Origin of the sequence: Psychroflexus halocasei, from assembly GCF_900107595.1 — a bacterium.
Classification (GTDB): domain Bacteria; phylum Bacteroidota; class Bacteroidia; order Flavobacteriales; family Flavobacteriaceae; genus Psychroflexus; species Psychroflexus halocasei.
In genome coordinates, this window is record NZ_FNQF01000006.1 from 115,344 (window position 1) to 173,014 (window position 57,671).

Genomic DNA, 57,671 nt, shown 5'->3' on the forward strand with positions numbered 1-57,671 from the left:
GGGACCCATTTCATGTATTTTTTTGGCAGCTTTGACTAATGAATATTCACCAGAAAGCTGTCGCGCTTCTTCGTCGTTAATCGTAATCACGTCAATTTTTGCAATCACCTCTTTCAAGAGATCCAAAGTTGTATCCATCCAAAAATTCATCGTGTCAAGGATAATCAGTTTTGGAGCTTTGACTTGCTCGATGACAGACATTTGAACTGCAGGATGCAAATTGCCGAGCATGATTATGTCTGAATCTAAAAAGTGATCTGGGACTTTTGGTTCAAAATCTGCTAGCACATTGAGTTGTGTTTCAAGTGTATCTCGTGTGTTCATGTCGTTATGATAGCGACCTTTCCAAAAGAAAGTTCGTCCGTCTGCTACAACCTGAAGTCCGTCAAGATTAATGTTTTGTTCTCTAAACAAGTTGAGGTGTTTCTCTGGGAAATCTTGCCCAACAACTGATACAATTGCACTTTCTGTATTAAAGTTAGCGGCACTCAATCCGATGTATGTCGCAGCGCCACCGAGAATTTTATCTGTTTTTCCGAAAGGTGTTTCAATTTCATCAAAGGCAACTGTTCCAACAATTAAGAGTTTACTCATGAGTGAGGTTGATTTTTTGCAAATATAAAACTAATTCATTTCAAAATTATTCTGAGCGCCTTAATTCTCAAATTCATAAATTTTTGAAGGAGTGACGCAATAATTTAACTGTTGATCATGTGCTTGAGCTTCGATTTCCTTTTCAGCAGAAAAGAATGATAAACCCACTTTTATCACGTTTTTTCGGCATTGATCAAGAAAAACGTCATAATAACCTTTGCCATAACCAACTCTATTTCCTTGCTGATCGAATGCTAAAAGCGGAATAAACACCACATCAAGATCTTCAGCTTTGATTGAAATACCATCTTGAGGTTCTGGAATTCCGTATTTGTTATGTTTAATCGGTGTCGAGTCGGTTAAAAGATAGTGCGCCATCTCTAAATCCTTCTGTGTTTTAGAGATGACAACATCTTTGTCTTTCCCTTGAATGGCATGTAGCAAGTGTTCAGTGTTGATTTCTTGGTGCCTTGTGATGCTTAGAAAAATGTGATACAATCTGTGATTCCAAATATCTAAATTTAGACATTGATTAGCAATATCAAGGCTAAGCTGGTCAATCTCGTGTTCAGAGAGTTCTTTTCTTTTGGCTTTATATTTTATCCTTAATTCGTTTTTAGTCATTTTATTTGTGTTGAAATATGAAAAATGGCGTCACCTTGATAAACAATCGGTGCTTGATTAACATTGATGAGGTAGCCATTGTTTGTGGCTCTAACTTTATGTTGTAAACTGCCATAAGCATCTGTAATATAGGCAATAATCTGACCTTTGTCAACATATTCACCAACAGCGATTTCTGGATGAAAAAGACCGCTGTATTTAGCACGGATCCATTTTGTTTTTGTGATGAATTTACTTTTTTCTTCTTGATTTGGCGCCTCAATTTTCAGACTTAACATATTCAGGTGATTCAAAATTCGTTTGACACCTTCAACACCATGTGCTGTGATTTCTTTATTTCTATCTAAAGATTTTCCTCCCTCAAAAAGTAGAATAGGAATATTTTTTTTCTCACACATTGCTCGGTATGAATTTTTTAGTGTTTTAGAATAAACTGTGAAAGGTGCGTTGAAAATAGACGCAAGCTCATCAAACTGCGGATTGTTTTCTGTAATTCGGATTTGAGCTGCGTTAAATCGACTTGCGCCACCTGTATGAAAATCTAAACAATAGTCGGCAATGGGTAAAATATCTTCTGAAAATCTAAAAGCTAAACGACTTGCTAAAGCGCCTTTTTTAGTTCCTGGAAACATACGATTAAGATCGCGACCATCAGGAAATTGGCGTGACAAATTTAGAAAACCAAAAACATTGATGACTGGCAAACAAATAATTGTACCGCATTTTGGTTTGTTGATACCCTTTGCAACAACCTGTCTGACAACTTCAACACCATTAATTTCATCGCCGTGAATACCAGCAGTGATAAGAACAACAGGGCCTTTTCGCTTAGCACGATGAATGATGACGGGAACTTCAACGGCAGTGTTTGTGTAAAGTTTAGCTGTGTTAAAATTTATTCTGGCTTTTTGACCAGGCAATATTTCATGATCTAAAATATGCAAGATATTATGCTCGTCAATGTATGGCATATTTACACATTCTTTTCTATGTACTGGATAATGCTTTTTGCAATATCTTTTCCAGTCGCTTTCTCAATGCCTTCAAGTCCTGGCGAAGAATTAACTTCAAGAATTAAAGGACCACGTGAACTTTGAATAAGATCAACTCCAGCAACCGCCAAACGCATGGCTTTCGCAGCTCGGATAGCAGCAATTTCTTCTTCATCTGAAAGTTCAACGACTTCAGCAGAACCACCCTGATGTAAATTTGATCTGAACTCACCTTCTTTTCCCTGTCGCTTCATCGCACCAACCACGTGACCATCAACAACAAAAACACGAATGTCAGCACCTTTTGCTTCTTCAATAAACTCTTGAACTATCACTCTTGCTTTTAAACCATTAAAGGCTTCAATGACAGATTTAGCTGCATTTTTTGTTTCTGCTAACACCACACCCAAACCTTGTGTGCCTTCAAGTAACTTCACAACTAAAGGTGTTCCGCCAACATGATCAATCAAACCTTCAACATCACGAGAGTAATTGGTGAAAACCGTTTTTGGTAAACCAATTTTAGCACGTGACAAGACTTGCAAGCTTCTCAATTTATCTCTACTTCTCACAAGTGCCTCAGAATCGGTTGTTGAAAAAGCGCCCATCATTTCAAACTGTCTGACAACTGCTGTACCGAAGTAAGTGACCGATGCTCCAATACGCGGAATTATCGCATCAGTATCAGTGATGTAATCACCTTTATAATAAATATTTGGTTTGCGCTTTTCGATCACTAAATCACATTTAAGGTGATCAATGACTTGAACATTGTGTTTGCGTTTTTCGGCTGCTTCAACTAAACGTCTTGTCGAATATAAATTCTGGTTTCTTGATAAAATTTTAATATTCATGCTTGGGCTTTAAATGAGAGATTGTTTAAATCTGTATCAACGATAAATTTCTTATTAAGGAATTTTCTACCAATCAAAACAGGATTTTTCATCGTTGAACGATCTGTTAATGAAAGAGAAATTTGATATGTTTTCTGAAATAATTCTATTTTTGATTTGATTTGATAGCGTTCTTCTACACCACCATTACTGCTTTTTACCTTTATTTTTTTATAATTATTAATGACAAGAGATTGATAATTTATTTTTTTATTTTTAGAGTCAATAAATCTACAATGCAATTGACCGTTGATTTCTTTAAAATCATCGCAATGTATTGAAGACGTATAAGCACCTGTGTCAATCTTGATCGCGACTTGTTGTAAACCTAATTCTGGAAAGTTGGCGATATCTTTTCTGCCGATTATTTTTTTAGCCATATTGCAAATTACAAAATCAAATGTAAGACAGAATTTAAAATAAATATTATCTTTAAAATAAAAAATTCAAAATTCATGACAAAAGATTTATATACATCAGACTCTGCTAAAATGCGCTTTTATCATTTCGCAAATTTAGTAAGTCTTGCTGCCTCAGATGGTCAAATCACAGAACTTGAAGAAAATTTATTGCGCCGCTTTAAGCGAAAGCTTAGCATCAGTGATTCAGATTATGAGAAGATTATGAAAGATCCTTCAGGCTATTCTATTCTTTCAATCGGTTCAAAAGATCAGAGATTAGAGTATTTATATGATTTGCTAAAAGTTATTTATGTTGATGGAACGATGGATGAAGTTGAAGCCTTATTGATTAGACGTTATGCAATTGGCCTTGGTTATAGCGATGTTCAAGCTTCTGAAATTTTAAAGAAATCAATTAAATTATTTAGCGGTGCTTTTTCTTTTGACGCTTATCAAAACTATATTGAAAACGATTTTTAAGATTTATTGTCAAACAAAAAAGCTGTCTTTTTTTAATTGAAAAGACAGCTTTTTGTTTTCTGTATTTTTACAAGAAGATTATTTAATCCATTCAAAACCTGTATAAGGCACTAATACTTCAGGTATTTTGATACCTTCATCAGTTTGACAATTTTCTAGAAGCCCTGCAATAACTCGTGGTAATGCGAGTGAGCTTCCGTTAAGTGTATGGACTAATTCTTTTTTCTTGTCTTTATTTTTATATCTAATTTTTAAACGGTTTGCTTGAAAAGTTTCGAAATTTGAAACAGAAGAAATCTCCAACCAACGCTCTTGGGCTGTTGAATATAATTCAAAATCATAGGTTAAAGCAGATGTAAAACCTAGGTCGCCTCCACATAACCTTAAAATACGATAAGGTAATTTAAGCTCTTTCAAAATGCCTTTAACGTGTTCAACCATTTCATCTAAAACTTTGTAAGAATTTTCAGGTTTTACTACATTTACGAGTTCAACTTTGTCAAATTGGTGAAGTCTGTTAAGTCCTCTAACGTGTGCACCATAGCTTCCAGCTTCTCTTCTAAAGCAAGGTGTGTAGGTTGTCATTTGTATAGGTAGCTTTTTTTCTTCAAGCAAATCATTACGGTAAATATTTGTCAGCGGCACCTCAGAAGTTGGGATAAGGTATAAATCGTCCCCTGTAACATGATACATTTGTCCTTCTTTGTCAGGAAGCTGTCCAGTTCCGTAACCAGATTCTTCGTTAACTAAAAGCGGAACTTGTAGTTCGCTGTAGCCAGCTTCGGTGTTTTTATCGAGGAAATAACTGATTAAAGCTCTTTGTAAACGCGCGCCTTTTCCTTTAAAAACAGGAAAACCAGCACCGGTAATTTTATTACCAAGCTCAAAATCAATTAAGTCATATTTTTTGGCCAACTCCCAATGCGGAAGTGCTTTTTTAGACAATTCAGGAACTTTACCTTCTTTAAAAATCTCAACATTATCTTCTTCATCTTGACCAGCTGGAACAGAATCATGAGGAACGTTGGGCACTTGGTAAAGTAACTCTTGTAAATCTTCAGAAATTTCGCTCATTTGTTGAGACAACACTTTAGAATCATCTTTTAATTGAGTTGTTTTTTCTTTCAGTTGATTAGCTTTTTCAGTTTCACCTTCTTTAAAAAGTTGACCGATTTGTTTGGACAAATTGTTAGATTGTGACAGAATTTCATCAAGTTGAACTTGCGTTGAACGTCTTTCTTCATCTAGACGAAGAATGTCGTCAAAAATTTCTTTCGCGTCAAAATTTCTTTTCTTAAGCGCCTCGCAATAAGCGTCTTTGTTGGCTTTAATGTTTTTAACTTCTAACATGTTTTGTCTATTAATTTCTAATAATGAATTGATAAATTTTAGTTTACCAAAAATTCCAGTCATGCAAATTTAGCAAATCGATATATATGGGCAATTATTTTGAAACTTATAAAAGCTTAATTTTGAAGCGTTTTAAGATTGTATTTTATACACATTAACTATATTTGGCTTCTCTTAAAGAAAAAATTGTCTATGAGTTTAGGTTTTTTAAGCTCAAAAAAGCTGTTTACAGTATCGCTTGTTGTCGGCTTTTTTGTTATTATTAATTACGCGTTTTCAAGTCATCCTTCTTCAGAAAATAACAGTTTTACTGTGATGCATACAGACGTAGATTCTGTTGCAATTGCAGATATTGCTAAATCTGTAAAAGTTGAAAAATCTAAAGTAAGTTATAAAGAAGAGCTTGCTGTTGATATTGCTCAGGTTTCTGAGAAACTGAAAACTAAAGCGAATCGGTTGAGGTTTAACGGCTCTTTGTTGATCGCTTATAAAGATCAAGTTATTTTTGACTCATCTTATGGGTATAAAGATCCGATTAATAAAACAGAAATAGATTCATCAACATCATTTGAGTTAGCATCAGTGAGTAAACAATTTACTGCAGCAGCCATAATGAAGCTTTATGATGATGAATTATTAGACTTAAATGAAAGTGTAACAACTTATTTGTCTGGGTTTAAATTTCCTGAATTAACCGTTAAAGATTTATTGAAACATAGATCTGGCTTATGGAATTATATGTATATGACTGAAGCTTATTGGAAAAAAGATAAAGCGCCTAACAATTTTGATGTTGTTAAGCTTGTCAATCAGCACCAAACGAGTTTGAGTTTTAGACCAGGTTCTAGATTTAAGTATAACAATACCAATTATGTGCTTTTAGCAGCTATTGTTGAAAGTGTTTCAGGAACAAATTTTGAAGATTATTTAGAAGAAGAATTCTTTAAACCGCTCAACATTAATGAAACTTATGTTGGACTTGAGAATAGAGATTTGGATAATGTAGCGAAGGCTTATCAAGCTTATGGGCGTGGTTATGTTAAATTAGCGCCTAGTTTCCATAATGGAGCTGTTGGTGATAAAGGTGTTTATGCATCTGCTGATAACTTGTGGAGATGGTTTAAAGCAATTAAAAATGCAGAAATTTTAAAGCCAGAAACTGTTGATTTAATGTTCAACTCTGATGAGTTTGATTTTTACAAGTATGGCATTGGTTACCGCACTAAAAAAGATCAAGATAAAAGAATTATTTATCACAACGGTATATGGGATGGTTACAGAAATGGCTTAACATTTGTCCCTGATGAAGACTTAGTTGTGATTACATTAAGCAATACTCAAAACAGAAATAAACGTTACTTTCAAAGCTACGTGATTGATAAACTTGAGGACGTGATTAAAAATTACGAACTAACGACTGAAAAACTTGTTGAAGAAAAGATTTAATCAATTTTATTTTTTTATTCAAAAATAATTCTACATTTGCTTAAGCAATGACAAATTTTACAATGACATATTATTACTATTCTTCAATTCTGAAATCCAGAGTCGGTAGGTAGTACAATAAATTTAAAAATATATTCACCAAATCCCGATTCATAACGAATCGGGATTTTTTTATTTACAATAGTTATGATACAAGACATGAACACTTACACAGCTGATGATTTATGGGTTTGGAACAAACTCTTCCAGCGTCAATTAGAAAACATTCCAAACAAAGCAAGTGAAACATATCTTGAAGCAGTTGATGTGATGAAACCAGTTTTAAATGCGGATGAATTACCAGATTTTAGCAAGCTTGGAGAGTGGTTTAAAGATTCAACTTCATGGTCTTTAGAAGTTGTCCCAGGCTTGATAGAAGTCGAGGATTTCTTCAAACTCCTAGCTCAAAAGAAATTTTGTTCATCGACGTGGTTGCGCAGTAAAGACTCTTTAGATTATTTGGAAGAGCCTGATATGTTTCATGATATTTTTGGTCATGTACCATTATTGAGTAATTCTATTTTTTCAGCTTTTATGCAAGAATTTGCACAATTAGGCTGTGATTTTATCAATGATAAAGAGAAAATAAAACAACTTCAACGCCTGTATTGGTTTACCATTGAGTTTGGTGTGATTAAAGAAAACGGAATCATCAAATCTTATGGTGCAGGAATCTTATCTTCTTTTGGAGAGACCAATCAAATTGCCGAGTTGAAAGCTAATTTTCATCCTTTTGAAATGGATACAATTTTGCAAAAAGAATTCAGAACTGATGTAATGCAAGAAGATTACTTTGTAATTGACTCTTATGAGCAGTTATTTGAGAGTTTGCAACAACTTAAAAAAGAATGGAAGGATCAAATGGTTTTAGCCTAAAATAAAAAATCCCGACTTTCTCATTTGGAAGTCGGGATTTTTAACAATCAAATAATCATGAATAATTATTTCCCATTCGGGTTTAAAATCATTTCTATTCTTTCAATCGCATCATTGATGTGATATTGAGTCATGGTGTCGCGTGTTCTTCTCGCAGCCGTTTTTAAATCACGTTGCAAAGTCACTAATTCGCCTCTTACTAATGCTCTGATGTCACTGTTTTCAACATCGATGTTACTTCTACTGATGTATGAACGGTAACGTGCAGGTAAACTTGATTGCTTCTCTGTCATTAATTCGCCCATGCGAGAAATGTAAACACGTTGTAGGTTACGACGCGTTCTTGATATTTCTTGTCCTCTTCTTAATTCTTTAAATAATGATGACCTTAAATCTTCCATCATTTCGATAGGTGTGTAAGCATCGTCATTCATTTCTTCGTTTTCCATCATACGAGCAAAACGACCAAAGTCCAATAGATTATTGATTGTGCGTTCGTGGTAAGATTTCAAACGATCTAAATGTCCGTCAGATTCTATTTTATTAAAAATTTCGTGATCTAATAACCATTCAGGTGTATCAAACAATTGTTTATCCAAAAACTGCATAGCGCGAATTTGCTTATCTCTTGGTGTGTGAACGTAAACTGCCCCCTCTTGATCGTAAGTTTTGTAATATTCATAAACTCCACCAATATTAGCTGTCACATGACCCATATAACGGTTAAACTGACTTAAAACTTGGTTGTACATTTGATCAAGATCATCATAGTTTTTCCCATCTTCAGCAGTCCATTTTGTTAGATTAGGAACAATTCTTTTAAGGTTTTTGATACCATATTCAGAAGCCAACATAGAGTCATCACCTAAATCTTCTGTTTGTGAGCTAGGATCGATTAAGCCGCCGATTTGTTGTTTTCCAAATCTATATTTTGGATCGCCAGCTTTCTCTAAAATCCATTGGTCTAGAATTTCTTTTTCTTCTTTTGCTGTTTTGCCTAAAATAGGACGGTAACCCCAATTGATTGAGTATTTATCATAAGGTCCAATATTCGGCATTAAAGCGACATCGCCATCACCTGGTTGCGCGATGTAGTTAAAACGTGCATAATCCATAATAGATGGAGCGGTTCCGTATTTTTTTGTAAATTCAGGATCACGTAAATCTTCAACTTTGTAAGCAACACTGCTTCCCATGTTATGAGGTAGACCTAAAGTATGACCAACTTCGTGAGAAGAAACAAAACGAATTAAACGTCCCATCACTTCATCATCAAAATTCATTTTTTGAGCATCAGGGTTGATCGCTGCGGTTTGTACAAAGAACCAATTTTTAAGAAGCGTCATCACATTATGATACCAGTTGATATCACTTTCAATAATTTCTCCAGAACGTGGGTCGCTCACGTGAGGACCATTTGCATTTGGAATTGGAGATGCTAAATAACGTACAACTGAATAACGTGCATCTTCTGGGCTCCAATCAGGATCTTCTTCAACTGAAGGTGGATTTTTTGCAATAATGGCGTTTTTAAATCCTGCTGCTTCAAAAGCAACTTGCCAATCTTCAATACCTTGCTTGATGTACTTTCTCCATTTTTTAGGTGTTGCTCTGTCTATATAATAAACGATTTGTTTTTTAGGCTCAACGAGCTCACCTTTTTTAAATTTCTCAATGTCTTCATCTTTAACTTCAAGTCTCCAACGATCAAGATATTCTACAGTTTTAGATTTATGATCTTCAAGACCGTAATCTGTTTGGCGACTTGTAAACCAGCCTACACGTTGGTCAAAATAACGACGCTGCATTGGTTCTTTGTCAAGTAGAATCATTGAGTTTGAAAACTCTAAACTAATTGAGCCATTACTTGAATTTGATGGTGGTTTTCCTGCATTATATGTTTTGACGTGTCTAACTTCAATATTTTTCGGGTAACTTCTAATCGTATCTATGTAAGAACGCGATCCGTCTAAACGAGAAATTTTGTAGCTACCACGACGGCTTTGTTGAAGACCAATTGCTTTAACATCTTTATTAAATAAATCAGTGACTTCAATAACTGTGTTGTTACTAACTGAATCCTTTTTATAAGCTTCAACTTTAAAACTATAAAGAATAGGTTCAAAGTTTGAATTGACAACCGCTTCATGAACAGGAAGAGAGTCAGCTGCTGAAATTTCGTGAGAGACTACTCTTAAATTAACACGGTCACCTTTTTTCTGCCAACGAAGAACTTGCTCGTTTTGCTTACCACCGCCAAAACCAATACCCTTGGCAGTTTTAGCTATACGTGTAACCATCAACATTTCTCTATTAAAAAGAGAGTCAGGAATTTCGTAGTAATATTTTTGGTCAACATGATGAACCTTAAAAAGTCCTTCATCAGTTTTAGCTGATTTGGTGATGACTTTAGTGTAGGGTTTAGGACCTTTCTTTGATTTTTGTTGTTGCGATGTACCAGATTTAGTATTCGCCTTTTTGTCTTCAAAAACAGAACAAGAGCCAATAGAAAGCATCAATCCTGCGATTAAAGGAAAATAAAGTACCTTTTTGATCATGTGAGATATTTTATGATTTATTGTAAGACAATATAAATCATAAAAGGTTTAAAGCTCTACAAAAAAGATAGAATATATTTTAAAATATTTATAAGTAGTAAATGTAACCTATAGCTAACATTGCCATCCAATCATTGCTTTTATTTCCAGAACTTGGATTTAATCCGTCAACCATATCGCTAAAATATGTGTGCCATCTTGCTTCAAGCTGCAATTCTCCGCTTCTGGATAATTTATATTTGATTCCAGCTTGGAAGTTTAACCCAAAAGTTGTCTCGGCTTCACTTGAAACTCTAGGGTCTTCTCCTGGCTTCCATAAAAAACTTGGCCATGTGTTATCAGACGAACCTAATTCTCCAGGTAAACTGGTTTCATTTTTAGGTGAAGCAAAAACAACGTTAAATCCAAAACCTGCATAAGGCATAATTTCACCGATGTTTCTTTCAAAATCACGTATTCTACCATAATACCATTCTAAACCTGTCCCTAACTCAATAACACTGGCTTTACCTGTCATAGCTTTTAGCTTAAAAGCCTGCGAGCTACCACCATCGACATACCTGCCATAGTGCTCTAAATTTGTTGTATGGTATAAAAACTGAGACCTTACTTTAAAATGTTGGTTAAAATAAGATCTGCTTCTACCTGAGTATGCAAAGTTGGCATAATGATTAATCCCGATTCCCAAACCTGTGTTTCCAAAATTCGTTTCCGAATCTCCTTTCTCACCATAGTCGCCTCTGAAGCTTACAGGGCCAGCAAATATACCAACTTCACTGCTGATTTGAGCTTGTACGTTGGAAGATGAAAAAAACAAGAAAAGTATAATTGTTAAAACAGATAAATTGGTTTTCATAAGGAAAGGATTGTTATACAAAAATATAAAATAATTTGAGCTTTTAAAATAAATTAAATAAATAAAATCTTAATGTCAATTTATATTGTTGATATTAAAGTGTAAATTTTATTAAAAGAGTAGGATATATTAAATGTAAAGTAGTTGACCTTAAAACTTACTCCTTAATAAAAGTAGATGAAAGTTGCCTGAAAATCTCTTTTTTAAGATCACGAGAAACCTTCAAATGTTCATTGAGTTTATCCTTCATACGTAAATGAGCATTGAGAAAGAAAACCTCACAACTCAAGTCGTCACATTCAATAATGCCTTCTGCTTCATGATCAAACTCAATAACTTTATCGCTATATTCTTTTGTAATATCTGCAAGCTTCTCAACTTTTTCATGTAACTGCTTGAGATCTTGATTATTTTTTTCTTTGACAAGAGCTGACTCTAAAAATTTAACATAAAAATCAAGTTCTTCAACTAAAAAATCAATTTCTGTTTTCCAGAGTTTAATGTCGCGGTCAAGGTTAATACGCTGAATATCTTCATCATCGTAATGTTTTTCTATTTCGTTTGACATGGCAATGTTTTTTTAAGGTTGTTTTACATCTGTTATTTTAATAGTGTTTTCACCTGAAGGAAATTCCCAAGTGAGTTCATCTCCTTTAGCATAGCCGAAAAGAGCCAAGCCCATCGGTGCTAAAACAGAAATCTTATTGTTTTTAATATCACTCTTTTCAGGAGTTACAATTTGATAACTTTGATTTTTGCTAAAAGGTGTTTCAAAAGTAACAATTGAATTGAATCTAATCACATCTTTTGGCATATCTTCTTCGTTCACAACTTTTACTTTTTCAAGTTCAGCGTATAAATGAGAAATGGAAGCCTTGTATGACTTGTCGTTGAGGTATCTACTCATTGACATGATGCGCTTGAGTATGTTCAGCTCATCTTCTTCTATAATAATAGTTTCGTATTTCATAATTTCTATAATTTAAAAAGTATCAAGAATTATTAAAGATGAAATGGCGAGTTGAGAAACTCGCCATTTGCATGACACTTTTAAAAAGCTTGTATTTATTTTCTTCTTAAGGGAAGATGCCTCTTTGTACGTAAGCTTCTTCTATACGCTTAATTGCAATAATATATGCAGCAGTTCTCCAATCAGTTTGGTTTTTTTCAGCTGCATCTTCGACCTTTCTAAAAGTTTGAGTTAACTTTTTAGTTAGTCTTTCCATCACTTCATCAAGTTGGTAGATTTCTCCGCTTCTGTTTTGTAACCACTCAAAATAACTTGCAGTTACACCACCAGAGTTACATAAGATATCTGGAACGATTATCACTCCATTTTTTAACAAAATCTTTTCGCCATCATTCGTTGTTGGTCCGTTTGCACCTTCAGCAACAATTTTAGCTTTAATATCACCTGCATTATCAGCTGTGATTTGGTTACCTAAAGCTGCAGGAATTAAAATATCACATTCTAAACCAAAGAATTTAGATGGGTCAATTTCTTCAGCACCTTCAAAATCTTTAATTGATCCTTTGCGTGGTTTTGAATGATCAGCAAGGTCATCAACATTGATTCCGTCTTTGTTGTATAAAGTTGCATGTGCATCTTGAACAGACAATAACTTAGCGCCATCTTCAGTTAAGAAACGAGACGCCCATTGGCCAACGTTACCAAAACCTTGTAAGATAAATGTTTTGCCATCAAGCTTTTCGCCTTTACTCTCTACCATTAGTTTAGTAGTCAGGTAAACGCCGTAACCTGTTGCACGGTCTCTGCCCTCAAGACCTCCAGCTCCTGTTGGCTTACCAGTCACAACGTGTTGGTTTTTTGAACGATCTGCTGGTGGCTTCGTTTGCATATATGTATCAAGAATCCAAGCCATAGTTTGTGGATTGGTATTGACATCTGGTGCAGGAATATCTTGCTCAGGTCCAATGCTATCGCCTAATGCAAAAGTAAATCTTCTTGTAATTCTCTCTAATTCTTCAATTGAGTGATCTCTAGGATCAAGTTGCAAACCGCCTTTTGCACCACCGTAAGGTAAACCTGCAAGAGAAGTTTTCCATGTCATCCACATTGCTAAAGCTTTAGCATCATCAACATCAATACTTGGGTGAAATCTCAAACCACCTTTGTATGGCCCTAAAGAATTATTATGCTGTACACGATATCCCGTAAAGATTTTCACCTCACCGTTATCCATTTTGACAGGGAAGTGAACAATAATCTCATTGTTGGTGATCGCAAGTATTTTTCTGATATTCTCATTAAGATCGATGCGATCAGCAACTTGATTAAATTGCTCCATCACATTATCATACATTGTTTTTGCTTTCATAAAAAAATGATTTGATTGAAATTATAATTGAAAATTATGAACTAAATTTAGTTAACGTATTCTAGACAAAAGTATTAAAGATTTTCTATTCAAGACTGATTTTTATCAATGAAAACACTTTTTATAATAATTGATGTTCAAATTATTAATGACATGTGCTTTTTTAGAAATACTCATCTTTAAACTTCATCATTCATGTAAATGTAAAGGAAGAATTATCAGCGAATGGTAAAAAATTATTAAAGTTTAGTAAATTTGACATCTTCATGAAGTATTTCAATATTGAGGTCAATGTGTCTCTTTCATAAATAATAATAAAGATACTTTTGAGTTTTAGTTTTATGAAAAAGCAATTCAAGTTATCTATTTCTTTTATTTTACTCTTGTTTGTGACACACTCTCATGCGCAAGATTTTACGCAACAGTGGAATGGCTATTTCTCGTATTTTGATATCAGAGCAATGTCAACTTCGACTGATCGTGTTTATGCTGCTGCTGAAAATGCCTTTTTTTCTTATGATTTAAATTCACAAACTATTGAGAAATTTTCTTCAATACAAGGTTTGTCAGGTGAGGAAATATCAGCAATTTATCATTCAGATACTTACGCTTTAACTCTAGTGGGTTATGAGAATGGATTGATGCAAATTGTGATGGATAACAATCAGAAAGTTTTTACCGTGGTTGATATCAAGAATAAGCAAACCATCTCGCCACCTCAAAAACGTATCAATCATTTTCATGAACACGAAGGGAAAATACTGATTTCTACCAAATTTGGAATCGCAGTTTATGATTTAGAAAATTTAGAATTTGGTGATTCGTTTTTCATTGGTGATAATGCCTCTGAACTCGACATTAAACAAACCACCGTTTTTAACGGAAACATATATGCAGCCACGCAAGGTGGGGGAATTCGTTATGCTGCTTTTGATAATCCTGATTTGGTTGATTACCAAGTATGGCAAAATATTGGTCAAGCCAATTGGCGCGCCATTGAGGTTTTTAACAATCAACTTTACGCGTTGCAGAATTCTAATCGCTTATTTCAAATTAACGGGACGTCCCAAAACCTTATTCAGTCTTATTCAGAAAAAGTTAATGATATCATTGCAAATGAAAATCGATTAACAATTAGTTTAAAATCTAAAGTTGAAGTTCGCGATGCGAATTTTAATCTCGCTTTTTATGTTGATGGTTTTATGGATGTTGTTTTGGATATTTCAACCGCTGTTTATAAAGATGAAAATCTTTTTATTGGTGATAGAAATTTAGGTGTTTTAAAAGTAAAAGAATCTAATCAGTCAGCGTATGAAAGTGTGAGTCCGGATGGACCTATCTTAAATAGTGTTTTCGATTTAAAAGTACTTCCTGATGAACTTTGGGTGGTTTATGGTGAGTATGATCAATTCTGGAATCCATATCCATTAACAAAGCGTCGTGCTAGTCATTTTTTTGATGAAGAATGGTACAATTTTCAGCTTGAAGAATTGGATAATGCACGCGAATTAAGCCATATCGCTGTCGATCCTCAAAACTCAAATCGCGTGATGATCAGTAGTTATTTTGATGGAATTTTAGAATTTGTTGATAATGAACTTCTCAATCATTATGATTCTCAAAACTCTAATATGGAAGGTGTACCAAGCAATGCTAATGATGTGAGAGTGGGTGGGAGTGTTTTTACGCAACAAGGTGATTTATATTTTACAAATTCGTTGTCTCCTAATCCTTTAAAGAAAATGAATACCAACGGACAAGTTTCCATCATTGATGTGTCTGATATTTTCTTTGAAAGTGATAAGAATTCAGTCGCAAAGATTGAAGCTGACAAATCTGGAAATGTTTATGCAGCAACTTTTAAAAAAGGAATTATTGCTTATCAGCCTTCAACCAACACGCCTAAAATGATTAGCAGTGACATACAAGGTGTTGATTTTCCTGAAGTCTATTATGAAAATCCACGGATTACCGCTTTAAAAACTGATTTGAGTTCACGTTTATGGATAGGGACTTCTGATGGTTTGCGAGTAATGTTTAATCCGAGTTCAATTTTTGAAAACAATGCAAATGTTTCTGTTTCTCCAATTATTATTGAAGATGTTGATGGCTTGCCGCAAGAACTCTTGTTTAAACAATTTATCACTGATATCGCAGTTGATGGCGCAAATAATAAATGGATTTCAACCGCTGATGCTGGCGTTGTGCAAGTCTCTGCAAATGGGCAAGATGTGCTCAATCAATTCACGGTAAGTAATTCGCCATTACCCACAAACTCTGTTAGTTCTGTCGATGTTGACCCAGCGACAGGTATCGTTTACTTCGGGACGACAAGAGGTTTGGTTTCTTTTAATAGTAAAATCACTGGTGCACAAGATGATTTAGAAAATGTGCGCGCTTACCCCAATCCTGTGCGACCTGGTTTTAATGGTCGCGTCACAATTGATGGATTAACAGATAGAGCGAACGTGAAAATAACAGATATTTCAGGAAATTTAGTCTACGAAGAAACTGTTAGCGGCGGGAGTGTGCAATGGGATACACGTGCTTTTGGGAAGCATAAAGTGTCTTCAGGTGTTTATTTGGTTTTGATAACTGGTGCCGACCAGCAGGAGACACAAATTGCAAAAATCATGATTATCCGATGACGTCTATTAAAACAAATGCCATCGTTTTATCTAGCGTAAAATATGGCGAAGCTGACTTGATTGTCACATGCTTTACAAAAGAAGTTGGTTTGGTTTCATTTTTTATGCGTGGCATTCGTAAATCAAAACGCGGTAAGTTTAAAAGTTCTTTTTTTCAAAGTTTGAGTTGCCTCGATCTAGATTTTATGCATCGAGATCAAAAGAATTTGCAATTTCTGAAAGATGCAAAAGTTGCCATTCCTTATAAAAGCTTACATCAAAATATTTATAAATCCTGTATTGCCATGTTTTTGGCTGAGGTTTTAAAAGCTTGTATTCGTGAAGAAGAAAGGAATTTAGAGCTGTATCTTTTTATAGAAAACGCCTTAATAGCTTTAGATGAAGCTGAAAAATTTTCAAACTTTCACTTGCTTTTCTTAGTAGAATTGACACGGTTTTTAGGTTTTTATCCTGAAATGAATCATCAAAACTTAGCTTACTTCAATATGATTGAAGGTCGTTTTGAAGCTGAAGATTCTTCGATTTATACAGTTCAAAATTCAAATGTTGACATTCTTGAACGGATTTTAAATCAACAGAAAACAGATTTATTTCAAAATTTAGGTTTAAATCAAAAAAAACGACAAGATTTTCTCGACTTTATTATTTATTACTACGAGTTGCATTTGCAGTCTTTTTACAAACCGAAATCTAAAGAAATTTTAGAACAGCTTTTTTAAATTTAAAGTATAAAAAAATCCGTTTTCAACAAGATGTCAAAAACGGATTTAAATATCAATTTGCAAAAAATAAAATTCGTTCAATGTTTTATTCTGTCGCTAAGTCTACTTTGTGATTTAATAGTTCAACATTAAAACTAATTTTAGCATTCAATGCTTTAAAAACTTTTAAAATAGTTTCAAACCTAGCGTCAGTTAAGTTATTTTCTATTTTTGAAATTTGAGCTTTTTTTACGCCTATCAATTCGCCAAGTTGAGTTTGAGTTAATTGTCGTTCTTTTCGAGCTTGTTTGATGGCTTCACCAATTAAGTCAAGACGTAATTCATTTTCATAAATATCTCTTTCTTTAGTTCCTTTTTTTCCAAGATATTTATCCTTGACTTCATCAAGCGTATATGTCTTCATGATTTCTTAATTTTTGATAAATAAAGAATTTTTACGCTAAAGCGATAAATAAGCCTTCGTCAGTTTTATCAATATTAATCAATGATTTTTTACGAAGAGATTTTGTTGTTTTATCCCATTTCTTATTGCTTAAACCTGATTCGCTTTTAACGGCATCAAGCTCTTGTGGCGATTCTTTTTTCAAGATATCAATCACAGCTTTTTCTTCATCGTTGAGTTCTACTTTTTTCTTTTCAGGTTTCATCTGTGGGAAGAAAAGCACTTCTTGAATAGACGGATTGTTTGTCATAAACATGATTAATCTGTCAATGCCAATACCAAGTCCAGATGTTGGTGGCATGCCGTATTCAAGCGCACGTAAAAAATCGTAATCTATAAATTCTGTCGCTTCATCATCACCTTTTTGAGCCAATCTCATTTGGTCTTCAAAACGCTCGCGCTGATCAATTGGGTCGTTCAGCTCAGAATATGCATTTGCGATTTCTTTCCCACAAACCATCAGCTCAAAACGCTCTGTTAATTCAGGATTGTCGCGATGTTCTTTACTTAACGGACTCATTTCTTTTGGGTAATCTGTAATGAAAGTTGGCTGTATGAAATGCGGTTCACATTTTTCTCCAAAAATTTCATCGATGAGTTTTCCTTTCCCCATGGTATCATCAACCTCAAGTCCCATTTTTGTTGCCGCTTGACGAAGTTCATCTTCAGATTTTCCTGTTATATCAAAATCTGTATATTCCTTAATCGCATCCGTCATTGTAATGCGTTTATAAGGCGCTTTAAAATCGATGCTATGTTCTTTAAACTGTGCTTTTGTCGTCCCATTAACAGCAATGGCGCAATGTTCGATTAATTTTTCAGTAAAATCCATCATCCAGTTGTAATCCTTGTATGCCACGTAAATTTCCATGCAAGTAAATTCAGGATTGTGGGTTCTGTCCATGCCTTCATTTCTGAAGTTTTTAGAAAATTCATACACACCATCAAATCCGCCAACAATTAATCTTTTCAGGTATAATTCATTGGCAATTCTGAGATATAAAGGAATATCCAGAGCATTGTGATGCGTCACAAAAGGTCGTGCCGCGGCGCCACCAGGAATGGATTGTAAAATTGGTGTTTCAACTTCCATATAACCTTTATCGTTAAAGAAGTTTCGCATGGCTGTAAAAAGCTTTGTGCGTTTAATAAAAATGTCTTTCACTTCTTTATTGACAATCAAATCGGCATAACGCTGACGGTAGCGTTGTTCAGGATCATGAAAGCCATCATATTCATTACCTTCTTTGTCTTTTTTAGGAAGTGGTAAAGGTTTTAAAGCTTTGCTTAAAAGTGTAAAATCTTTGACCATCACAGTTTTTTCACCCACTTGAGTGGTAAAAAGTTCACCTTCAATCCCAATGAAATCACCGATATCAAGCAACTTTTTATAGATGTCGTTGTATTGTGATTTGTCTTCATCAGGGCAGATTTCATCTCTGTTGAAATAAACCTGAATGCGACCCTCAGCATCTTGAAGCTCTGCAAATGATGCTTTTCCTTGAATACGTCTTGACATTAAACGACCAGCGATCACCACCTTTTTTCCTTCTTCAAAATCGGCTTTAATCTTTTCTGATGTATGCGTGTATTTAAACTCCTCAGCAGGATAAGGGTTGATGTTTTTCTGGCGTAAAGCTTTTAGCTTATCGCGACGAATCTGTTCTTGTTCTGTCAATTGCATTACTCAAAATTTTAAGGCGCAAAGATACGTAGATTTCGCTAAAAATCAAGCTTTAACAAGTTTCATCGTTATAGAGAACTTAGTTACACGACTTGAGTTCTAATTTACTAAAATTCGACCTTATCACTTTGCTAGTTAGGAAGTAGTAATTTAATTTTATAAACAGTTTTCATTTTTCAAAAGCGAAGCTCTTATATTTGCTAAAAATAGCGTTTATGAAAGTTTTACATCTCGATGAGAATCATCCTGCATTAGCTGAAGGTTTAGCTCAACTCGGTTTTAAAAACCACATGGATTATAAAAGCTCCAAAACAGAGATTGAAGCCAAAATACAAGATTATCAAGGCTTGATTATTCGTAGTCGGTTTCCTTTAGATGCTACTATTTTACAAAAAGCTACACAACTCAAATTTATTGGTCGTGTTGGCGCTGGTTTAGAAAACATAGATCTTTCTGCGGCGGCAGAGCTCGGTATTGAATGTTTTAATGCGCCAGAAGGCAATAGAAATGCAGTGGGTGAACACAGTTTGGGTTTGCTTTTAAATTTATTTAATCGCATCAGGATTTCAGATCAAGAGGTGAGGCAAGGAGTTTGGAAACGCGAAGCTAATAGAGGTTTAGAAATTGAAGGAAAAACCATCGGTCTCATCGGTTATGGCAATATGGGAAAAGCTTTTGCAAAAGTCCTCAGCGGTTTTGATTGTGAAGTGATTTTTTATGATCTCAAAGAAAACATTGCCGACGATAATGCCGCACAAGTCAACCTCCAAACTTTACAAGATAAAGCTGATGTATTGAGTTTGCACACGCCACTGACAGAACTTGCTAAAAACATGGTCAATGCTGAATTTATCGCTGCTTTTAAAAAGAATTTTTGGTTTATCAACACTGCAAGAGGAAAATCTGTTGTCACCAAAGATTTGGTTAAGGCTTTAAAATCAGGAAAAATTTTAGGAGCAGGTTTAGATGTTTTAGAGTTTGAAAAATCATCTTTTGAAAATTTTTTTACTGAACAAGAACTCCCAGAAGATTTTAAATACCTCACGCAATCACAGCAAGTGATTTTGACACCACATATTGCAGGGTGGACGCAAGAAAGCAAATACAAACTCGCCCAAACTATTGTTGATAAAGTGGCGAATCACTTCAAGAAGTCAACATCATAAAATTTAAATTTTTAGCTTACATTTGCAGGTAAATTTTAAAAAATGAGCTTAAAAAAAGCAGGCTTTATCATTATTTTGATTCTTCTGGTTGATCAGATTTCGAAAATTTATATCAAAACAAATTTTCAATTGGGTGAAGCCGTTGAAGTTTTTTCATGGTTTAAAATTTTATTTATCGAAAACGAAGGCATGGCTTGGGGCGCAAAAATCCCTGGCACACATGGCAAATTGATTCTGACGGTTTTTAGACTTGTTGCTATTGTTGGTATTGGCTACTGGTTATGGAGTTCTGTGCAAAAGAAAGCGCCAAAAGTTTTGCTTTGGGCCATTGCACTTATTTTCGCTGGTGCTTTAGGTAATATCATCGACTCGGTTTTTTATGGTGTGATTTTTAATGATAGCTACGGTCAAGTGGCGACTCTTTTTGCTGATGAACCTTATGGCGAATGGTTAAAGGGAAAAGTGGTTGATATGCTTTATTTTCCACTTTATGATGGTATTTTGCCAAATTGGATTCCGATTTGGGGTGGCGAGCGTTTTGTGTTTTTCGAACCCGTTTTTAATATAGCCGATATGGCAATTAGCACAGGTTTTGGTTTGCTACTGGTTTTTAATAAAAAAGCTTTTCCAAAGACTGAAAAATCATCTAAGAAGTAATTCCAACTTACTTAAAAATTTATTTTACAACAAGCTGAACCGTTTCTCTGGTATATTGTTTCAGCAAAATCTCTTTGTCTTTTTCAATGGCTTTGACGGCAGCATCATCAAAATGTCTGATGGTGAATAAAGACACATTTTTGTTATAAGTAACTTTAAATTTGGCTTTTAAAACAGAAATGAGTTCATCAATGGTGTTGAATTTATTACTTACACAAACAGAAAAGCTGATCGCAGAATTTTGAATTAAATCGACTTTTATTTGATATTGATCAAACAATGCAAAAATTTCAGCGATGTTTTTTTCGACGAAAAAAGAAAAATCTAAACTCGCCAAAGAGAGTAAAATCAAATCATTCTTCACGATAAAACAAGGCGTTTTCGGAATCAGTTTTTCACCTTTTCTGACGCAAGTTCCTTTTCTTTCAGGATTTGAAAAAGCTTTCACGTATAGAGGGATTTCCTTTCTTTGAAGTGGTTGCAATGTTTTCGGATGAATCACTGATGCGCCATAAAAAGCAAGTTCTATCGCTTCTTCATAAGAAATTTGATCGAGCAAAGTTGTGTTTTCAAAAACGCGAGGATCGCCATTAAGCACGCCAGGTACATCTTTCCAGATGGTTAAAGATTCTGCGTTGAGGCAATAGGCAAAAATAGCAGCCGAGTAATCACTACCTTCTCTGCCTAAAGTTGTTGTGAAATTATCATGATCAGAAGCGATGAAACCTTGAGAAATATTGAGTAAATCAGTGTTGATGTAAGTTGTAATGTTTTGCTGAGTTTCCTCCCAATTTACTTCAGCATCACGGAATTCTTCATTGGTTTTAATCAAATTTCGGCAATCGTGCCAGGTATTGGTACAGCCAACTTCATTGAGATATTCACTGACAATTGTTGAGCTCACAAGCTCGCCTAAACAAACGATTTGATCATACACATAATCATAATTTGGCGATTTATTGTGTTCCAAAAAAACAGCTAAATCTTCAAAAAAAGAATCAATTTTCTGGTAAACAGGATGTGAATTTGAAGGAAACAAATCTTGACAAATCTTAAGATGAAAAGTTTTGAGGTTGCTAATGGCAAGTGCTAAATCTTTATCCTTTTTAAAATATAAATCAATAATACGTTCTAGTGCGTTTGTAGTTTTTGCCATAGCAGAAATCACCAGCATTTTTCGAGATGTGCCTGTTGTTTTTAAAACCTGAACAAGGTTTTTAACAGCATCAGCATCTTTAACAGAAGCACCACCAAATTTGAATATTTGCATGATTAAGCTTTAAAATTTCTGATTTCTTTTTCGTTGAGCTGCACTGTTCGCCATTCTTTATGAACGATGGCACCATAATTTTCATAAAACTTAATCGCGCTTGTATTCCAATCTAAAACCACCCATTCTACACGTTTAATTTCATGACGTTGCGCATACATAATGACAGCTTTTAATAGTGCTTTTCCTATGCCTTTGCCACGATGTTTTTCTTTAACAATCAAATCTTCAAGATGTATGGTTTCGCCTTTCCAAGTTGAAAAACGTGGATAGAATAACGCCATACCAACAATTTCATCATTCGTTTCAGCTACAAAACATTTAAAAAGTGCATGCTCGCTAAAGCCATATTTCTCAAGATGATCGACAGTCACTTCAACGGCATTTGGTTCTTTTTCAAAAGCAGCAAGTTCGTTGATTAAATCAAGAACTGCTGGCATATCGGATTTTTTAGCAAGGCGAATTTTAAATTCCATGGCATAAGATTTTATACAAAAATAAAAGACTTCAATAAATAGCTTTCTTTATGAGACGTTAAATAAGCTTTTTTTCTATTTTTGTGCAAATCACAACATTTGTCTCATGACACCTAATACCAATCAAACTCTAGGCGAGTTTATTATCGAACACGAAAAAGCTTTTAAATATACCTCAGGTGAGCTTTCAAGGCTGATCAACTCCATTCGTTTAGCTGCTAAAGTTGTTAACCACGAAGTGAACAAAGCAGGACTTGTCGATATTACCGGAAAAGCTGGTGATACTAATATTCAAGGCGAAGATCAGCAAAAACTTGATGTTTACGCTAATAATCGTTTTATAGAAACTTTAATTAATCGCGAAATCGTTTGCGGAATTGCTTCTGAAGAAAACGATGATTATATCACCATTCAAGGTCAAAATAAAGCGCACGACAATAAATATGTTGTGCTCATGGATCCGCTTGATGGTAGCTCAAATATTGATGTGAACGTTTCTGTCGGAACAATTTTTTCTATTTATAGGAGAAAATCTCCAATAGGAGAACCTGTTGAAATTGATGATTTTCTACAACCAGGAAATCAGCAAGTCGCGGCAGGCTACATCATTTACGGAACATCAACAATGTTGGTTTACACCACAGGTCATGGTGTTAATGGATTTACGTTAAATCCAGCCATTGGAACTTATTATTTATCACATCCAGATATGAAGTTTCCAGATGATGGTAATATTTACTCCATCAATGAAGGGAATTATGTGCATTTTCCGCAAGGCGTCAAAGATTATATCAAATATTGCCAAGAAGAATGCGAGGAAGAAAACAGACCTTATACATCACGCTACATCGGAAGTTTAGTTTCTGATTTTCATAGAAATATGATTAAAGGCGGAATCTATATGTATCCTAATACCGCAAAGGCAAAAAATGGGAAGTTGCGTTTACTTTATGAATGTAATCCAATGGCATTTATTGCAGAGCAAGCAGGTGGAGAAGCCTCTGATGGTTATCAACGTATTTTAGATATCAATCCGACTGAGCTGCATCAACGCGTTCCTTTTTTCTGTGGTAGCAAAAAGATGGTTGAAAAAGCAGAAGAATTTATGGCAAAAGCCAAATCGAAGTAACTATTTAAATTAATAAAAAACTCATATAAAAAAAGCCACGATGTAAGAATATCGTGGCTTTTTTGAATAGATAAACAATCGATTAAAGCGATTGTCACTTAAATTATCTTAAGTTTTATCACTGACCCATTCATATTCCATATAAAGAATAACATTTGCCCATTCTCCTTCTGGAGTGTAAAACTCTTTTTCTAAAGTCAAATAAATGACTCTGTTTTCCCATGAAAAATCAATAAGCTTCGCTTGGAATTCTAGCATAAAGTCTTCCTCATATTGATTAGGCACCAGTGTTACACTTTCATTTTGAGAATCAATGTTTAATTCTCTGAAAACACCTTTATGCCTCAAACAATTGGTGTAGTTTTCATAATTGTTATAATGATCGGAATAGGGAATATCAAAATTTAAAGATTGAATATTTCTATCAATTATGGTTGCCCAGTATGATTCTAAGTGCTTTGACATATTACAATATTCAACTTCTTGAAAAAGATTGGTACCTTCAATGCCATCACCATTCAAATCGATTGGGTTTTCAAGATAGGCTGCTTTGAGTTCGTATCTTCCCAACAATTCATCCAGATATTCTTGATTCTCAACAGGACTATTGTCATCATCTAAAGAGCATGAAAAAGAAACAAAAGCAAGTAATATTATAACAAGATTTTTCATGATTTCAGATTAGTATTTTGCTCATTTTTATTTAAATGGTTGATAAATTTACAAAAAATCAATAAAAATCTCATATAAAAAAGCCACGACGTCAAAATACCATGGCTTTTCTAAATATATAAACAATTGACTAAAACAATCCTGTAATTACGCCGTCCTTATCAATATCTATTTTTTCAGATGCTGGATGAGCTGGCAAACCAGGCATGCGCATCATCGTTCCCGTAATTGGAATTAAGAAACCTGCACCTGCAGCGATTTCTATTTCTCTCACGGTAATTGTAAAATCTTTTGGCCGACCGATTTTCTTAGGATCATCGGTTAGAGATTTTTGTGTTTTTGCCATACAAATCGGCAATCTATCCAAGTGTAAATCTGTAATTGTTCTCAAATCTTTTTTGGCTTTAGCGGTGTATTCAACTGCCGATGCGCCATAAATTTCTTTAGCAATAGTCAAGATTTTTTCTTCAACAGGTCTTTCCCATTTATACAAAGGTTTGAAGTTGGTTTTGTTGTCTTCAACCACTTCAGTGACAGCTTTGGCAAGGTCAATTGCGCCCTCGCCACCTTTTGCCCACACATCGGCAATGGCGACTTTATAGCCGTTTTCTTTAGCAAAATCCTCTATAATTTTGATTTCAGCATTTGTGTCAGTTTTAAACTTATTAATTGCAATGACAGGTTTTAAGTTGAATTTTAAAACATTTTCAAGGTGCTTTTCTAAGTTTGGTAAGCCTTTTCTTAAAGCTTCTAAATTTTCAAAAGTTAACTCTTTTAAGTGAGCACCACCATGATATTTGAGTGCACGAATTGTCGCTGTTAACACAACAACTTTAGGTTTGAGATCAGCGCTTTGACATTTGATATCCAAAAATTTCTCACCACCCAAGTCAAAACCAAAACCAGCTTCAGTCACTGTGTAATCAGCTAAACTCATTCCCATTTTTGTTGCCATAACAGTGTTGGTTCCTTGCGCAATATTGGCAAAAGGACCGCCATGTATAATGACAGGGTTACCTTCGAGTGTTTGGACAAGGTTAGGTTTTAAAGCATCTTTTAAAAGCGCGGCCATTGCGCCTTGTGCTTTGAGATATTTGGCATAGATTGGTTTTTTATCATAAGTATAGCCTACAAAAATATTTCCGAGACGCTTTTTGAGATCTTCAAGGTCTTTTGATAAACATAAAATCGCCATCACCTCAGAAGCAGCAGTGATATCAAAGCCAGTTTCTCTAGGAATTCCCATTGTATTTCCACCTAAACCAACAATCACTTGTCTTAAAGCACGATCGTTAACATCCATCACACGTTTCCATTTAACAGTACGCGGATCTATGTTTAACGAATATGTTTTACTTTGAATGTTGTTATCAATAATTGCAGCCAGAAGGTTGTGGGCTTTTTCAATCGCGGCAAAATCGCCTGTAAAATGTAAGTTGATATCTTCCATTGGCAGAACTTGTGAATATCCGCCACCAGTTGCACCACCTTTGATACCAAAAACTGGTCCTAACGAAGGTTCACGCAAAACAGCAATTGCTTTTTTCTTGATCTTGGCCAAGCCTTCAGTTAAGCCGATGGAAATCGTGGTTTTACCTTCACCTGCTGGTGTTGGCGATACAGCACTGACAAGAACAAGGTTGCTTTTGCTCACTTTTTTTTCATCGATCAGTGTGTGCGGAAGTTTTGCTTTATACTTACCGTAAAGCTCTAAATCGTCAAAAGGGATGTTTACTTTTTTAGCAATTTCAGCAATTTGCTTTGGTTGAACGGATTTTGCAATATCTAAGTCTGTCATAGTAAAAAGATTAAAAGGCTAAAAGTATAAATAGAATCTTATTTTATGACTGATTTCTATCATGTTATCAGGTATTTATTAAATAGGAAATACATTTCATTAGAAAATAAAAAAGCGAGAATTTCCATCCTCGCTTATATTGTTGACTATTAAGTTTAAAAATTACTGTTCTGCATCTTTTCTTAAGACTTCATGCAAATAAAGGAAATGTGCAGATAAAATATCATTGTTGTTTTTCTGCTTTCTCTCAAGGTCTTTCATTAAATCTTTTTTGTGTTTTGCAACATAAGCTTTTGCTTCAGCAGCTAAATTTTTATCTTCACTTAAATCGATGAGATGATTCACAAATGCCGCTTGTAATTGACGCTCAGCTAAATCAGGATTTTTGATGGCCATGATGTCTTTTGATAAAGTCTTCATCAGTTTCATGACATTCAATCCATTGCCAGATAAAGTTGCATTGCTGTTGAGCATCGCATTGAGTTTTGAAGTACTTAAAAGGCGTTTTAATAAAGATGTATTGATCCCTACAACACGATTTAAAGTGCCTCGACTCGAAAATTTAGAAACCAACTCTTCTGGCATTAGCCAATTCTGTGTTGTCCACACATTTTCTTTTAAAAATGCAAGAGCTTGAAGCTGCTCTTCTTCACTCACAACTTTGTAAGGTGTTCCGTCTTGACCTTTATTTAATAATGTTTCATGAACACCGCCAATCATTGATGAAACATGATAAATGTAACGTCTGTAAACCGACAAAAGTTCGCCGTATAATTCTTCTAACTCATCATAATTTTCTCCTTTTGGAGTTGTCCACTCCTCAAGGTTTTGAGTCACAATTTTTAAGTTTGATAAACCGTATTGACTTGCTTTGATAGGATCGTCACCAATATTCTCGGTTTGTGAATCTGGGTCGTTATTTCTGCCGCCAAACATGTAAATTTTTTGCATGCTTTTTCCGTCAACCATCGCTTTTAAAATAGCTTTGATTTCTTCTGGTGTTTTTCCATCAAAATACCTGTATCCCCAATCAATAGTGTACATATCATATTCGCCAAGTTTTCTGATAAAACGAATATTTTCATCACCAGGTTGTGCCACATAATTATAGCGTGCATAATCCATAATGCTTGCTGCGATACCCATTTTCTGAGTAAATTTTCCAGAACGTAAAGAATCTACAGGATAAGCAGAACTCGCTTTCATATTGTGAGGTAAACCAAGTGCATGGCCGATTTCGTGAGAAATAACACGGCGCATCATCTCACCGATTTCTTCTTCAGGAGTATCCAAAGTTCTTGCTTTAGGATTGGCAGCACCAGTTTCTAATAAATAACGGTTTCGGTAAGAACGTAAATGGTTATGATACCAAATAATGTCGCTTTCAATAATTTCGCCAGTTCTTGGGTCGGCAACACTCGGGCCAACGGCATTTCGTGTGGTTGATGCCACATATCTCACAGTTGAATAGCGGACATCTTCAGGACTAAAGTCGGGATCTTCTTCTTTAGTTGGCGCAACTTTAGCGATTATCGCATTTTTAAAACCGATTTTATTAAAGGCTTTATTCCAGTCTTCAATGCCTTTGATGAAATAAGGAATCCATTTGGTTGGCGTAGCCGGGTCTAAATAATAAACAATAGGTTTGACAGGCTCGACAAGCTCACCATTTGCATAAGCTTTTTTGTCTTTTGGTTCAAGTCTCCAACGTTTCGCAATTGTGTAGGAGTCAGATTTGAGTTTATCAGAACTATAATTGTATTTCTTTAAAGAAAACCATCCGACACGCGGATCTGTATAACGAACAGGCATGAGATCTTCAGGCAATTCAATAATTGAGTGATTGATCTGAAATGTGAAAGTATTTGCTGAATTACCTCGTGGTGGTTTGTTAACTTTATAAGTTAGCGTATGAATGATTTCGGTATTTTTAGGAAAAGATTTTACTTCATCAATTCGGCTTCTTGATTTATCAACACCGCTAATTTTGTATTCTTTTTTTTGTCTTTCGCCAATGATATTAAATGAAGGAGAATCGTCATTATATAATTTTGAAACATCAATGATAAAACTATTGTTAGCTTCTTTTTCAATTTTAAAACTTGCTAAAATCGGATTGAAGTTGTTCTGTTGAACGCTTATTAAAATCGGATCATCATCATCTGCAATATTGGTTGTCGAGACTTGAATCATGTCAATTCTATTTCCTTTTTTCTGAAAATGAATCATCTGTTCAGAAGTTTTTGAACCTGCATTTCTATAAGCAGAATAATTTGCAGGTAGTTGACGCAAACGTGTCACCATCAACAAATCTTTGTTGAGAAGATTTTCTGGAATTTCAAAAAACAGCTCACTGTTCTCACCAAAATAAGTGGTAATCATACCTTTTTGAGAGCTAAGTTTTTCAAGTTTTTTGTCAAATTTATCAGAAGAATCTGATGAGTCATCCTGTGCATAAATAGTTCCGAAAAATAGAACAAATGCTAAAGTTAATAAGCGCATAAATTTAGTTTTACTTTTAGATTTATAATTCGATGAAAAGTTTAATCAGAAGTATAAAGTCTTGCGGATTCTCGATTAATAGGGATAAATTCTTATTTTCGTGCAGACCAAAATCTTATCTTATGAAAGGCATTATTTTAGCCGGCGGCTCAGGCACGCGCTTACATCCTTTAACGCATGCGGTTTCAAAACAACTTTTACCCGTTTATGATAAACCGATGATTTATTATCCATTATCCGTATTGATGTTGGCTAATATTCGTGAAGTTTTGATTATTTCAACCCCAAAAGATTTGCCCAATTTTAAACATTTATTGGGTGATGGAAGTGATATCGGAATGAAGCTTTCTTATGCAGAACAAGCAGAACCTAAAGGCTTAGCAGAAGCATTTGTGATTGGTGAAGATTTTATTGAAAATGATGATGTGTGTTTGATTTTGGGTGACAATATTTTCTACGGCGCTGGTTTATCAGGCATTTTAGCCGATGCAAAACAAAAAGTTGAAAGCAGCGATGAAGCTGTTATTTTTGGTTATCATGTTGAGAACCCTAGACGCTACGGAGTTGCTGAAATAAATGATAAAGAAGATGTTTTAAGTATTGAGGAAAAACCAGAATATCCTAAAGGAAATCACGCTGTTGTTGGCTTATACTTCTATCCAAATTCTGTGATTGATATTGCCAAAAAGGTTGAACCTTCTCATCGAGGTGAACTTGAAATCACTTCAGTGAATGCTGCATATTTAGAACAAAAAAAGCTGAAATTACAAGCACTTAATCGTGGTTTTGCTTGGCTTGATACAGGCACGCATGAAGCTTTAACGGAAGCAACAGAATTCATCAAAGCACTTGAAAAACGAACAGGTTTAAAAATTTCTTGTTTAGAAGAAATTGCTTTATCAAAAAAATGGATTTCTAAAGCGGAACTCAAATCTCAGATTGATGGTAAAAAGGGAGATTATTACGGATACCTTCAACGTTTGATGGATTAAATTCATAACAACAAAAAAGCCGGTTGTGATGAATATCAAACCGACTTTTTTCGCCTAACACGGCTGAACTTAACTTTTAATGCTCGTGATTGTGGTCGCCAATTTCGATATCTACATAAGCTTCTGATTGATTTCCTGAACTATCCAAAACGATAATTCCAAAATGATACTCACCTTCTGCAATATCAGCAGGAATACTGATTTCATTTTCAACTAAGTAGTTTTTTGGTGAATTTTCAAGATTAAAATTTTCATTATACTCCCAAGCTTCGCTCATCGTAACAACGCCATGTGTATGACCATCTGAGGCCTGATGTATATTTAAACGATATGCGGCCAAAGAAACATTATCTTCTAACTCAATATTGAGCATAATTTTTCCGCCAAGATCAAAATGTTGTTCTTGTTGAGGAACATTAATTGTAATTGTTGGCACTTCATTATCTAGTCCATTATCGTCATCGCTGCTACAAGCAGTGAATAAAATGGCGATACTTAAAACGATTGATTGATAAATGTATTTTTTCATTTTTTATTGAATTTAAATTTTTATAATTGATTTTATTTAATAAAGTTGAGTTATTGTTAAGTTGAGGGTGGTGCTCTGAGTTGATATGCTTCATATCTTTTCTTTTTATAAAAATCAAGCTTTTTGAATAAATTTTTACTTACAAATTCCATTGATAAATTGAAGTCAACAGAATTATAAAAAACGAGGTACAAATGTTTTGAGATGTTAAAGTCTGAACATTGATGATCCAACGTCTTATCAATAAATTGAGACGCGATAGAATGTTGATCTGCATCAAATTCGTGTTCAATCCAAATAAAGTGTCCTGTAAATACAATTTGCATCCATACCATTAAGGCGATAAAAGCAAATGAAATATGTTTAGTGATATCTAACATTAAATGATAGGTATTCTAAAATTCACTTGAATGTTTCTACCAAATTCAGGTATTTCCAACCTTCTATAAAAACTCGTGTGTTTATAATATTCTGTGTTAAAAAGATTTGTAACACTAAGGTTGACATCCATTTCAAAATTCTTGATTTTCAAAGTTGATTTTGCACCAAGTCCAAAAATCTCATAACCAGGCGTAACTTTCTCACCTTGCGCAATTCTGTCTTGCTTCATCGCGATATTAGAGTTGACATAAATTTCAGTTTTAGTCAAATTCTGACTTTCTTTAAAAATTTGCTGGCCTACTTCTAAAAACAAATTGTTTGCAGGTGTAAATGGTAAAGGATATTCGCTGCTGCCTGAATCTGTGATTTGCTGATTTCGGATATATTCACCCACAGCTAAAGTGCGCAAACCAAAATCGAAATTCTTTTCAAGCATTAACTCAATACCGCTTAATAAAGCTTCAGATTGTTCATAGCTATAAATCTGACCTGAATGCGGTAAAACTGAAAACTCTAAAGTTGGTTTTAAGAAAATATAATTGCTGAAATAGTAAGCATACGGACTCAATTTGGCGATGAAATCATCAGTTTTGTATTCTAAATCTAAATCGATGACAAAAGATTTTTCAGCATCAAGATTTTTATTTCCTCTTTCATGTCTGAATGAGCCATGATGAATTCCGTTTGCGCCTAATTCAATTGCAGTTGGCAACCTGAAGTTTGTCCCGAAGTTTGATTTTATACTGAAGTGATCATCAAAATCATAAGCCACACCAGCCATTGCATTAAAACTACTGAAATCTCTGTCCAAATCTGGACTTCTCAACGCATACTTATTTGCTTCAGCTGAGGTTGACCCTTTATTGATTAAATAATCGTAGAGGTTTTCATCATAATAACGCTCAATATCAATAGAGCTATAATCGAATCTAACGCCAAAATCAAAAAGCAAATTATCTTTCGCACGAAATTGATGTTTGTAAAAAGCAGCAAAACTGTTGGTTTGATAAGCTGGTAATAAAAAATTATAACCATCAATCTTATTGTCTTGCCATTTGGTTTGCACACCGATTTTTCCTGAATGTTTTTCAGTAAAAGTATAATCTAATTTTGCTTGTGCATCATAAGTTTTAAGTCTGAAATCTAGCTCTAAATCAGGATCGACTTTAGGTGGTTCTTGAGATGCGTAATGCGTGTGAAATAAACTCCACTCTTGTCTGTGGTTGTCCTGAAATCCTAATAAAACTTGAAGTTCAGCATTTTCAAAACGCATGCGTGTATCATTCAAAACTTTAAAGTGATTCACATTTTGATAAGGAAAACCAACATTTCTTCTATCGCCATCTGGCTGAACTCGCTCAATATCAGGAATGCCGTGAGAGCCAGGAAAAAATCCTGATTTTTGATAAACATTACTGACGTGTATCGCGCTTTCAAAAGTTTCGCCTTGGTAACCAACTTGCCCAGACCAATTCATTTTATGACCAGCCGTGTTTTTCAGTCTTTCATTATAAATCGGGATGTCATAATTCAGATAATTAATCTCATCAGTTGGCAAACTGTAATCACCAAAATCCATCGCTGTAAAATGAATTTTATAGAACATTTTGTCAGCTTTATAAGATAAACCTGCTGAGGTTCCTATGGTTTGATTTACTGATTTTGCAATACCAAAAATGTCAGCTTTCAAGCCATTTTCTTTAGGCGCTTTTAAACTGTTAATTTTTAAAAGTCCGCCAATAGCATCACTTCCGTACTCAATGGCACCAATACCTTTTACGATTTCCATTTGGTCAATTGCTAAAGCATCAATTTCTAAACCATGGTCGGCGCCCCATTGCTGGCCTTCTTGTTTAACGCCATTTTCGGCAACAGCAACACGGTTTAAACTAAAACCTCTGATGATGGGTTTTGAAGTTCCCGCGCCGATTTCCATCGCATTGATGCCGGGTAATTTGCTCATGGAAGTTGCTAATGAGCCAGTGTATTCTTGTTTCAGATAATCATCTTCAACAATTTGTGTATTTGCCGTTTGGCGTTGATTTTTCTGAGCAGTTATTAAAACTTGTTCTAAATCGTAAGCATCTTCTTTGAGATTAAATTTTAATTTTAAATCTCTTTTTAACTCAATAATTGTGTCTATAACTTCAAAGCCGATGTGGCTGATTGTCAGTCTATATGGTTTCTGTTTTAAAGAATTAAATTCAAAAAAACCTTTATCATTTGTTGTTTCTGTTTTGTCGCCTAAATAGATGTGCGCTCCGTAAAGTGGCTGATCGTCTAAATCTAGAACGTCGCCTCTAAGTTTGAGGTTTTGTGCGTTGCTGGCAAAACTGTACATCAGTAAAGCTGCAAGCATAAAAAGCTTGTGTTTCATTGTTTAGTGAACCTGTAAAAATTAATAAATCGCTTATTCTGTAAAATGATTAAACGACTGGAGGTGCACGTAAACGAAAAAATGAATTTGATTTTGAATAGTAGATTTCCTTTATTAAAAGAACATCAGTCTTGATAAAATCAGGAATGATGAGCTCAAAAGAAAACAATTGAATTGGCGTGATTGGCTGAAGTTGTAAATCACAAATGCCACAATGTGTTTCAAGCTGACTGACATGTGTATGCTCATAATCGCAATGTGCAGGTTTAAAAGCATCTTCATGATGGAAGCTATGAACAGAAGGCAATAAAATAACCGTTAGCAAGAGGCTTGCTAAAAAGCTAGAGAATAATTTTGCCTTTTTCTTTTTCACGTTGCAAAATTATGCAATTATCAATAACAATCACAAATAATTTGTAAAGAGTAGTTGTTAATGTTTGTTAAGAGTTTGGCTTTTAAGATTTTATCAATCTCTTTTTTGACTTCTTTTTCCATCGCTAAAGAGCCGCAAAGCATAATGCAACCATCATTTTGCAAACATTTGATGATTGTTTCAGGATGTTGCGCGATAAGGTGTTGCACGTATTGTGAGTTTTGTTCTTGACGAGAATAAGCTAAATTCAAACTCTTAATTTTAGATTGATTTCTGTTGAAATAATCTTTATATAACTCAAAGGATTCAGGCTTTCTTAACCCAAAGAAAACATGCATTTCTTTTTCTGTTTTCGCTTCATCTATCATCCCAAGAAAAGGAGCAATACCAGTTCCGTTAGCGATGAAAATGACATTCTTTTTGTTACCTAAATGAAAGCTAGGATGCTTTCTGATTTTTGCTTTAAATGTTTTGTTTTTTTCTAATTGAGAGAGATAAGTTGAACAAATACCCATATCGTGTTTTTTAACACTGAGTAGCACTTTGTTATCAACTTTTGCTATTGAGTAGAGGCGTTCGCGTCCATCAGCTTTTGGCGTGATGGCCAATAAATCACCTGATTGAATGTTATTTATCTTTTTTGTTTTCAAACAAAGTGTAAAATTCTGATCACAATTTAAGCATGAAATTTCTTTTATTTTTAAAGTGGTTTGTGCTTCCTTCGGCGGTTGTATTTCTAAATTTAAATCAAGCGCTCGGCTTAGTTCAGAAGTCCAATTGATAAATTCTGATTCGTTGTTTTTATTAACGGTTGCGTAAGCTGTTAAAGCTTGCAAGCCTTCTTTTTTGTGCAGTTCTTGATTGACTTTTTCAGCAAAAGCACAAAATTTTGGATAATCTGTTGAGCCGAAACCTAAAACAGAATAATGCGCTTTTTGATTGATGTTTTTCAGTTTTTGAAGAAACTGAGATGCGTTGTAAGGCGCTTCACCATCACCATAAGTTGAGCTTAAGATTAAAAGATGCTGAGCTGATTCAAATTTTGAATACTGATTTAAACTCGCGACATAAACTTTCTTTTTAAGCTTAATAAATGCTTCGGCCAATCGGCTAGCATAACCAAATGTTGACCCTGTTTCTGACCCAACTAAAATTACGATCTCAGCTTCATCCTTTGGACACTTATTTTTAGCTTTTGATTTTATAATTCTTTTTAACCAAATCAAAATTCCACTGATAAATAAACCAACGAGCACCAAACTGCTCAAGCCTAAAATGATTGACCACAGCCAGCTGAAATCACCTGTGTGAAGATGAAAACTCCATCTTTTAGTTTTTAAAGCAGGCGTTTCAGAAACTCGATTGATGGCTTGACCAGAAACCTGACTGACCAAAAGCTCAGCATTGACAAGCTTTACATAAAAATATTCGTCCGGTGAAGCAGCAAAAGGAAAGTCGATTTGTAGGATTTCAGAAACTTTAAAATTATCAAAAGTATTGATATTTTCTAATTCTAAAATTTCAGTTTCAGCCGTGTTTTCATTTTGCTCAAAATCCCAAATATCTTGAGGTTGACTTTCAATCAAAAAACGATCGACACTGAGATAAGCGCCACTAATCGCAATAATAAACAAGGGAATTAAAAAATATTTACTTGCCAAACTATGCCAATAAGCTGCAGTTCCATCATACTTTTCTTTGCTAAAAATCTTTCTAAAACTGCCATATCTCTTCAAAAGAAGCGCAAAACCTGAAATAACAATCAAAATAAGAAAAATCGCAGTTAAACCAATGATGAATCGGCCTGTTGATTTCAGAAAAAGCGATCTGTGTAAAACCGTATTGAATTCATAAATCGCCGAACGTTCACTGATATTAGCAATTTTTTTGCCTGTAAAAGGATTGATATAAAAACTTTGACTTTCAAAATTTTCATCTATGGTTTCGATACTGATTTGGTTGTAAGCATTACGATGAATGCTTATGACTTCAGGATGTTCAGCTTTAATATTAAGTAAAGCCGTTTCCAAATCTAGTTCGTCAAGATGATGAAAACTCGTTGCCTTAGAATGTTCAATAACAGGTTCAGTTGCAAGAGCCAAACCTGTTATTGAAGCTAAGAGGATGAAAATACCCGCAATTAAGGCTAAAGCTAAATGCGAGAGTCGCCAAACTTTTTGTAACATTTTTTTACTGAGCTAATATTTTGACGAACCTGATAAAGCCACTGCCTTTAAGTGTTTGTCCTTTGAGTAATTCTTGTGTTAATTTAATTTTGATATCATCAAGGTGATAAGCTTTATCTTCAACAGCGGTTTCAAACCTTAAGCTGTAATTTTTACCGATCCAATCTGGATTGATTTCTAAACTTGTCACAGCTCGGCTACCACCAGAAATTGTTGCACCAGTGATACCATCTAGACTTGCTTTGTTTTTACCTTGAAAATTCCACCATTCTGAGATGTCGTGATACCATTCATCATCTTCACCTCTGACGTGAATTGTTTTGAGGTATTCATCATTTTCATCTAAAAGTGAAATAACAATGTAGGCGCCTTCACCAGAATAGTTTTTCATTTGAATGAGGCATTTATAAGGATCAGTGCTTTTTATATTTGTAAAAGACATGAGGGTAAGAATACCGACGAAAAGGAAAATTGCTTTTTTCATAACTAAATAATATTAAGATTTTAAAAATGAAATATCCTGTCCTTTTAGCATTTCGTTTTGTGATGCTAAATCATAAGCGCTTTCATCAAAATCGGTTTTGATATTTAATTTTGCACCATGTTTAAGAACTGCTTTGATAAACTCAGGATTCTGAGCTGTCATTGAAGCCAAATGCAAAGGTGTTAATCCATTTTGGTTCACTTGATTGATTTTAGCTTGATGTTTTTTTGCTAAATCTAAAAGCTTTTCACTTTTCTTTTCAACTGCTAAATGATAAAGGTTATTTCTGTTTGCTTGTAAACCTTTAAAATTGATTTTATTCACTAAAAGATCATATTTCTTATCAAAAGCTTTTGAGCCTTCAGCTTGAATTAAATAGTAAACAAGTGTGTTTCCTTTTTTGTCTTTTATATCAATTTTTGCATCTTTTTCTAGTAAAAACTTAACTACTTCAGCAGAATTTCTTTGCGTAGCTAACATTAATGCTGTTTGTTTATTTTGATTGGCTAAATTGATTTCAGCATCCTTCTTTAAAAGATACTCAATGACAGAAATATCATTATAAGCTGAGGCATTCATCAAAGCTGTTTGACCTTTTTGGTTTTGCTGATTGACATCAACACCTTTGTTAATGAAAAAATCAAAAATTTCTGTGTCTTTTGTCCCTCTTGCGATATTGTGTAAAGGTGTTGTTTTCTCTGAATTTGAAATATTGGTCTCTATGTTTAGTTTATTTAAAAATTGATAAACTTTAATCGGATTGCTGTAACCTCTTGCGCCATAACTTGCCATAAAGATGGCATTTTCACCTTTTTCGTTGACAACTTTTGGATTGATGCCTTCTTGAATTAATTCTTTTAATAAAGAAATATTTCCTTTTCTCACAGCATACATAAAAGCATTATTGCCATCATGATCAGTTGATTTTAGATCTAAACCTGCTTTAATTAAGAAGTCAATTTCATTGACTTTTTCGAGATGTGACATCAACAATAAAAGTACATTAGCGCCATTGCGATTAGTCGCTTTAATTGGCAGATTATTTTTTTGCATAAAGGCATAAAGTTTAGGATCTTTTTGACCTGCACCTGCTGCAAAAGTTTGAACAATATTTCCATGATCATCAACTAAATCTGTTTTTGCACCATTTTTTAAAAGGTGATCCATCAATTTGATGTTGCCTTTATAAGCAGCCCAAAACAGATATGTTCTGCCATCATGCGTGAGTTTATTAACACCATTTCCTTTCTGCTCAAGCAAAAATAAAATTGTTTCAAGATCGACATCATTGAGAATTGCCCAAGTTGTCGCATCAAATGAATTGCTGCTTAAGGTTGAAATATCGTGACCTTTTGCCATATCGGCTTTAATGCTTTTAATAGACGGATTCTTCGTCCAATAATCTCTCTCTGTAAACGGATTTTTTTGAGCAAAACCTATAAGGCTTGTCAATAGAATTAAAGTTAGAATTGATATTCTCATTTGTACTGTATTATTTATTTGATAAACTTGTCAATCGTTGTGCTTATTTCTTCCTCTGTGTTGATTTCATCATCAAATAAGTATTTATACATGACTTTAAAATCAACTTTTTCTTTAAGGCTTAAATCTTGATTTCTCTCAAAAACTTCATCCCATTTTGCACGAACTTTTGCCCATTTTTCATTATTTTCTTTCCACCAATCACGTGCCGCTTGGCATTTGCTATCATCAACTTTGACATAAGTGTTGTAACCTTTTTCATAAGCTAGGATGACATCTTCTTCACCATCTTTACGGATGATTTTTGCGTTATCTTGGTCGTGTACCCAACCATTATCTGTGATTTCATGTCTGTTTTGACGCTTTGTGACGTTGTAATCACTGCGTTTAGTGTATTCGCGTCTTGGTAATGGCGCGTCAGTCACACTTTCCCAGTAGTTTTTATCATCAACGTGAACCCAAGTTCCCGTACCTTCGTAACGCGGACTGTCATCAACTTGATAGACTTTTTGCGTCCATTGTCCTTTCACATCTTTTTTTGACTTCTCCTTATAAGTCCATTTGTTATCATGGTCAAACATGTAAAAATCTGTGTTTTGGTAAAGCCAATCTTGGCGCCAGTGCTTCACAATCATCGGATCTTGAGGATTACCAACTTGTAAGATATGCTGAATAACAATTTCTTTTTTATTGTCTGTTACAAGTTCAGCCCATTCTAGACCTTTGCTAATTTTATTTGCTGAGGCTTGATAAAGTGAGTCCTCGCTATTATTAAAGGTTTCTGCGAAGTTAAAAGTCACTTCGTAACATCCGCACATGCTTTTAATAGCCTCTCTGTCTTTTTTGAGTTTTGATTGAGCATTAAGTGAAGTCCCTATAAACACGAATACTATAAGGATAAAAGTGCTAACTTTTTTCATGAAAATTTGTTTTTAATATTTATTTAGATTGAATATAAATTATATATTTGCGTCAAAATTAAATATAATGAGTCTAAATAAAAACTATTTCAAAGGTTTTTCTTTAATTTTTTTTCTATCAATCATCAGTTCGAATCAAGTTTTTGCACAAGAGCAAGATTCAATTTGGACAGAAACTCTTGAGAATGTAGTGATTACAGGTCAGCTTAACCCTCAGGCGGTTGATAAGTCTGTTTTTGAAGTTAAAGTGATTACACAAAAAGAAATTGAAAGACGAGCAGCAACTAATTTAGCTGATTTATTATCTCAAAGTTTACATATAACTATTCAGCCGAATCCATCAACAGGAAAGTCGAGTTTAAGTTTGTTTGGTTTAGATGGTCAGTATTTTAAAATATTGATTGACGGTATCCCAATGATTAATGAAGAGGGCGTTGGTAACAATATTGATTTATCACTCATTAATATCGATAATGTTAAACGGGTTGAATTTGTTGAAGGTGCGATGGGTGTACAATATGGTGCTAATGCATTATCTGGTATTTTAAACATCATTACTAAAAACCCTTCAACTGATATCACTAAAATTAGTGTTTATGCACAAGAAGAAAGTGTAGGTAGTGAGTATGAATGGTTTAAACAAGGAAAGCATATACAATCAGTACAAGTAGATCATGGTTTTTCTGATAAATTTTCTACTTCATTAAGCTATAATCGCAATGACTTTGGAGGTTATTGGAATGACAGAGAAGGGGAAGTTTATGATAAAAATGATAACAAAAGAGGGCATGAATGGTTGCCGAAAATTAATCATAACCTTCGTTTAGCTTTAAATTACAAACCATTAGAAAACTTGAATTTAGATTATCGTTTTGATTATCTTACTGAAGATATTTTTAAGTATAACAAAACGGTTAGCTTAAACGAAAACCCTGCTACACAAACTCAACAACCCACAGCATTAGATGAGGTTTATACAAACCTGAGAATGATGCATAATCTCAATGCTTCGGGTGAAATATTTGGAGAAAAGCCATTCAGCTTTTCAGCATCTTATCAAAAACAAACTAAAGACTTAGAGCGCTATACTTATGTGATTAGGCAAGATCAAAAAACGAATGTTAAAAAATCACAATACCTAGAACGAGAAGTATTCTTTTCACGTGGATTTATCAGTAAAATATTAAATACAAAATCAACGAGCTTACAATTAGGTTATGAGGTTAATTTGGAAAAAGGTCAAGGCTCTCCATTTTCGATGTCAGTCGCATCATCAGATGAAGAAAGTTCTCAAGAGCTTAATCATTACGACTTTTTTGCAAGTTTAGAGCATCAATTTTCTAAGCGTTTTTATGTACGTCCAGGAGCAAGAATCTCTACTTCAAATCTTTTTGATGAGCAGTTTATGTTGTCATTAAGCTCAAGGTATAAATTTGATAATAATTATCAATTAAGAGCTGTTGTGGGTTCATCAAACCGAACACCAACTTATAAGGAACTTTACACTTATTTTGTAGATGTAAATCATGATGTGCAAGGTAATCCTGATTTGAATCCTGAGAAAGGTTACTCTGTTTTTGTTCATTTAAAAAAGAATTTTCAATTATCTGATGAGATTAATTTAAAATCAAAAATCAGCGCATCTTATATTGATATTCAAGATCGTATTGAATTAAGCATCGCGAGTGAAAGTCCGTTAACCTATAAATTCACCAACATTGATGCTTTTAAAACACATGGAATTTATACCGAAAACTCAGTTTTTTATAAAAATATCCAGTTAAATTTAGGCTTATCACTTCAAGGTGTTTCTAAAACATTAGACTCAAGTGAAAATGTAAAAGATGATTACTTATATCATTTTCAGATGAATGCAAACCTTAATTATGAGTTGCCAAAAATCGATGCAGCTTTTACACTTTATTTCAAACATATCGGACAACAATACCAATTTGTTCAAAAAGAAAATGATCTCGGAGATTTAGTTTTTGACAAAGGAAAAACGGAAGCTTATGGTTGGTTAGATGCTTCTTTTAAAAAATCATTTTTTAATAATCAATGGGTGGCAACACTCGGCATACGTAATCTTTTAGATGTTAACTCCATTAATACGACAGCTTTTAGTGGAGGCGCTCATTCAGATGCGCCAAGTGCCCAAAGTATTGCTTATGGTCGCTCATACTTTTTGAGATTACAATATAATTTAAACTTATAACATCATGATATCTTTAGATTTTAATTTTTTTAAAATACTCGTCGTCATAATATTTATTACAAGTTGCAGTGATGATAAATCGTTAACTGAAGATCCGTTTGTGGTTGCTTTTGAAGAGTTGTCTATTAACCATCTTGAAGCAGGAAGTGAGTTTGATATTCCCTTGGTTTACTCTGATATTGCAGAAATAGATGGCGAAGTTTCAATTAGCCTTCAAACATTTAATGCTGTTTACGGTCAAGATTTTGTGACGCAGCCTTCTGCAGAAAATGGTCAGATTTCCGTTGCAATTGAAGCAGGGCAAACCTCACAGAAAATACGCTTTCAAAAATTGAATCAAAACCTTGATGAAACATCTGAAATAGACTTTAAAATCACACAAATTGATTATCTCAATTCTCAAATACAAGGCAATATACAGTATCAAGTTAATGCTTCTCCAACTTTGGGCGGAAGTTTAAGTCCTGATATTGGAGGACCGGCTGAAGCTTATCAAGTTTATATTGATTTGAGCAGCAAAAGTCAGAAGAAAGTCCAGCGTGACCACTGGGATTTAGGATTTTATGGCGGCAATCACGATAGAGTTGTGATAAACTCATCAATTTATATGGCTGCAAAAGCTATAGAGAGTACTGACATTGATGCTGTTACAGAGCAAAGTGTCAGTCACTTAAAATCAAAAGTTGCGGTAGGTACTTTCGACCCAACGAATGAAGCTTATGTTGATCATCCAGACGGAAATATAGAAAAAACGGCTATTGATGAAGTGAAATTACAAGCAAATGAAAATAAAGTTTACTTACTCAATCTTGGTTATGAAGTAGGAGAAAATGACGCAAACTCGGGTTCGGTAAGTATTGCAGGAGAACCTCGCGGTTGGAAAAAAATCAGAATTTTAAAATCTGGCGATGCATATCTTTTACAATATGCTGACTTGGATGCAAGCACTCATCAAGAAATCACAATTTCTAAAAACGAATCTTACAATTTTAATTTTTTCAGTTTTGATACAGAAAATTTTGTTTCCGTTGAACCTGAAAAGGACCGTTGGGATATCAATTTTACAGTTTTTACAAATCTAATTGAAGATGCTGGTAGTTATGGCTACTCAGATTTTGTATTACATAATAGGAAGGCTGGAGCAAAAGCATATAAAGCAGATGAAATTTCAAGTTTAACTTATAACGAATTTTCATTAAATGATATTGATCAGAATGCTTTTAAAGTAGATCAAAGAGCCATTGGCGAGTCTTGGCGAGATGTTTTTTCTGGTCAGGTTTTTCAATCACCATTTTATGTTGTTCAAGACCCAAATGGGAACTATTACAAACTTCGTTTTTTGAGTTTAACTAACCAAGATGGAGACAGAGGATATCCAAAATTCGAATTTAAGCTTTTAGAATAAAAACAATTTTCAATTCAAACAATTCAAACAATTTTTACAATGAAACATTTATTACATTTTGTTGTCATTTTTATGGTGGCAATTCAGGTTCAGGCACAAGAAGCGACGAAAACAGTTAGTATGGGCGCAAGTTATGCAAATCAGGTTTTTTATAAAATCAGTACAGATCAACAATCAAGTTTATCGATAGATGCTTGGGATCTTGCTTTTTTAAGAACAAGTTCTTATGATATGGGAATTCGTGTAAACGACGCAAAAGGCATAGAAGTTTATGAAGCTTCGAATCAGGCCTCAGATTGGAGTAATATTGATGTAAGTAATGAAAGCCAATGGAGTATTCTTTACAACTCAGAAGTGAGTTGGGCAGATGGTGCATTTATGCAGGGATCAGCTACTTATGGTTGGGGTGAGTATAATTCAGCTAACCATCAGGTGACAGGAAGTATCATTTTTGTATTGAAATATGCAGATGGAACTTTCAGAAAATTCTTTATTGAAAACTTTTATGGAGCTTACACTTTTAAATATAGTACGTGGGACGACACAAATGCAACTTGGAGTGCAGATGAAATAGTAACTTTAGATAACACTGAAAATCCGAACAACTTCTTTAATTATTATAATTTAGAAACGAATGCAGCTGTGAGTATTGCTCCAGCACAAGATCAGTGGGACTTAACTTTTACAAAGTTTACAACTGAATACCCAAGTAGTGAAGGGCCGATGCCATATACGGTAACAGGAGTTTTGCAAAATCCTAACTTGATGGTTGCTGAACGCGACGAGCCAAATGGCCAAAATAATTCAGTAGATTTAACTTATAGTGAAGAGATCAATACAATTGGATATGATTGGAAGAGTTTTGGCGGTTCTGGTTATACAGTCAATTCTGACAAAGCTTTTTATGTCAAATATGCCGATGAAACAATTTATCGTCTTGTCTTTACAAGTTTTGAAGGAAGCTCAACCGGTAATATTGATTTTACAACAGAAGACGTCACAACAACTTTAGGCTTAGAGAAAATTGAAAATAGTTTTAGCTTTGGGTTATATCCAAATCCGACGCGTGACGGTCTAGTTGAATTAGTGTTTGATAACGCAAAAGCTTCTGATTATGAAGTAAAGGTTTACAACTTAACAGGTCAATTGATGGTAAGTAAAAAAATAGGTGTGTCTTCTCAATTTGCTCAAACAAAGCTTGATGTTTCAGATTTAAGTAGTGGCACATATATTGTTCAAATAATAACAAACAATACACAACAAACTAAAAAGTTGATTGTTCAGTAGTAGATTTCAAATCTATAAATTTGTGTTTTTGGAAAGACCGCTTCTGAAAAGGAGTGGTCTTTTTATTGTTAATGTTTATTGGAAAAGCGGACACTTTGCAAGTATTTGATATATTGTCAAATCATTTTAAAATTTAAATAATGATAAAAAATTACGCATTAGGATTGATGATTTTGTTTTTTGGTTTTGTCTCTGCACAAGAAACGATTTCTTTTGAAGCCAGTGAAGGTTACCAATTAGCAACTTTAAACACCCAAAACGGATGGGAAGTAACAGTAGACAGCGATGGTAACTTTCTTCAAAACCAAGTTGTGACAGATGAAGAAGCTTCAGACGGCAGTTTTTCTTTTAAAAATGCTTTTGAGCCAAGTTATGATTGGCAATGGCTACCAATTTTTGGCGCTGCTAAAACATTTGACACACCAAAATCTTACGAAGATTTTGTATTTTCTTATGATGTTATGGTGACAGAAACACTGGGTGCCGACTTTGAGTTGACGCTTTATGGTATTGATGCTGATGAAGATTTTGTGCCAGTCGCAGGTTTTGCTATGGAAAATCAGGGGCAAGTATATGTTATTTCTGATATTACTTATGGCTCAGATTATATTGATGGTGCATCATGGATTCCAAATACTTGGTACAGCATTAAAATAGAGGTTAGTGCAGCAGAGATTAAATATTATATGGATGATGTCTTGATTTATACGGGTGATAACTTTACTTCAGAAAATATTGAAGGTTTTAATATGTTACACAACAATTATGGTGGCGATGCTTATTATGATAATTTTGTTTATGCAAATGGCACTTTATCAAACAAGGATTTTTCTGAGTTAGCCGATTTAAGTATTTACCCAAATCCTGTCAAAAATGAATTAAACATTCAAGGTTTAGAATCTTTTGAATTAGAACGTTTATCGATTTACAACATGATGGGACAGCAATTGCTTGAGAGCACAACTGCTGAAACTTTAAATGTTGATCAACTTTCAGGAGGCGCATACATTCTTGAAATCACGACAAAAGAAAATAAATCATTCACAGAAAAATTTATTAAAAGATAAAAATTATTTTTTAATAAATTTAAAGGCTATCAATTATCAGATAACAACATCATTAAACAAGGCAGTTTACCAATAGGGAACAACAATGTACTTATTAATGATTTAGAGTCTAGAAGATACGATTTTTACATCATCACTGATTGTAGTTCAGATATAAATGATTCAGTTATGCTAACTTTTGAAGTAGAAACATTATCAAATCATAATTTTGAACAAATTGAAGTATCTATGTATCCAAATCCAGTTCAAAGTGAACTTCATTTGAATAGTGATCAAAAAATTAATGAGTGAATGCCTGATTTTTTATGTTTGCCAGATTGCTTTATTAAAAAGTAATCTGGCTTTTTAAACTCGTTGAGCATTATGTTTTTTTAAAAAAAGTTATCCATTTTTCTGATAATCAAAAACTTGTTTTGGTTTTGAAACATCAATAACATAAAAATGAGCAATATTTAAAATGCACAACTGGTTAAATAGACTTTATTTAATATAGACCTTTTATAAACTGATAGTTTTTATCCAATTCGTTGGGTACTTCATTTACGGTTTTATTTTTTATTACAAATAATACTAGACTATTTATCTTAATTAAGACTTTAATGATATAGGTAGTCATTACAAGTATTGTGAAAATCAAGAAAGTTGTCATACAATTAAATTATTTAAAGGTTAAAATATATTTTGCAAGCTCTTTTAATTCATCATCAGTTAATTGTGAAAATCCTGGCATTTGAGGGTAATCCGCTCGCTTTTTACCTGGTGTTTTTATCCAATTTTTTAAACCTGCTTCATCAGTAGCATAAATAGATGCCATTTCTGTGATTGGTGGACCTACTAATTTTTCGGTGGTTCTATGGCAAGCAGCACAATATTGATTAAAAACGGCCGATCCTTTGGCTATTTCTCCTAGCGATTCATCAATTTCTAAATCAGTGGTTTCTTCTACAGGGTTTTCCCTTGCCTCTTTGCTTAATTTTTGAAATTCAGCGGTATGGGCAGTGACTAATTCTTGATGTTTTTCCAGTGCAGTATGTCTATACATTTGTCTACTACCTCCATAAAATACCATAAATATTAATATTGATACGGCTATCTTTTTAAAGTGTAAATCAATGTCTTCTTTAGGGCATATGATAGATTGATAGCAATACCACAAGGCATAAGCAAGGAACAGTCCCGCTATAGCCATTATACTGATAACACCATATCCTAAGCCTTTTGAAGGAAGGGTAAATAATACAATAATACCAAAAAAGATTTGAAGCGCTAACCCTACGGTTGCTATAGAATAACCTATTTTTTTAATATGGTATCTTGTAAAGGAACTGTAAATTTTATCTATTGGATAAGTTTTTCGGTTGTTGTACCACGTAATAAAAACTCCAGTAACAGCAATACAAGCTCCTAAAAATTCAAAATATCTAGGAAGTACATTGGGCAATACTAAAGCACTCACAAAACCTTTAACAGTCCCCCATTTTTCAGGAAACATCATCAAGTTTACATTGGTTAAAAAGATTAGGGGAATAAATAGAAAAATGGCAACTGCCAAACCCATTATAGCAATGTGGATGTGTTTGTTCTTTTCTAAATTCTTCCAAGTGTATTTGTGTAAATAAGTAAGCAAAAATGCAATTGTAACCAATGGTATAATCATAATCCATACAAAACCTGTTAAAGCATTTGCCGAATAAAAATAGATGGTATAAAGAGTGTTGATGCTTAAAAGAGGTGCTACCCCAAGTACCACTGCAATACTTTTATTTACGGTGATAGTTTTGGCTATTTCGTGGGCAAAAATATCATATTCTTTATTTTTTAACCCTTTAATTTGAGCCCAAAGTGTTATTATACTTCCGCCAACCATTAAATTAATGAAAATAATATGTAGTAAAAATGATACTACCAATAAAATAACCAATAACCATTCTGGTAAGGGGAGATCAAGAGGAATATCTTTAGGAACAGGGGTATTTACTTGAAGTAATTTCATTTATTTTAATATTATGTTGATTAATCTTCAGAATAATCTTTATTCTCTTCGAGTTTTTCAGTAACCGATTTTACACTGTTTAAAGGGTTTATTTTTACTCCAGAAGTTTGTACGCCTTCTAGACTTTCTCCCGTTTGTTGGACTTGTTTGATGTAAGCAACCAGAGCATCCAACTCTTTTTTATTTCCAGCAAAGGGTGGCATGTAAGTTCTTCCATTATGCATATTCGGAATGTACGCAGCCATTGAATTTTTATCTAAAGGTTTACCAAAACCATACATACGCTCAAAAACATAAGTAATTGAATTGACACCTTGCGGGTTAACGGTATGACAACGACTACATAAGTTCATAAAAACATCTCTACCGGCTTCAATTTTATTTTCTTCCGTAATTTCTGTTATGGCGGTATATGTGGCATGTTTTAAGATGCCATCTCTTTTATACAATGGGTAATCTTCTTCTCTTAAAAGGTTAGAATACATATAATTTCCAATCACATAGGGTTTACGGACAAATTCACGTACTCTTTCAAAAATCCCCAAAAAACCAAAGGCTAAAACGCAAGGAACAATAACAAAAGCAAAATTTATTTTTTTAGGTTTCATTAAAGCAAACAGAGCAAGAAGTACAGATAATGAAGCTGTTCCAATAATAAAGTATTTTAATAGATCATAATATTGGGCAAATTCCATACTACCTACGGCCGTACTCATATTATCTTTCATGGCACTTGGCATCACACTCCAATAAAAAACAGCGCCAATAATAACTAGCGGTGTCCAAACCAAAATCCATTTACTTGCATATTTAACGGCTTTTGCTCTTATGTCACATCCTTTCTTTGTGAAAATGGTAGTGAGTAACATCCCAAATACACCTCCAATTAACATCGCTGTCGGTGTTCTAAATAGTAATTGCGGGAAATAGATAGGATTCGTAAAACCATTTAATAAAGTCTGTTCATTGTTCCAGTTTCCTGGATCCATCATAAAACCAAGAATGGCCACGATTATAGCCATCGTAATCCACGAAAAAATGGATAGAAACCATCCGAATTTTATATGACGGACTTTAGCTTTGAGTGACGTATTTGAGTTTTTCCAAGTGAGGAAATAAATCAAAATAAGAATAACTTCTGTAACAAAAACCAACCACTCTGTAAACCAAGCCCAATAAAATACTCTAATTAAGCTCCCTATAGAAGAAGGGCTTACCAAAGCAACCGAAAACCAAATTCCAACGCCCGTCATAGCACCAATGGTGGTTGTGATGATAAAGGCAACCTTCATTTTTTTATAGATAAGGTTATCCCAGTTTAGATCGGTTATTTGATCTTTGCTTGCATTTGTAACACCTTTTTGTTCTAGCCAAGTGATGTATGGGATAAAGCCTACTGCCAAACCATGGTTAATAAACACGTGCAGTATGGCAATAACCGCTATTAAAAAGCGGTCGTTAAGCCAATCGAGATGAAACATTGGAAAATCCATAGTCTTTAGAATTTTTATGCAAAGTTTCATTAAGATCAATGATATTTCTAAAAATAATAAAGCAGGAAGTTTAGATTATAGTTCCTGCTTTGTTAGGGAAAACGGTTATTGATTTCAATATTTATGACTCTTAATTTTAGTTTTTAGTATTAAAATTTTAATTTTTAATAGTGTGCTCAATTTTTGGCAAAAAATATTCAGGGTCTTTCTTGAATTGTTCCTTGCATATTGTTGAGCAAAAACTATATAGTTTTCCCTTGTATTTAAATTATGGTGCTTATTAAATGTAGACCCTAAGGTCCAAGAGCATCTCAAGCATAGGTTAAGGGTTCCTGTAAGAGTTATGCAAAACCGTAGGTACAGCTCATCATAACCAAAAGTAAAATAGTGTTTGCTTTCATGATTTTTAATTTATTATTTTTCAAGTTTTCTAAATTGTTCTGGACTATTACCAGTTTGTTTTTTAAAAAAAGTTATAAAATAGGATGTGTTTTCAAACCCAAGTTTATCAGCTATCTCATTAATAGAATTATGAGTATATAGAATAAGCCTTTGAGCTTCTATGGTTATACGTTTTCTAATTAAATCTCCAGCCGTCATGCCTGTTGTCTCTTTGCATAGTTTATTGAGGTAATTAGGACTTATATTAAGTAATTCGGCATAATCTGAAGGTAATTTTTTAGAAATAAAATGTAGCCCTATCAATTTTTCAAAACTTTGTACTTTATGTTGTCTTGGCGTTTTGTAATTAATAGTTCCGACAGGCTTGTAGATGCGTTCCAATTCAAATAATAAGATATTTAAATAGGATCTTATTACTTTTTTTGCTTCTGTTTTTTGGAGTATATATTCTTCTTTTAGAAGATTCAAGAAAATCTTTAGTCTGTTCAATTGGTTTTCTGAAATGCGAATAAAAGGTTTAGATTCCAGGTTTAAAAAAGTAAATAGATTTAAAATATTGTTATTGAATCTTAATGAAAAAAAAGCTTCATGGAAGCATATTATCATTCCATTTGCTTTATTGTTTATGTTAATCGTATTTATGCAATGTGGTTTAATTATGATAACTTTAGCCTCATTAACCAGAATTCTTTTGTTGTCTATATTTATTTCTCCTTGAGCTTGTTCAATAAATAATATGGTATAAAAATTATGAGTATGAGGATATTCTAAAAAAGGAAATTTAGGCAACAATCCATTTAAGTCGCTTATCCAAAAATGCTTTAAGTTTTCATCAAATAAATCCATGTTGCATACAGGAATATGTTCTGTTTGCATGATTATGATTAATTAAAAATTAGAAAAACTAAATTAAATTAACCAGCTTTTTTGGGGGATGGAAAATGGATTGTACAAATGTGAAGATTATGAGGTCATTTCTTGAGAAAATAACCGCTTTATGATGACCAGTAGAAAGCTTAATTCTAAAATCTATGTCGTTATTTACCTGTGTATAGAGTTGAACCTCTTTGTTCTTAGTACTGGTATTTTTTTGTTCTTTTTTTTCGTTTTCGGACAATTTTTCACTTAAATAACAAGAACCTTTACAAACAGGGATTTTATCAAATCTATTAATACATAGCTCTTGTGCGATGTAATCCCTGTTTAAATAAAATGAAAACATAATATAAAAGTTGCTTGTACTTTGAAATACAAACAAAATGATGAGGAAATATGTTATTATTTTATTCATTAATGGATTTATTCTTTCAGTAATATTTTAATATCATCAATTAATCTTGCGATATCTATGGGATCTGTCCCATCATAGACACCTCGAATATGTCTGTTTTTGTCAATTAATAAAAATCCACCTCCGTGTACAAAACCGTCAGGTTCATTTGAATCTGGATATGCGGTTGTGAAATAGCTTTCAATAGCAATGTTCATTATACTGTCTCTATTCCCAGTTACAAAATGCCAATTGCCATCAATTTCTTGCCGCTCGCTAAAGTTTTTTAAACGCTTTACGGTATCTCTATCAGGGTCTATTGTGTGCGATAAAAATGAGATATCGGGATTGTCTTTATAATGTTGATAAACCGATTTCATGTGTGTGTGCATAATAGGACAAATAGTAGGGCAGGACAGAAAAATAAAATCGGCTACATAAGCTTTACCTTCAAAGGTACTGTTTGTTATTATTAAGCTGTCTTGATTTGTAAATGAAAAATCTTTTATTTTAGGATATACGGTTTCACCGTCTTTAATTTCAGGATTGCCTAAAACGGGTAATTTCTCTTGTTTTTCTTTACAAGAAAGAGCTATGATTAGGAGTAAAATCCAAGCATACTTTTTCATGCTGCAATATAGTTATTTTAACGTTTAACTTAAAGTGTGATTTCTAAGTCACTCGTTTGTTTGCACTTGTATTATTGATCAATAAAATCTGTATCACTCAACGTTTTCATAAACGAAATTAGAAATGCTTTTTCCTGTTCGGTGAGTGGTATTCTATTGCCATTATTTTTGAAAATAGGATCCAGATTGTTTGCATCTAAAACACCTTCGTCAAAATAGTCTAGGATATCAATAAGTGTTTCAAATTGGCCAAAACTGCCATAGGGTGCTGTGTATTCTACATTTCTTAATGAAGGCACTCGAAAGCTCATATAGTCGGCATCAATTCCAGTAATTCGAGCTCTTCCGGCTTCATTACTGTCAGGATTTATTGGAAAACCGATGTTTCTAAAACTCTGATCGGTAAATAGTTCTGTGCTGTGGCAACTGGAACACTTTTCTTGAAAAAGTTGATATCCTTGAGCTTCGTTTTCTGTAAAACTTTCTCCTTCATTTCGCATAACTTTATCATATTTACTATTGGCAGAAATGAGGGTGTATTCATATTGAGCAATGCTGTTATAAATTCTCTCAGGGGTGATTTCTTCATCCCCAAATGTTTTTTGAAAAAGCTCTAGGTAGGACACATCATTTTGAATTTTTCCGATGCTTTCTATGATTGAAGAGTCCATTTCCTCGTGAGTAATGATAGGTACTATTGGCTGACTCTCTAATTGAAGTTTGCTTCCATCCCAATTATAAAACCTCATAAAAGCAAGATTTTGAATAGGTGGTGTATTGCGAAGCCCAATTCTACCTTCAATTCCGATTGCCTGTGCATTATTATCTGCAAAGGCATTTGACTGAATATGGCAGCTGGCACACGAAATAGTATTGTCTGCACTGAGACGTTTTTCGTGAAATAGTTTTTTTCCTAATTCTACTCCATATTTTGTTGGTATGTTCGTATAATACGAGTTGTTCACTTCCGGAAACCCAATAGGTATATTTATTGAAGCCTCAGGGTTGTTATAAAAAACAGGTTCGTAGTCTTCTTTGCTACAAGATGTTGCGAGACACATTATGCTTATTAAAAGAAAGACTGTTTTTTTCATTTTCAATAAAAAAGTTAAAAGAAATAAAAAGAGCCGCCTGTTAAAACGGCTCTGAAAAATAAATTTAGTTTTCTACATTGATAACAGAAAACATTCCAACAAAGTCATTTGAGCTATTTCCACCCAAATTATCTACAAATTTCTCCATTTCCACAGCAGTGTGGATATTTGGAGTGGCATTGTCATTCATGCCAGATCCTGACGATAATGTAATTGTGTAAGAGTTTCCACTTAGCAGTTTATCAAAATCTGCTTTAATCGTAATTTTGGGTGCTGAGTTTCCTACTATAGCATTTGTAGAAAGGTCGAGAGTGATATCTCTGTAAGCATCAACTCCTTGCACATGACCTCCTTCACCATCTTCAATTGTACTTCCTGTATGTATAGACATTTCTTTATTGTCAGTATCATAAAATCCTTCGATTTTTGTAAAACGATAACCAGTTCCCCATTCCCACATCATTTCGGTATCGTTTGCTCCAGCATTATTATAGAATTCTGGAAAACTTACTTCATCCAAAGTATTTAAGTCACTTCTAATTCCCAATCCGAATTTGATTTGCTTGTATTCATCTGATGGGATGTTGCTCAAAACATAATTCAATGTTTCTGGTTTTGAATGGTCTATAACGGTTGCTCCATTATCAAGATCGTTTATATTGTAAGGAATTTCAGAACCGTCTTTTTTAATTAGGCGGATATTGCTAATTACATATTTTAATTCTGCAAAACGGTGTGCTTGACCAGCTTCTGAAGTGTTTACTGAAGCTAAAGAAGAAGATTCTCCTCCTAATACGATAGTATTCTCTCCAAAGGTGTTTTGGAACTCTAGTGTTACGTTGTTTGCAACAGGAAAACTGTCGTCATTGCTACATGAAATAAAAGCTATTGAAATAGCAGCTAGTAAAAGGTAATTTTTCATTTTTTTCATTTTTTATTAAATTAATAGATATTATTATTTTTATAGTTAAAGATTAAATTTTAATGAAGTGAAAATATTGCGTCCCATTCTTGGGATGTTTCCCCAATCGGCATAAGTGCTATAATATTCGTTTAACACATTTTCAGCCCCTAGTTGAAGAACTGTTTTTTTATTTTTTATATAAAAGGTATAATCTACAGAGAGGTTCCAAATGGTATAAGAGGGGGTTTGATCTTCTCCGTACTCTGGACTGTAGTTAATTTGTTCTATATCGCCATTTACTGAAGTCTGGAATCCAAATCTTTCGTAGTTATAATTTAACGATGTTTGGTAACTTAATGGACGAATAAACGGTAAATTTTTCTCGTTTTCATCTTTTCCTCGTGCATAAGTTAACGATCCTTTCCAGTGTAAATCATCAAAAAGCGTGTAACTTGTATTGAGTGAAAAGTTAAACAGGGTTGAGTGATCTAGAGAGGTGTAGCCCTTAACACCAACCGATTGGTAGTTCATTGGGCTTCCCATACTTAAAACCCTACCAATGATGTAGTTTTTAATATAGAAGTAATTCACTTTGGCTTGAACACTAGCTTTTTCATTTTTAAAACCTGCGCTTGCATGGCCTTCATAGGAGATTTCGTTTTTTAGATTTGGATTTCCTATATAATCATAACGGTCAAAACTGTTGTAAATATAGTAGCCGTAACCTTCAGAAACCGAAGGAGCTCTGTGGCCGTAGCCTGTACCGATTGAGAAGTTAAAATTGTTTATATCAAGCTGGTAACTCGTGTTTAAACTTGGTAGAATTCGTGTTTTTTCTTGAGGAGTTCCCGGATGAAAAATCCAATTGAACTCCACATATTTTGAATGGTTATAGTTTATTGTCAAAGAACCACCAAAGTTTAACTGGCTTCTTTCTGAAAGCTCCCAAGTGTTATTCATCGATATTCCAGCAACAGTGGTTGTTACTGATGGCCAGCTGTAAGCAAACATAGTTCTTTCGCTTCTATCTTGTGGGTACATACGCATTTCTGCAATGGATAGATTGTTATAGGCATTCAACTGTATTTCTGAAAAAAACCGCTCGTTTTTTAAAGTAGCTTTAGACACCAAACCGTAGGTTGTACTCCAACCTGGCATATCCATATGAACCAGGTTTTCAGGACGGGTGGTGTCGTCCATATAGTGCTCAATAGCATTGAAATAGACTTTTGTATCCCAAACTTTGAAGAGACCTTCTTCAAATAATTGTTTGTAGGAAGCCGAGGTAATTAGAGCTCTTGATAGCCATAAATCCATTGGGAGAGCAGGAAAACCAACATCATTTGCTTGATCAAAAATGGCTTCTACTCTAACTGATGATAGCGTGCTTGTTTTGTAAGCCAATCCTATCGAAGTGTTGAATTTATTATATTGTGAGTGGTTTACTTCCTTGTTATTCCCATCAGAATAATTACCCGCTTCTCGAAATGAAATACTAGCGTCTGCTACAAATTTATCACTTGAGTAGGAAACATTTCCTAGATTGAAAAATTGTTTGTTATTTAATTCAAACCCTGTTTGATAAGATCCACTCCATTTTTTATAAAGATTAAACGGAGTACTTTTTCTTTTTAAATCAATGCTTCCAGCAACTGTAGCCCCATGCAAACTACCCTCTTGTCCAGATTTTATATCAATTTCGGAAATATTATTGGTCTCTATGTATGAAGTAACTGGATCCATTTTGTCAGTACAAGCTCCAAAAATATGCATCCCATCAATGGTAATTGTTGAGCGTTCGGTGCTCATATTGTTGAGTAGTGGTTCCCAAGCGTAGGCTCCACGTTTAATAAAGCTAATGTCTTCAGAAGATGCTAGAAACTCATCAACTGAAACTGCCATCTTCATTTCGGTTTCAATCTTTTTCTTGATAGCAGCAGTTATTACTACTTCCTCTAATTCTACTGATTTTGTACTGTCCTTTTCTGCCTTTGTGTTTTGTCCATTTGCACATATTCCCCAAAAAAGCAATAGTGTTATAATATATTTCATAGCATCAGAATAAAGTATCAATATAAAGTTCGCTTTTTACTCCTTCTATTCCTGGTGTAAAATCTGTTGGAACCTCAGTTCCTTTAATGACTTGATCATTCTCATTCAGAAAAATGAAATTCAAGGTCCAATTTCCAGTCATGGTATAGTTTACTACCCCGTGATACAGACCGTCGTTTAGTTGTATTAAATCCTGATTGTTTGGAGAAGAATGATTTCCCATAGAAGGCTCAGGCATTCTTGGATCCAACAACAGTTTGTGATTCTTCACTTTAGAAAATAAAAACTGAGAAGGATCAGGGAAGTCTCCTGCAGGATTGGTGGGCTGAATGTATTTATAAACTCCTGCCACTAAATTATTTTCTGAAACATTTGGTTTTTGAGGAGCTATTAATGCGATAAAGTACATTTCATCATCATTTCCAATAAATGATGCCATATTTAAGTTTTTATTTGTTTGTTCTAGAACTGAAATATTTTGATTAACCGTATAGGTTTGGTCATTGTCTGTAAAACTAATGTACAGCTCCCAGCTTCCTATATCCCCACTCTTATTAGTAAAAACAGCATAACCTGAATAATAGTTCTCGTCTGTATTGTAAACCAATTCATAGCTGTGCGGACAGGATGAATTGTTGCCTGAAGCATCGGTTAATATGGGTAAAAAGGTGACTTCTGAGTTATTTATATGCTCATTGGTTTGTGTATTGGTAATCTCCAATCTAATTTCGTTGTACCCTTTATGTAAAGATCCATTTAAAGCCTCAATTGTAATTATATATTGATTACTAGTAAATGAAGTTGCCTCTTCAAAATCGTAGTAATCAGTGACTTCAGTAGCTATCTCAGCTTCGTAATCTGTTTCTTCAAGTGTACAGGATACTGTAATCACAAATAAGATTGTAATTGCAAAAAGAATATGAAATTTCATTTAAAATGAATTTTAATATTGAATTAAAACATGTAAAAGATCAACAGATAAACTACACACTGTTTTTGAGTCATTAAAAACCGTGTAGTTGTATGTTATTGTTCCTGGTGATGAAGTGCAGTATTGGTTTTAGTCTTTGAAACAAATTAGCGAGCATTAGGGTAGCTGTCAGACTAAAAAACACCTTTAGATACTATTTTATTGGAGGGCGAAATATAGAATCTGTATTCAGATAGGAATAGGATAAATTGCCGTTGCTAGTAAGTGTTTTTAATTTAGCGGTATATAATAAAGGAGGCTGAAAGTAAAAATTCTTTTCTATTTCTTCATAGAATACAAGATTAGACTCTGCTGAAATGTGTTTCTTTTCTTTATCACTTTCAGACTCCGAAGCTTTGGCTAACTCTTTTTTTAAATAACACTTTCCATTACATTCTAGTTTTGGCTCATCCTTATTTTCACACAGCTCATTTTTTATATAATCATAGAAAGCCGCATATTCCATAAGTGGTACTATAGGCTTAAAAAGTATGACCAAAGATAATATGAGTGTTGTTGTTTTCACGATGCAAAGGTCGTGTTTTTTTTATAGTAACCATATTCATGATTGTTTGTTTAAATTATTGGATTGAATATTTAAATAGAGGAGTTTGCAAATAGCAAAGAACCATTATCCGTAATTATAGAATACCTCTGATTGAAATTGATTTTTCAATTATGGATAAGTATTTAGTAGAAAAAGTTAATTGAGTTTTACTGGAACTTTTAAAGAAAAACAACATCACTATCAGTATGACTGAAGAAAATCATTGTTATGAAAGCACAACTGCTGAAACTTTAAATGTTGATCAACTTTCAGGAGGCGCATACATTCTTGAAATCACGACAAATGAAAATAAATCATTCACAGAAAAATTTATTAAAAAATAATTTTTCTTTAGAAACTAATGAATGCCTTGAGAAGAAATTGTCAAGGCATTTTTAATTCAAAAATTAAACTTATATTTGTGATTATTTAGATTAACTCTAAATAAGTAACATTGAATATCAATCAATTAAAATATATTTTAGCGATAAAAGATCAACAGCATATTACTCGTGCTGCTGATAAATGCTGTGTTGCACAACCTACATTAAGTCGTGAGTTACAAAAACTTGAAAAAGAGTTAGATATCATGATCTTTGATAGATCTAGATCTCCAATAGTTCCTACTGCAAAAGGGGAAAAGGTCTTAATAATAGCAAAAGAAATTTTACACAAAATAAAGGAATTGGAAAATTGTGCTAAAGATGAAAATGACATATACCATCATACTTTTAATTTAGGTGTTTGGACGTGTTTAGCTCCTTATTTTTTGCCGTTTTTTCTTAAATTATTTGCTGATAAATACCCAAATATTAGGTTCAATATTTTTGAGCTTAATTTAATTCAACTTCAAAAAAAATTACATAACAATAGTTTAGATGCCTGTATAACGTATAGTTTTAAAGATCAATCAGGTTATTATGAATCAAAATTATATGACGAAACTTTTTTTGCTTACACGAGTTTAAAAGGAAATACTTGCCAACTGGAAAGAAAAGATGTAAATTTTTTTCACTTTCATAAACTTATTTTACAATATGATTTTGAATCAATTTTAAAAGAGATTAATTACAATGGTTTTGAAACTCACAAAGACTTCAGCATTGATTTGTCATACCAAAATGGATCTATAGAAACCATACGTAAAATTATTCAAATTAATGGAGGCACGACTATTTTACCTTCAGTAATTATAAATAAACATGATAAAAACTACATTAATCACTTAATGATTAATCAGCAACTCAAAGTCACTCTTCCAATAAAACTTGTTAGTCCACGTTTTTTTGAAAAAAAAGAACTTTTACTTTTAATTAAAAAGGAACTTAAAAACTCGTTCAGATTTTCTGTAAACTAAGTTTGCCAATATCCAATATTTATTCATTGTTTTTGGCTATGTAAACCATGTTATATGGCTATAAATTAATTTAAAATTAATCCGTAGTTTTGAGTAAGTCTAAATAAAAATAATATTATAATGGAAAAAATTACACTGTTAGCAACATTAATGTTCACATCAATAATGACTGCTCAGTTCTTTGAAGACTTTTCAACACATGAAGGAGTCGCTAATGGAACATCATTTTGGATAGGTCAGGATGAGATGCAATATCAAAATTTAATTACCGTAGGTTTTGATATCAATTATAATTATCTATCGAAACTTTATGAGTATCAAGATGGTCAATTTCAGGAAGTAGCGCATCAAATTAAGGCTTTAGGCCACGCCTCTGCTGATGTGTTAGATGCTAATCAAGATGGTTTAATGGACTTTGTTCTGACAGGAACTGATGAGAATGCAAGCTATACTTATTTATACACTAAACAGGCTGATGGGAGTTTTCAAGAAAACTTATTACCAATTCAAGGAGTAGAAACAGGTAATCTAAAAGTTGGAGATGTAAATCAGGATGGAATTGATGATTTTGTTATTAGCGGAATGACTGATAATTCCGATTTTATAACAGTACTTTATTATGGTGACGGAAACGGAGGATTTACAGAA

Annotated in this window: 51 protein-coding genes and 1 pseudogene (2 of these 52 cut by a window edge); 16 read left to right on the forward strand and 36 right to left on the reverse strand. The window is 33.8% G+C overall.

Annotated elements, in window-relative coordinates; all coding sequences use genetic code 11:
• The 5 genes in view from BLV84_RS08810 to BLV84_RS08830 are tightly spaced (at most 60 nt apart) and all read right to left on the reverse strand, a layout consistent with a single transcriptional unit that may run on beyond the window.
• A protein-coding gene (locus tag BLV84_RS08810; RefSeq protein WP_093244306.1) for a PfkB family carbohydrate kinase crosses the window boundary here: on the reverse strand, positions 1–594 show its 5' portion. The gene continues 330 nt to the left of window position 1, outside the view; the window shows 594 of its 924 coding nt (coding positions 1–594); it begins with the start codon at positions 592–594; its stop codon lies beyond the left edge, outside the window.
• Positions 595–654: 60 nt separating this feature from the next.
• Positions 655–1,218 (reverse strand): 5-formyltetrahydrofolate cyclo-ligase, encoded by a 564-nt coding sequence (locus tag BLV84_RS08815; RefSeq protein WP_093244307.1) that lies wholly within the window; start codon positions 1,216–1,218, stop codon positions 655–657.
• Complete coding sequence (locus BLV84_RS08820) at positions 1,215–2,189, reverse strand: succinylglutamate desuccinylase/aspartoacylase family protein (RefSeq protein WP_093244308.1); 975 nt, start codon at positions 2,187–2,189, stop codon at positions 1,215–1,217. The genes BLV84_RS08815 and BLV84_RS08820 overlap by 4 nt, the downstream gene beginning before the upstream one ends.
• 2 nt (positions 2,190–2,191) lie before the next feature.
• Positions 2,192–3,064, reverse strand: coding sequence for a 30S ribosomal protein S6--L-glutamate ligase (gene rimK, locus BLV84_RS08825; protein WP_093244309.1), 873 nt, complete (start codon positions 3,062–3,064; stop codon positions 2,192–2,194).
• Positions 3,061–3,483: an ATP-dependent zinc protease family protein gene (locus BLV84_RS08830; protein ID WP_093244310.1), complete on the reverse strand. Its 423-nt coding sequence runs from the start codon at positions 3,481–3,483 to the stop codon at positions 3,061–3,063. Before BLV84_RS08830 ends, rimK begins: the two co-directional genes overlap by 4 nt.
• Positions 3,484–3,558: 75 nt before the next feature.
• Here BLV84_RS08830 and BLV84_RS08835 point away from each other — a divergent pair, with 75 nt between their 5' ends.
• The gene (locus BLV84_RS08835) at positions 3,559–3,984 is read left to right on the forward strand and encodes a TerB family tellurite resistance protein (RefSeq protein ID WP_093244311.1); all 426 of its coding nucleotides are present in this window, start codon (positions 3,559–3,561) and stop codon (positions 3,982–3,984) included.
• 78 nt (positions 3,985–4,062) lie between these two features.
• On the opposite strand, the gene serS is transcribed toward BLV84_RS08835, so the two are convergent.
• Complete coding sequence (serS, locus tag BLV84_RS08840; RefSeq protein WP_093244369.1) at positions 4,063–5,334, reverse strand: serine--tRNA ligase; 1,272 nt, start codon at positions 5,332–5,334, stop codon at positions 4,063–4,065.
• Positions 5,335–5,526: 192 nt separating this feature from the next.
• On the opposite strand from serS, the gene BLV84_RS08845 reads away from it, so the two are divergent.
• Together BLV84_RS08845 and BLV84_RS08850 are read left to right on the forward strand one after the other, a co-directional pair.
• The gene (locus BLV84_RS08845) at positions 5,527–6,780 is read left to right on the forward strand and encodes a serine hydrolase domain-containing protein (RefSeq protein WP_093244312.1); all 1,254 of its coding nucleotides are present in this window, start codon (positions 5,527–5,529) and stop codon (positions 6,778–6,780) included.
• 198 nt (positions 6,781–6,978) lie between these two features.
• The gene (locus tag BLV84_RS08850; protein WP_234953123.1) at positions 6,979–7,695 is read left to right on the forward strand and encodes a phenylalanine-4-hydroxylase; all 717 of its coding nucleotides are present in this window, start codon (positions 6,979–6,981) and stop codon (positions 7,693–7,695) included.
• Between the two features lie 65 nt (positions 7,696–7,760).
• Here BLV84_RS08850 and BLV84_RS08855 read toward each other — a convergent pair whose 3' ends face one another.
• The 5 genes from BLV84_RS08855 to BLV84_RS08875 form a co-directional block, all read right to left on the reverse strand.
• Positions 7,761–10,253: a zinc-dependent metalloprotease gene (locus BLV84_RS08855; protein WP_093244313.1), complete on the reverse strand. Its 2,493-nt coding sequence runs from the start codon at positions 10,251–10,253 to the stop codon at positions 7,761–7,763.
• Positions 10,254–10,341: 88 nt separating this feature from the next.
• Entirely contained in the window at positions 10,342–11,109 is a 768-nt protein-coding gene (locus BLV84_RS08860; protein ID WP_093244314.1) for a THC0290_0291 family protein, read from the reverse strand.
• Positions 11,110–11,266: 157 nt separating this feature from the next.
• Positions 11,267–11,677, reverse strand: coding sequence for a hypothetical protein (locus BLV84_RS08865; RefSeq protein WP_093244315.1), 411 nt, complete (start codon positions 11,675–11,677; stop codon positions 11,267–11,269).
• 12 nt (positions 11,678–11,689) lie between these two features.
• Entirely contained in the window at positions 11,690–12,079 is a 390-nt protein-coding gene (locus BLV84_RS08870) for a GreA/GreB family elongation factor (RefSeq protein WP_093244316.1), read from the reverse strand.
• Positions 12,080–12,185: 106 nt separating this feature from the next.
• Positions 12,186–13,448 (reverse strand): Glu/Leu/Phe/Val family dehydrogenase, encoded by a 1,263-nt coding sequence (locus tag BLV84_RS08875; RefSeq protein WP_093244317.1) that lies wholly within the window; start codon positions 13,446–13,448, stop codon positions 12,186–12,188.
• Between the two features lie 341 nt (positions 13,449–13,789).
• Between BLV84_RS08875 and porZ the strand changes: the two genes are divergently transcribed.
• Positions 13,790–16,096, forward strand: coding sequence for a type IX secretion system anionic LPS delivery protein PorZ (gene porZ / locus BLV84_RS08880; RefSeq protein WP_093244318.1), 2,307 nt, complete (start codon positions 13,790–13,792; stop codon positions 16,094–16,096).
• Complete coding sequence (gene recO, locus BLV84_RS08885) at positions 16,093–16,815, forward strand: DNA repair protein RecO (RefSeq protein WP_093244319.1); 723 nt, start codon at positions 16,093–16,095, stop codon at positions 16,813–16,815. The genes porZ and recO overlap by 4 nt, the downstream gene beginning before the upstream one ends.
• A gap of 88 nt (positions 16,816–16,903) precedes the next feature.
• On the opposite strand, the gene BLV84_RS08890 is transcribed toward recO, so the two are convergent.
• Together BLV84_RS08890 and lysS are read right to left on the reverse strand one after the other, a co-directional pair.
• The gene (locus tag BLV84_RS08890) at positions 16,904–17,221 is read right to left on the reverse strand and encodes a helix-turn-helix domain-containing protein (protein WP_093244320.1); all 318 of its coding nucleotides are present in this window, start codon (positions 17,219–17,221) and stop codon (positions 16,904–16,906) included.
• Positions 17,222–17,252: 31 nt separating this feature from the next.
• Complete coding sequence (lysS, locus tag BLV84_RS08895; RefSeq protein ID WP_093244321.1) at positions 17,253–18,944, reverse strand: lysine--tRNA ligase; 1,692 nt, start codon at positions 18,942–18,944, stop codon at positions 17,253–17,255.
• Positions 18,945–19,159: 215 nt separating this feature from the next.
• Here lysS and BLV84_RS08900 point away from each other — a divergent pair, with 215 nt between their 5' ends.
• Both BLV84_RS08900 and BLV84_RS08905 read left to right on the forward strand, forming a co-directional pair.
• Positions 19,160–20,110 carry a 2-hydroxyacid dehydrogenase gene (locus BLV84_RS08900; protein WP_093244322.1) on the forward strand — a complete coding sequence of 317 codons (951 nt, stop codon included), beginning with the start codon at positions 19,160–19,162 and terminating at the stop codon, positions 20,108–20,110.
• Between the two features lie 42 nt (positions 20,111–20,152).
• A complete protein-coding gene (locus BLV84_RS08905; RefSeq protein WP_093244323.1) occupies positions 20,153–20,767 on the forward strand; it encodes a lipoprotein signal peptidase in 615 nt (204 codons plus the stop codon).
• A 19-nt stretch (positions 20,768–20,786) separates the two neighbouring features.
• On the opposite strand, the gene BLV84_RS08910 is transcribed toward BLV84_RS08905, so the two are convergent.
• Complete coding sequence (locus BLV84_RS08910) at positions 20,787–22,037, reverse strand: aspartate kinase (protein WP_093244324.1); 1,251 nt, start codon at positions 22,035–22,037, stop codon at positions 20,787–20,789.
• Between the two features lie 2 nt (positions 22,038–22,039).
• Positions 22,040–22,513, reverse strand: coding sequence for a GNAT family N-acetyltransferase (locus BLV84_RS08915; protein ID WP_093244325.1), 474 nt, complete (start codon positions 22,511–22,513; stop codon positions 22,040–22,042).
• Between the two features lie 106 nt (positions 22,514–22,619).
• On the opposite strand from BLV84_RS08915, the gene fbp reads away from it, so the two are divergent.
• Positions 22,620–23,642 (forward strand): class 1 fructose-bisphosphatase, encoded by a 1,023-nt coding sequence (fbp, locus tag BLV84_RS08920; RefSeq protein WP_093244326.1) that lies wholly within the window; start codon positions 22,620–22,622, stop codon positions 23,640–23,642.
• A gap of 108 nt (positions 23,643–23,750) precedes the next feature.
• Here fbp and BLV84_RS08925 read toward each other — a convergent pair whose 3' ends face one another.
• From BLV84_RS08925 to BLV84_RS08935, 3 genes are all read right to left on the reverse strand, one after another.
• The gene (locus tag BLV84_RS08925) at positions 23,751–24,314 is read right to left on the reverse strand and encodes a hypothetical protein (RefSeq protein WP_093244327.1); all 564 of its coding nucleotides are present in this window, start codon (positions 24,312–24,314) and stop codon (positions 23,751–23,753) included.
• Positions 24,315–24,444: 130 nt separating this feature from the next.
• On the reverse strand, positions 24,445–26,112 hold the full coding sequence (locus tag BLV84_RS08930) for a formate--tetrahydrofolate ligase (protein WP_093244328.1): 1,668 nt from the start codon (positions 26,110–26,112) through the stop codon (positions 24,445–24,447).
• Positions 26,113–26,274: 162 nt separating this feature from the next.
• Entirely contained in the window at positions 26,275–28,614 is a 2,340-nt protein-coding gene (locus BLV84_RS08935) for a zinc-dependent metalloprotease (protein ID WP_093244329.1), read from the reverse strand.
• 122 nt (positions 28,615–28,736) lie between these two features.
• On the opposite strand from BLV84_RS08935, the gene rfbA reads away from it, so the two are divergent.
• Positions 28,737–29,606, forward strand: a complete 870-nt coding sequence (gene rfbA, locus BLV84_RS08940; protein ID WP_093244330.1) for a glucose-1-phosphate thymidylyltransferase RfbA — start codon at positions 28,737–28,739, stop codon at positions 29,604–29,606.
• 76 nt (positions 29,607–29,682) lie between these two features.
• Here the strand turns inward: rfbA and BLV84_RS08945 are convergent, their stop codons facing one another.
• From BLV84_RS08945 to BLV84_RS08980, 8 genes are read right to left on the reverse strand one after another with little or no spacing between them, the layout of a single operon-like run.
• Positions 29,683–30,135 carry a DUF4625 domain-containing protein gene (locus BLV84_RS08945; protein ID WP_093244331.1) on the reverse strand — a complete coding sequence of 151 codons (453 nt, stop codon included), beginning with the start codon at positions 30,133–30,135 and terminating at the stop codon, positions 29,683–29,685.
• 56 nt (positions 30,136–30,191) lie between these two features.
• On the reverse strand, positions 30,192–30,515 hold the full coding sequence (locus tag BLV84_RS08950) for a hypothetical protein (RefSeq protein ID WP_093244332.1): 324 nt from the start codon (positions 30,513–30,515) through the stop codon (positions 30,192–30,194).
• Complete coding sequence (locus BLV84_RS08955; protein WP_093244333.1) at positions 30,515–32,893, reverse strand: TonB-dependent receptor; 2,379 nt, start codon at positions 32,891–32,893, stop codon at positions 30,515–30,517. Before BLV84_RS08955 ends, BLV84_RS08950 begins: the two co-directional genes overlap by 1 nt.
• A gap of 49 nt (positions 32,894–32,942) precedes the next feature.
• Positions 32,943–33,266 (reverse strand): hypothetical protein, encoded by a 324-nt coding sequence (locus BLV84_RS08960; protein WP_093244334.1) that lies wholly within the window; start codon positions 33,264–33,266, stop codon positions 32,943–32,945.
• A 20-nt stretch (positions 33,267–33,286) separates the two neighbouring features.
• Positions 33,287–35,452: a PepSY domain-containing protein gene (locus BLV84_RS08965; protein ID WP_093244335.1), complete on the reverse strand. Its 2,166-nt coding sequence runs from the start codon at positions 35,450–35,452 to the stop codon at positions 33,287–33,289.
• A 4-nt stretch (positions 35,453–35,456) separates the two neighbouring features.
• A complete protein-coding gene (locus tag BLV84_RS08970; protein WP_093244336.1) occupies positions 35,457–35,936 on the reverse strand; it encodes a DUF2271 domain-containing protein in 480 nt (159 codons plus the stop codon).
• 12 nt (positions 35,937–35,948) lie between these two features.
• The gene (locus BLV84_RS08975; protein ID WP_093244337.1) at positions 35,949–37,418 is read right to left on the reverse strand and encodes an ankyrin repeat domain-containing protein; all 1,470 of its coding nucleotides are present in this window, start codon (positions 37,416–37,418) and stop codon (positions 35,949–35,951) included.
• A 14-nt stretch (positions 37,419–37,432) separates the two neighbouring features.
• Complete coding sequence (locus BLV84_RS08980; RefSeq protein WP_093244338.1) at positions 37,433–38,338, reverse strand: DUF6607 family protein; 906 nt, start codon at positions 38,336–38,338, stop codon at positions 37,433–37,435.
• 67 nt (positions 38,339–38,405) lie between these two features.
• On the opposite strand from BLV84_RS08980, the gene BLV84_RS08985 reads away from it, so the two are divergent.
• From BLV84_RS08985 to BLV84_RS09000, 4 genes are all read left to right on the forward strand, one after another.
• Positions 38,406–40,553 carry a TonB-dependent receptor plug domain-containing protein gene (locus BLV84_RS08985; RefSeq protein ID WP_093244339.1) on the forward strand — a complete coding sequence of 716 codons (2,148 nt, stop codon included), beginning with the start codon at positions 38,406–38,408 and terminating at the stop codon, positions 40,551–40,553.
• 4 nt (positions 40,554–40,557) lie between these two features.
• On the forward strand, positions 40,558–41,958 hold the full coding sequence (locus BLV84_RS08990) for an HmuY family protein (RefSeq protein ID WP_093244340.1): 1,401 nt from the start codon (positions 40,558–40,560) through the stop codon (positions 41,956–41,958).
• Positions 41,959–41,997: 39 nt separating this feature from the next.
• A complete protein-coding gene (locus BLV84_RS08995; RefSeq protein WP_093244341.1) occupies positions 41,998–43,245 on the forward strand; it encodes a T9SS type A sorting domain-containing protein in 1,248 nt (415 codons plus the stop codon).
• 140 nt (positions 43,246–43,385) lie between these two features.
• Positions 43,386–44,312: a T9SS type A sorting domain-containing protein gene (locus BLV84_RS09000; RefSeq protein ID WP_093244342.1), complete on the forward strand. Its 927-nt coding sequence runs from the start codon at positions 43,386–43,388 to the stop codon at positions 44,310–44,312.
• A gap of 658 nt (positions 44,313–44,970) precedes the next feature.
• Here the strand turns inward: BLV84_RS09000 and BLV84_RS09005 are convergent.
• The 10 genes and pseudogenes from BLV84_RS09005 to BLV84_RS09055 form a co-directional block, all read right to left on the reverse strand.
• Positions 44,971–46,305: a cytochrome c gene (locus tag BLV84_RS09005; protein ID WP_093244343.1), complete on the reverse strand. Its 1,335-nt coding sequence runs from the start codon at positions 46,303–46,305 to the stop codon at positions 44,971–44,973.
• 20 nt (positions 46,306–46,325) lie between these two features.
• Entirely contained in the window at positions 46,326–47,798 is a 1,473-nt protein-coding gene (locus tag BLV84_RS09010) for a c-type cytochrome (RefSeq protein WP_093244344.1), read from the reverse strand.
• Positions 47,799–47,955: 157 nt separating this feature from the next.
• Positions 47,956–48,051: pseudogene (locus BLV84_RS12695) on the reverse strand (hypothetical protein); the annotation flags it as partial.
• 161 nt (positions 48,052–48,212) lie between these two features.
• Positions 48,213–49,076, reverse strand: coding sequence for an AraC family transcriptional regulator (locus tag BLV84_RS09020; RefSeq protein ID WP_093244345.1), 864 nt, complete (start codon positions 49,074–49,076; stop codon positions 48,213–48,215).
• Positions 49,077–49,499: 423 nt separating this feature from the next.
• Positions 49,500–50,099 carry an SCO family protein gene (locus BLV84_RS09030; RefSeq protein WP_093244347.1) on the reverse strand — a complete coding sequence of 200 codons (600 nt, stop codon included), beginning with the start codon at positions 50,097–50,099 and terminating at the stop codon, positions 49,500–49,502.
• Positions 50,100–50,170: 71 nt separating this feature from the next.
• Positions 50,171–51,193 carry a cytochrome-c peroxidase gene (locus BLV84_RS09035; protein WP_093244348.1) on the reverse strand — a complete coding sequence of 341 codons (1,023 nt, stop codon included), beginning with the start codon at positions 51,191–51,193 and terminating at the stop codon, positions 50,171–50,173.
• 64 nt (positions 51,194–51,257) lie between these two features.
• Complete coding sequence (locus BLV84_RS09040) at positions 51,258–52,115, reverse strand: MbnP family protein (protein WP_234953124.1); 858 nt, start codon at positions 52,113–52,115, stop codon at positions 51,258–51,260.
• 45 nt (positions 52,116–52,160) lie between these two features.
• Positions 52,161–54,149, reverse strand: a complete 1,989-nt coding sequence (locus BLV84_RS09045) for a TonB-dependent receptor plug domain-containing protein (protein WP_093244372.1) — start codon at positions 54,147–54,149, stop codon at positions 52,161–52,163.
• Positions 54,150–54,153: 4 nt separating this feature from the next.
• Positions 54,154–55,080 (reverse strand): hypothetical protein, encoded by a 927-nt coding sequence (locus tag BLV84_RS09050; protein WP_093244350.1) that lies wholly within the window; start codon positions 55,078–55,080, stop codon positions 54,154–54,156.
• A 193-nt stretch (positions 55,081–55,273) separates the two neighbouring features.
• A complete protein-coding gene (locus BLV84_RS09055) occupies positions 55,274–55,645 on the reverse strand; it encodes a hypothetical protein (protein WP_234953125.1) in 372 nt (123 codons plus the stop codon).
• Positions 55,646–55,872: 227 nt separating this feature from the next.
• Here BLV84_RS09055 and BLV84_RS09060 point away from each other — a divergent pair, with 227 nt between their 5' ends.
• From BLV84_RS09060 to BLV84_RS09070, 3 genes are all read left to right on the forward strand, one after another.
• Positions 55,873–56,010 carry a T9SS type A sorting domain-containing protein gene (locus BLV84_RS09060; RefSeq protein WP_093244351.1) on the forward strand — a complete coding sequence of 46 codons (138 nt, stop codon included), beginning with the start codon at positions 55,873–55,875 and terminating at the stop codon, positions 56,008–56,010.
• 110 nt (positions 56,011–56,120) lie between these two features.
• Positions 56,121–57,023 (forward strand): LysR family transcriptional regulator, encoded by a 903-nt coding sequence (locus BLV84_RS09065; RefSeq protein ID WP_093244352.1) that lies wholly within the window; start codon positions 56,121–56,123, stop codon positions 57,021–57,023.
• A 120-nt stretch (positions 57,024–57,143) separates the two neighbouring features.
• Positions 57,144–57,671, forward strand: partial view of an FG-GAP-like repeat-containing protein gene (locus tag BLV84_RS09070; RefSeq protein WP_093244353.1) — the beginning only. 1,656 nt of this gene lie beyond the right edge of the window; 528 of the gene's 2,184 nt are visible here — the first part of the coding sequence; the start codon lies at positions 57,144–57,146; the stop codon falls past the right edge of the window.

What these genes read in the sequence shown, in the direction of transcription:
- porZ (WP_093244318.1), top strand. Translation starts at nt 13,790, where the DNA reads ATGAAAAAGCAATTCAAGTTATCTATTTCTTTTATTTTACTCTTGTTT.
- BLV84_RS08955 (WP_093244333.1), bottom strand. Translation starts at nt 32,893, where the DNA reads ATGAAACACAAGCTTTTTATGCTTGCAGCTTTACTGATGTACAGTTTT.
- BLV84_RS08915 (WP_093244325.1), bottom strand. Translation starts at nt 22,513, where the DNA reads ATGGAATTTAAAATTCGCCTTGCTAAAAAATCCGATATGCCAGCAGTT.
- rfbA (WP_093244330.1), top strand. Translation starts at nt 28,737, where the DNA reads ATGAAAGGCATTATTTTAGCCGGCGGCTCAGGCACGCGCTTACATCCT.
- BLV84_RS08865 (WP_093244315.1), bottom strand. Translation starts at nt 11,677, where the DNA reads ATGTCAAACGAAATAGAAAAACATTACGATGATGAAGATATTCAGCGT.
- recO (WP_093244319.1), top strand. Translation starts at nt 16,093, where the DNA reads ATGACGTCTATTAAAACAAATGCCATCGTTTTATCTAGCGTAAAATAT.
- BLV84_RS08875 (WP_093244317.1), bottom strand. Translation starts at nt 13,448, where the DNA reads ATGAAAGCAAAAACAATGTATGATAATGTGATGGAGCAATTTAATCAA.
- fbp (WP_093244326.1), top strand. Translation starts at nt 22,620, where the DNA reads ATGACACCTAATACCAATCAAACTCTAGGCGAGTTTATTATCGAACAC.
- BLV84_RS08990 (WP_093244340.1), top strand. Translation starts at nt 40,558, where the DNA reads ATGATATCTTTAGATTTTAATTTTTTTAAAATACTCGTCGTCATAATA.
- BLV84_RS08965 (WP_093244335.1), bottom strand. Translation starts at nt 35,452, where the DNA reads ATGTTACAAAAAGTTTGGCGACTCTCGCATTTAGCTTTAGCCTTAATT.
- BLV84_RS09020 (WP_093244345.1), bottom strand. Translation starts at nt 49,076, where the DNA reads ATGCAAACAGAACATATTCCTGTATGCAACATGGATTTATTTGATGAA.
- BLV84_RS08970 (WP_093244336.1), bottom strand. Translation starts at nt 35,936, where the DNA reads ATGAAAAAAGCAATTTTCCTTTTCGTCGGTATTCTTACCCTCATGTCT.
- lysS (WP_093244321.1), bottom strand. Translation starts at nt 18,944, where the DNA reads ATGCAATTGACAGAACAAGAACAGATTCGTCGCGATAAGCTAAAAGCT.
- BLV84_RS09060 (WP_093244351.1), top strand. Translation starts at nt 55,873, where the DNA reads ATGACTGAAGAAAATCATTGTTATGAAAGCACAACTGCTGAAACTTTA.
- BLV84_RS08855 (WP_093244313.1), bottom strand. Translation starts at nt 10,253, where the DNA reads ATGATCAAAAAGGTACTTTATTTTCCTTTAATCGCAGGATTGATGCTT.
- BLV84_RS09045 (WP_093244372.1), bottom strand. Translation starts at nt 54,149, where the DNA reads ATGAAATATATTATAACACTATTGCTTTTTTGGGGAATATGTGCAAAT.
- serS (WP_093244369.1), bottom strand. Translation starts at nt 5,334, where the DNA reads ATGTTAGAAGTTAAAAACATTAAAGCCAACAAAGACGCTTATTGCGAG.
- BLV84_RS08945 (WP_093244331.1), bottom strand. Translation starts at nt 30,135, where the DNA reads ATGAAAAAATACATTTATCAATCAATCGTTTTAAGTATCGCCATTTTA.
- BLV84_RS08830 (WP_093244310.1), bottom strand. Translation starts at nt 3,483, where the DNA reads ATGGCTAAAAAAATAATCGGCAGAAAAGATATCGCCAACTTTCCAGAA.
- BLV84_RS08910 (WP_093244324.1), bottom strand. Translation starts at nt 22,037, where the DNA reads ATGCAAATATTCAAATTTGGTGGTGCTTCTGTTAAAGATGCTGATGCT.
- BLV84_RS08975 (WP_093244337.1), bottom strand. Translation starts at nt 37,418, where the DNA reads ATGAGAATATCAATTCTAACTTTAATTCTATTGACAAGCCTTATAGGT.
- BLV84_RS08815 (WP_093244307.1), bottom strand. Translation starts at nt 1,218, where the DNA reads ATGACTAAAAACGAATTAAGGATAAAATATAAAGCCAAAAGAAAAGAA.
- BLV84_RS08845 (WP_093244312.1), top strand. Translation starts at nt 5,527, where the DNA reads ATGAGTTTAGGTTTTTTAAGCTCAAAAAAGCTGTTTACAGTATCGCTT.
- BLV84_RS08935 (WP_093244329.1), bottom strand. Translation starts at nt 28,614, where the DNA reads ATGCGCTTATTAACTTTAGCATTTGTTCTATTTTTCGGAACTATTTAT.
- BLV84_RS08930 (WP_093244328.1), bottom strand. Translation starts at nt 26,112, where the DNA reads ATGACAGACTTAGATATTGCAAAATCCGTTCAACCAAAGCAAATTGCT.
- BLV84_RS08850 (WP_234953123.1), top strand. Translation starts at nt 6,979, where the DNA reads ATGAACACTTACACAGCTGATGATTTATGGGTTTGGAACAAACTCTTC.
- BLV84_RS08835 (WP_093244311.1), top strand. Translation starts at nt 3,559, where the DNA reads ATGACAAAAGATTTATATACATCAGACTCTGCTAAAATGCGCTTTTAT.
- BLV84_RS09040 (WP_234953124.1), bottom strand. Translation starts at nt 52,115, where the DNA reads ATGAAAAATTACCTTTTACTAGCTGCTATTTCAATAGCTTTTATTTCA.
- BLV84_RS09000 (WP_093244342.1), top strand. Translation starts at nt 43,386, where the DNA reads ATGATAAAAAATTACGCATTAGGATTGATGATTTTGTTTTTTGGTTTT.
- BLV84_RS08820 (WP_093244308.1), bottom strand. Translation starts at nt 2,189, where the DNA reads ATGCCATACATTGACGAGCATAATATCTTGCATATTTTAGATCATGAA.
- BLV84_RS08860 (WP_093244314.1), bottom strand. Translation starts at nt 11,109, where the DNA reads ATGAAAACCAATTTATCTGTTTTAACAATTATACTTTTCTTGTTTTTT.
- BLV84_RS09035 (WP_093244348.1), bottom strand. Translation starts at nt 51,193, where the DNA reads ATGAAAAAAACAGTCTTTCTTTTAATAAGCATAATGTGTCTCGCAACA.
- BLV84_RS09050 (WP_093244350.1), bottom strand. Translation starts at nt 55,080, where the DNA reads ATGAAATTTCATATTCTTTTTGCAATTACAATCTTATTTGTGATTACA.
- BLV84_RS09005 (WP_093244343.1), bottom strand. Translation starts at nt 46,305, where the DNA reads ATGAAATTACTTCAAGTAAATACCCCTGTTCCTAAAGATATTCCTCTT.
- BLV84_RS09010 (WP_093244344.1), bottom strand. Translation starts at nt 47,798, where the DNA reads ATGGATTTTCCAATGTTTCATCTCGATTGGCTTAACGACCGCTTTTTA.
- BLV84_RS09030 (WP_093244347.1), bottom strand. Translation starts at nt 50,099, where the DNA reads ATGAAAAAGTATGCTTGGATTTTACTCCTAATCATAGCTCTTTCTTGT.
- BLV84_RS08980 (WP_093244338.1), bottom strand. Translation starts at nt 38,338, where the DNA reads ATGAAAAAAGTTAGCACTTTTATCCTTATAGTATTCGTGTTTATAGGG.
- BLV84_RS08900 (WP_093244322.1), top strand. Translation starts at nt 19,160, where the DNA reads ATGAAAGTTTTACATCTCGATGAGAATCATCCTGCATTAGCTGAAGGT.
- BLV84_RS08890 (WP_093244320.1), bottom strand. Translation starts at nt 17,221, where the DNA reads ATGAAGACATATACGCTTGATGAAGTCAAGGATAAATATCTTGGAAAA.
- BLV84_RS08985 (WP_093244339.1), top strand. Translation starts at nt 38,406, where the DNA reads ATGAGTCTAAATAAAAACTATTTCAAAGGTTTTTCTTTAATTTTTTTT.
- BLV84_RS08995 (WP_093244341.1), top strand. Translation starts at nt 41,998, where the DNA reads ATGAAACATTTATTACATTTTGTTGTCATTTTTATGGTGGCAATTCAG.
- rimK (WP_093244309.1), bottom strand. Translation starts at nt 3,064, where the DNA reads ATGAATATTAAAATTTTATCAAGAAACCAGAATTTATATTCGACAAGA.
- BLV84_RS08905 (WP_093244323.1), top strand. Translation starts at nt 20,153, where the DNA reads ATGAGCTTAAAAAAAGCAGGCTTTATCATTATTTTGATTCTTCTGGTT.
- BLV84_RS08950 (WP_093244332.1), bottom strand. Translation starts at nt 30,515, where the DNA reads ATGTTAGATATCACTAAACATATTTCATTTGCTTTTATCGCCTTAATG.
- BLV84_RS08925 (WP_093244327.1), bottom strand. Translation starts at nt 24,314, where the DNA reads ATGAAAAATCTTGTTATAATATTACTTGCTTTTGTTTCTTTTTCATGC.
- BLV84_RS08870 (WP_093244316.1), bottom strand. Translation starts at nt 12,079, where the DNA reads ATGAAATACGAAACTATTATTATAGAAGAAGATGAGCTGAACATACTC.